Origin of the sequence: Streptomyces sp. GESEQ-4 (assembly GCF_017948455.1) — a bacterium.
In the GTDB taxonomy this organism is placed as follows: Bacteria; Actinomycetota; Actinomycetes; order Streptomycetales; family Streptomycetaceae; genus Streptomyces.
The window spans coordinates 55,670-109,493 of record NZ_JAFFSU010000028.1 but is presented as its reverse complement, the minus strand read 5'-3'; the positions used below and the strand labels follow the sequence as shown (position 1 = coordinate 109,493).

Genomic DNA, 53,824 nt, shown 5'->3' with positions numbered 1-53,824 from the left:
GGGGAGGGGGGGGGGGGGGCGGGGGCGGGGCGGGGGCGGGGGCGGGGGGGCGGGGGGGGGGGGGGGGGGGGTCGCGCGGCCGGGCGCTGACGGGGTGCCGCCTGCGCCCACCCGTGCCGCCCCAGGCGGCACGACTGCCCGCAGCTTGAGTGCGACGGGAGCTGTTTGCTGGGTGCGCGCCCGCCCCAGGCGGCACGCGTGCCCGCAGCTTGGGCGGGACAGCGGCCCGCCGCCTGCCGGGTGGGCGCCGCCCCCGCGACACGACTGCCCGCAGCTGAGCGGGCCCAACCGGCGCACCGCCTGCTGGGTGGGCGCCGCCCCTCTCCGTTCGACGGGCCGTCCGCAGCCGCGGGCGGCCGAAATACTGCCCCCTCCCCCCGGCCGCCCCCCATTCCCGCCCCCATTTCCGCAGCCCTGGCGCAGTCCGGACCGAATGCTGGGATGCTGGGGGTCTTGGTGGGTGCTGTTGGGCTGTGGGGGGCCGAAGATCGTGGAGGACAGGGTGCGTGTGGTCATCGCCGAGGATTCGGTGCTGCTCCGGGAGGGGCTGACTCGGCTGTTGACCGACCGGGGTCATGACGTCGTGGCCGGGGTGGGTGACGGGGACGCGCTGATCAAGACCATCGGCGAGCTGGACGCGGCCGGATCGCTGCCCGACGTGGTCGTGGCCGACGTACGGATGCCGCCGACGCACACCGACGAAGGCGTTCGCGCGGCCGTGCAATTGCGCAAGGCGCATCCCGGACTGGGCGTGCTCGTGTTGTCACAGTATGTGGAGGAGCGGTACGCCACCGAACTGCTGGCAGGTTCCAGCCACGGGGTCGGGTATCTGCTCAAGGACCGGGTAGCCGAGGTGCGTGAATTCGTGGACGCGGTGGTCCGGGTGGCCGAGGGCGGCACCGCCCTGGACCCGGAGGTCGTCGCGCAGCTGCTCGGCCGCTCCCGTAAGCAGGATGTGCTCGCGCGACTCACCCCACGGGAGCGGGAGGTCCTGGGCCTGATGGCCGAGGGGCGGACCAACTCCGCGATCGCCCGGCAGCTCGTGGTGAGCGACGGCGCCGTCGAGAAGCACGTCAGCAATATCTTCCTGAAGCTCGGCCTGTCCCAGAGCGACGGGGACCATCGGCGGGTACTCGCTGTTCTGACGTACTTGAACTCCTGAGGGCCTGACACCGTGTCAGTCAGTCGGGGGGCGAGGAAATCGGCGGCGAGGAAGGGCCGGTAAGCCAGACACAAGCGTGGCGCGAGAGCAAGGAACGAGGCTAGAACCGAAACCTGCACGGGAAGCGTCTTTGAGGGAAGCGCCGGGGGTCGGGAAATCATGACAAGTCAGGGCGGCGAACCGTCTCAAAGCGGTGTCCATCATGCGAATGGCCGCGGGAGGGCGCCCCTTACGGACGTAGGGTTGATCCTGGGAGGGCCTGCGGGAAGGCCGTTCCCGGACAGCCGCCTCGAGGGAGGTCCAGTTCAGTGACCAGCCAGGTCAGCAGCCCAGCGGAGCAGGCCGACGAAGCCGTCGTGGGAGAGCAGCGCAAACCGGCAGGAGAGAAGGACGTCCGCCGGCTGGACAGAGTGATCATTCGGTTCGCGGGGGACTCGGGTGACGGCATGCAGCTCACCGGAGATCGCTTCACCTCGGAGACGGCGTCCTTCGGCAACGATCTGTCGACGCTGCCGAACTTCCCCGCCGAGATCCGCGCGCCCGCAGGAACCCTGCCGGGCGTTTCGTCTTTCCAGCTCCATTTCGCCGACCACGACATCCTGACCCCGGGCGACGCGCCGAACGTGCTGGTCGCGATGAACCCGGCCGCCCTGAAGGCGAACATCGCCGATGTGCCGCGCGGCGCGGAGATCATCGTCAACACGGACGAGTTCACCAAACGGGCGATGCAGAAGGTCGGCTATGCGGCGAGCCCGCTGGAGGACGGTTCGCTCGACGGCTACAGCCTCCATCCGGTGCCGCTGACGACGCTCACCGTCGAGGCGCTCAAGGAGTTCGACCTCACCCGCAAGGAGGCCGAGCGCAGCAAGAACATGTTCGCGCTCGGCCTGCTGAGCTGGATGTATCACCGGCCCACCGAGGGCACCGAGAAGTTCCTCACCGCCAAATTCGCCAAGAAGCCCGATATCGCGGCCGCCAACATCGCCGCGTTCCGGGCGGGCTGGAACTTCGGCGAGACGACCGAGGACTTCGCCGTCTCCTACGAGGTGGCCCCGGCCGCGAAGGCCTTCCCGGTCGGCACCTACCGCAACATCTCCGGGAACCTGGCCCTGTCCTACGGACTGGTCGCCGCGTCCCGCCAGGCGGACCTGCCGCTGTTCCTGGGCTCGTACCCGATCACCCCGGCCTCGGACATCCTGCACGAGCTGAGCAAGCACAAGAACTTCGGGGTACGGACCTTCCAGGCCGAGGACGAGATCGCCGGCATCGGCGCCGCCCTGGGCGCGGCCTTCGGCGGCTCGCTGGCCGTCACCACCACGTCCGGTCCCGGTGTGGCGCTGAAGTCGGAGACCATCGGGCTCGCGGTCTCCCTGGAGCTGCCGCTGCTGGTGATCGACATCCAGCGCGGCGGGCCGTCCACCGGCCTGCCCACCAAGACCGAGCAGGCGGACCTCCTCCAGGCCATGTTCGGCCGCAACGGCGAGGCCCCGGTCCCGATCATCGCCCCGCAGACGCCGGCCGACTGCTTCGACGCCGCGCTGGAGGCGGCGCGTATCGCGCTGACGTACCGCACGCCGGTGATGCTGCTGTCCGACGGCTACCTGGCCAACGGCTCGGAGCCCTGGCGCATCCCCGACATCGACGACCTCCCGGACCTGCGGGTGCAGTTCGCACAGGGCCCGAACCACACCCTGGAGGACGGCAGCGAGGTCTTCTGGCCGTACAAGCGCGACCCGCAGACCCTCGCCCGCCCCTGGGCGATCCCGGGCACACCGGGCCTCGAACACCGCATCGGCGGCATCGAGAAGCAGGACGGCTCGGGCAACATCTCCTACGATCCCGCCAACCACGACTTCATGGTCCGCACCCGGCAGGCGAAGATCGACGGCATCGACGTGCCGGAGCTGGAGGTCGACGACCCGGACGGCGCGCGGACGCTGGTCCTGGGCTGGGGCTCGACGTACGGGCCGATCACGGCGGCGGTACGGCGGCTGCGCCGGGCCGGGGAGTCCATCGCACAGGCCCATCTGCGCCACCTCAACCCCTTCCCGCGGAATCTCGGCACGGTGCTGGAGCGTTACGAGAAGGTGGTAGTGCCCGAGATGAACCTCGGTCAGCTCGCCACGCTGATCCGGGCGAAGTACCTGGTCGACGCGCACAGCTACAACCAGGTCAACGGCATGCCGTTCAAGGCCGAACAGCTCGCCACGGTTCTCAAGGAGGCCCTCGATGGCTGAGACGTCCACGGAAGGCACGGGCACGATCGAGTCGCTTTCGCTCGTCCCCAAGGCCGAGGCCCGCCAGTCCATGAAGGACTTCAAGTCCGACCAGGAAGTGCGCTGGTGCCCCGGCTGCGGTGACTACGCGATCCTCGCGGCCGTACAGGGCTTCATGCCGGAGCTGGGCCTGGCCAAGGAGAACATCGTCTTCGTCTCGGGCATCGGCTGCTCGTCCCGCTTCCCGTACTACATGAACACGTACGGCATGCACTCCATCCACGGCCGCGCCCCCGCCATCGCGACCGGCCTGGCAGCCTCCCGCCGCGACCTGAGCGTGTGGGTCGTCACCGGCGACGGCGACGCGCTGTCCATCGGCGGCAACCACCTCATCCACGCCCTGCGCCGCAATGTGAACCTGAAGATCCTGCTCTTCAACAACCGGATCTACGGCCTCACGAAGGGCCAGTACAGCCCGACCTCGGAAGTCGGCAAGATCACCAAGTCGACGCCGATGGGCTCCCTGGACGCGCCCTTCAACCCGGTCTCGCTGGCGATCGGCGCCGAGGCGTCCTTCGTGGCCCGCACGGTGGACTCCGACCGCAAGCACCTCACCGAAGTCCTGCGCCAGGCCGCCGCCCACCCGGGCACGGCACTGATCGAGATCTACCAGAACTGCAACATCTTCAACGACGGCGCCTTCGACGCGATCAAGGACAAGCAGCAGGCCGAGGAGGCGGTGATCCGGCTGGAGCACGGGGAGCCGATCCGCTTCGGCGCCGACAGCTCGAAGGGTGTCGTACGCGACGAACAGACCGGCGACCTCAAGGTCGTCACCGTCACGCCGGAGAACGAGGCGCAGGTCCTGGTCCACGACGCCCACGCGTCCTCACCGACCACGGCGTTCGCACTGTCCCGCCTCGCCGACCCGGACACCCTGCACCACACCCCCATCGGCGTCCTGCGCTCCGTCGACCGGCCCGTCTACGACACGCAGATGGCCGACCAGCTCGACGCGGCGATCGAACAGAACGGCAAGGGCGACCTGGCGGCACTGCTGGCCGGCGGCGACACCTGGACCGTAGTCGGCTGACAGCTGTCCAGCTGTACGGCATACAGGGCCCGGGTGCGACACAGCACCCGGGCCCTCGTCGTCGTTCGGCGTTCGACCGCAAGTCCGCGCGGGAGGCGTACAGGGGGCGCACGGGTGCACTACTCGTCGGGGATGTCTTTCTTGGCGCGGATCAGGGTGTCCCGGTCGATCACGACGATGCGCTCGTAGTCGGCTCGGGCGGCATCCGCGGGAAGGTGCGGGTCGAGATCGGCGGTGGCCTCCGTGCCGATCACCGCGAAGTTGCCGTCACTCAGTTCGAAGAGGTCGGGACAGGTTTCGTTGGTGTGGCTTCCCCTGGCGCGGGGGGAGTCTCCGAGGCGACGGACGACGGTGACGGCAGGGGTTTCGCTGAACACTCGGAGGCCTCTTCATGATCCGGACGTAAGGACGTCCGGTTAAGAGTAGGCGGCCGGGTCAGGAAACTCGCCACATTCACAACTTCATCCCCACGGGCCAATTTTCACACCCATAAGTGGTCCGAAGATTACCGGAGTTGACCACTTGTCACTCGAATGCCGCATTGTCACTCAGGTGCCGCATCGACCGACCCGACGACCCACCACCGGTCCGGATCATCCGCCAGCTCCTCCAGCATCCCGTCGATCACCTTGCCCAGCCGCCGCTCCAGGGAGTCGCCGGGCAGGCTGCGCCGATGCTCGGCGGTTCGGTCCCAGTATTCGGCGAAGATGTCGTTGCGGCACAGAATCCGCAGGTGGCCCAGGAGTTCGGTCCATTCGAACGTTCCGACGCGATAGGCCAGCAGGAGCGACGCGTACTGCCCGTTGGCGAAGATCATCTGCCGGCGTTTGGCCTCGGAGACCCCGGCCAGCGTGGAGCGGGCGTCGGCCAGGGAGGGATCGTCGATGGTCCGGTTCATCTGCTCCATGGTGATGCGGTGTTCCTGGATCAGGTTCGCCCGATGGACCTCCTCGGTCATCAACGCGAGCTGCCGGAGCAAGTCCAGCAGGATTTCCTCCTGGCGTCGGCGGCGGGCCCCACGGGTGAGCGATTCCCGTAAGAGGCCGAACCCCGCAGCTACTGCAGAACCGATACTTCGCCCTACCGCGACCGGTATCTGTGTGGCCATGTCAAGACATCCCTCTGGATCTGGTGTCCGTGCACCGACGGGTGCGACGCGGGTCGGCACACAGTGGGCGTGACACCCCTTCCCAGCGTGCCCGGCGGCACAAGCAAGCGCGGGAGGCGGAGAGGGGGCGCATCGAAGGACGTGTCTCGCATGTCGACCAACGCCCCGACATATGTGTGCCCTTCGAGCGCCGCCCGCATGCGCGTCAGCCGGCCGGGACCGTATGCGTCATCCCTGCTCAGGCCTGCCTTTTCGCCGCGTCGTACGCATCCCGCGCCTCCTGCACCGCGTCCATCCGCTTCGCTGTCCACAGCGCGAGGTCGCGCACCTGTTCCGCGGCCTCGCGGCCGAGGTCGGTGAGGGAGTAGTCGACGCGTGGGGGGATCACCGGATGGGCCTCGCGGTGGACCATGCCGTCGCGCTCCAGGGTCTGCAGGGTCTGCGTGAGCATTTTCTCGCTGACCTGGCGGACCAGGCTGATCGAGCGGCGCAGTTCGCTGAAGCGGTGCGGGCCGTCGAGGAGCTGGATGAGGATCATGACGCCCCACTTGCTGGTGACGTGCTCCAGGACCAGGCGGTACGGGCACATCGTCTCGCCGTCAGCATGCCATTCGCTTACTGCCATGACAGTACCTTACTTCAAAGTGGGTACTTTCGCAGAGTTAGTGCAGGCCCTAGGGTTAGTGCCAACGCACCCCACAAGGAGTTCCTCATCATGAGCATCGTTGTCACCGGAGCCACCGGACACCTCGGCCGCCACGTCGTCGAGCAGCTGCTGGAGAAGGTCCCGGCCGATCAGATCACCGCCGTCGTCCGCACCCCGGAGAAGGCCGCCGACTTCGCGGCCCGCGGCGTGAAGATCGCGGTCGCCGACTACAACGCTCCGGAGACCTTCGACGGCCTGTTCGCGGCCGGCGACAAGGTGCTGCTCATCTCGGGCAACGAGTTCGACAAGGGCCGCGTCGGCCAGCACCAGGTCGTCATCGACGCCGCCAAGGCCGCCGGTGTCGCGCTGCTCGCCTACACCAGCGCCCCCGGCAGCCTGACCGCCGCGCTCGGCGACGACCACCGCGCCACCGAGGAGGTACTCCTCGCCTCCGGCCTGCCCTACACGCTGCTGCGCAACGGCTGGTACCACGAGAACTACACCGAGAACCTCGCCCCGGTGCTGGAGCACAACGCGGTCGTCGCCGCCGCCGGCGACGGCAAGGTCGCCTCCGCCGCGCGCGCCGACTACGCGGCCGCCGCCGTCGGGGTACTGACCGGCGAGGGGCACGAGAACAAGACGTACGAGCTGAGCGGCGACGCTGCCTGGAGCTTCGCCGAGTACGCGGCCGAGCTGAGCACGCAGACCGGCAAGGAGATCGCGTACAGCTCCGTCCCCGCCGACACTCTCGTCGGGATCCTGACCGGCGCCGGGCTGCCCGAGCCGCTCGCCGCGATCCTGGCCGGCGTGGACCAGTCCATCGAGAAGGGCGAGCTGGCCTTCGTCAACGGCGAGCTGTCCCGCCTGGCCGGCCGCCCGACCGCCCCGCTGTCCGAGGCGATCGCCGCCGCACTCAAGGGCTGAGCCTGTCGCGCCCCCGCGTGTCATGACCGTATAGCGATACGGGCATGACACGCGGGGGCGTTCGGCGCTACCTTCGTGCGGGCGAGCCACGCATGAAGGAGGAGCCGGTGACCGGGGAGCCGAAGAGTGAGCGGCGCATAGGACTGCTGAACGGCTTCGCGGCCTACGGGATGTGGGGGCTGTTTCCCCTCTACTTCCCCCTGCTCAAGCCGGCCGATCCGTCCGAGGTCCTCGCCCATCGGATGGCGTGGTCCTTCGTCGTCGTCGCCGCGGTGCTTCTCGTCGTACGACGCTGGAAGTGGGCCGGAGAGCTGCTGAGGCAGCCGCGGCGGCTCGCACTCGTCTCGGTCGCCGCGGCCGTCATCGCCGTCAACTGGGGCGTCTACATCTGGGCCGTGAACAACGACCGGGTCGTCGAGGCCTCCCTCGGATACTTCATCAACCCGCTGGTCACCATCGCGATGGGCGTGCTGCTCCTGAAAGAACGGCTGCGGCCCGTGCAGTGGGCGGCGGTCGGCATCGGATTCGCCGCCGTCCTCGTCCTGACCGTCGGATACGGGCAGCCGCCGTGGATCTCCCTGATCCTCGCCTTCTCCTTCGCCACCTACGGCCTGGTGAAGAAGAAGGTCAACCTCAGCGGCCTGGAGTCGCTGACCGCCGAGACCGCGATCCAGTTCCTGCCCGCCCTCGGCTATCTGCTGTGGCTGAGCGCGCAGGGCGACTCGACGTTCACCACCGAGGGTGCGGGGCACGCGGCGCTGCTCGCCGCGACCGGCGTGGTCACCGCGCTGCCGCTGGTCTGCTTCGGCGCGGCGGCGATCCGCGTGCCCCTGTCGACGCTGGGCCTGCTGCAGTACCTGGCCCCCGTCTTCCAGTTCCTGCTCGGCGTCGCCTACTTCCGTGAGGCCATGCCGCCCGAGCGCTGGGCCGGGTTCGCGCTGGTCTGGCTGGCGCTGACGCTGCTCACCGCCGACGCCTGGCGGTCGGCGCGCAGAGTCAGGGCCGAGATCAACAAGCCCAGCACCACCATCACGACGGGCACCCAGAGCGCCGTACGAAAGGCGGACAGCGTGGCTTCCGGCCCTGACCCGGTCGACGCCAAGCCGTAGACCGCGGTCACCGCCGAGATCCCGATCGCCGAGCCGAACTGCGTCGCGGTGTTCAGCAGCCCGCTCGCCAGCCCCTGCTCCTCCTCGGCGACCCCGTCCGTCGCCGCGATCGTCAACGGCCCGTACGCCAGCGCGAACGCCGTGCCCGAGATGATCAGCGTCGGGAACATCGCGGCGTACGACCAGTCCATGCCGACCGGCAGGAACAGCCCGTACGAGACGACCGCGAGCGCGAAACCGGCGACGATCACGCGGGCGTTGCCGTAGCGGGCGACCAGCTTCGGGGTGAGCGTCGGGGCCAGCACCATGTCACATCCCATGATCACCAGGGCGATCGCGGTCTGCAGCGACGACCACCCCCGCAGCTCCTGCATGTACAGCGTCACCACGAACTGGAAGCCGAAGAAGGCGCCGACGAACAACAGCGCCCCCAGGTCGGCCCGGACGAGCGCCCCGCTGCGCAGGATGCCGAGCCGCACCAGCGGATCCGGACTGCGCCGTTCGACGGCGACGAAAGCAGCGGCCAGCAGCAGCGCGGCGGCACCGGACACGGCGGTCAACGGCCAGCCGTGCGGACCGTGCTCCAGTCGTACGACGGTGTAGGCGGCCAGCAGCATCGCGCCGGCGGCGGTGAGCGCGCCGGGCAGGTCGAAGCCGCGGCGGGTCTTCGGCGTCGGGTCTTGCGGCGACGTGTCCTGACGCGATGCGCCCTGCTTCACCGTCTCCTGCTGGGACGTCTCCTGCCGCGGAATCAGCCGTACCGCCGGGACCAGCAGCGCCCCCGCCAGCAGCACCGGCGCGAAGAACACCCAGCGCCAGCCGAGCTGGGTGAGCAGGCCGCCGATGACGAGGCCGAGCGAGAAGCCGCCGGCGGCCGTCCCGGCGAAGACCAGCAGGGCCTTGTTGCGCTGCGGGCCCTCCGCGTACGACGTCGTGATCAGCGACAGCGCCGCCGGGGTCATGAACGCGGCCGACACCCCGGTGACGAACCGGGCGACGACCAGCATCCAGCCCTCGGTCGCGAACCCGCCGAGGCCCGAGAAGACCAGGAAGACGGTCAGCCAGAGCAGGAACATCCGGCGCCGCCCGAGCAGGTCGGCGGCCCGTCCGCCGAGCAGGGTGAAGCCCGCGTAGCCGAGCACGTAACCGCTCATCACCCAGGCCGCGGTGCCCGTGGACAGGCCGAGATCGGATCGGATCGACGGGATCGCGACGGCCATCATGGCGACGTCGATGCCCTCCAGGAAGATCGTTCCGCAGAGGACGAAGAGCAGGGCCCAGGCACGGGTGCCCATGGGGACTCCTCGGGTAGGCGAAGGCACGGGTTCCGGTTACGCGACTGAGGGTCAGTTCCCTCTTGTAACCGCCTCCAGCCTGCGGCAGCATCACAAGACATGGAAGAAGGCACTTCGAAGTCACCGAGTAACTGCGAGAGCACCGTGGACTACGGCGACGCCGACCCCTTCCAGTGGGACACCCGGGAGGGCTGCGAGGTTCGGCAGATCCTCGACCGGGTCGCCGACAAGTGGTCGCTGCTCGTCATCGCCCTGCTGGAGAACCGGCGGCTGCGCTTCACCGAGCTGCGCCGCGAGATCGACGGCGTCAGCCAGCGCATGCTGACCGTGACCCTGCGCCAGCTGGAGCGGGACGGGCTGGTGAAGCGGACGGTGCATCCGGTCGTCCCGCCACGGGTGGAGTACGAACTCACTCCGCTGGGCGGAACGCTGCACTCCACGATCCGGTCGCTGGTGACGTGGACGGAACGGCATCAGCAGGAGATCGCGGCGGCGCGGGCGGCGTACGACCGGCAGAAGGACGAGGCCGTTCAGGACAGCCGCTGACCGGAAGCGCGGCTATAAGTGGACTCATGACTGAGAGCACTCCCACACCCGTCCACTGGAAGCTCGTCATCGACTGCGCCAACCCGCAGTCCCAGGCCGACTTCTGGGCCGCCGCGCTGCACTACGAGGTCGAGGACAACAACGCCTTCATCGACCGCCTCCTCGAACTCGGCGTCCTGCCGCGCGAGGCGACCGTCGAGTTCCACGCCCGGCTGGCCTTCCGGGACCTGGTCGGCGTACGGCATCCGGACGATCCGTACGACGAGGACAACGGCGCCGGGCTGGGGCGCCGGCTGCTGTTCCAGCGCGTGCCCGAAGCCAAGTCCGTCAAGAACCGGCTCCACCTCGATCTGCACCCCGGCAAGGGGCGGCGCGCGGAGGAGGTCGAGCGGCTGCGGGAGCTGGGCGCGAGCGTGCAGCGGGAGGTGAAGGAGCCCGGCGGGGAGTGGGTCGTGATGACCGATCCGGAGGGGAACGAGTTCTGCGTGCAGTGATCCGCCCGCCGCCGCCCGATATGCGAACACACTTGTCCTGATAGCGCTCTTGACGGAGCGTCAGCCAGAGCTTCACCATCCAGGCACCCCATTCACTGTGGAATCCCCTGTGATTCCCAAGGAATTCGGAGCCCCCCACATGAAGCTCTCGGTTCCCGGACGCGTCACGGCCACCGCCGTCGTCGCGGCCGCATCGCTCCTGGTCGGCGGATCCATAGCCGGGGCGGCACCCGCACCCGCGGTGGCCGCCGCCCCCGACATCCCCGTGGCCGACGTCAAGGCACACCTCGCCCAACTCCAGTCCATCGCCACCGCCAACGGCGGCAACCGTGCGCACGGCCGGGCCGGTTACAAGGCCTCGCTCGACTATGTGAAGGCCAAGCTGGACGCGGCCGGTTACACCACGACCGTCCAGCAGTTCACGTCCTCCGGCCGCACCGGCTACAACCTGATCGCGGACTGGCCCGGCGGCGACACCAACCAGGTCGTCATGGCCGGCTCGCACCTCGACAGCGTCACCTCAGGGGCCGGCATCAACGACAACGGATCGGGCTCGGCGGCGGTACTGGAGACCGCGCTGGCCGTGTCCCGCGCGAACCATCAGCCCACAAAGCATCTGCGGTTCGCCTGGTGGGGCGCGGAGGAGCTGGGCCTTGTCGGCTCCCGCCACTACGTCAACAACCTGTCCTCGGCGAACCGGGCGAAGATCAGCGGCTATCTCAACTTCGACATGATCGGCTCGCCCAACCCCGGCTACTTCGTCTACGACGACGATCCGGCGATCGAGAAGACCTTCAAGGACTACTTCACCGGCCTCGGCGTCCCCACGGAGATAGAGACCGAGGGCGACGGCCGCTCCGACCACGCGCCGTTCAAGAGCGCGGGCGTGCCGGTGGGCGGGCTGTTCACGGGCGCGAGCCGAGCCAAGACGGCGGCGCAGGCGGCCAAGTGGGGCGGTACGTCGGGGCAGGCGTTCGACCGCTGCTACCACTCCTCCTGCGACACGACGTCCAACATCGACGACACCGCGCTGAACCGGAACAGCGACGCCATCGCGCACGCGGTGTGGGAGCTGTCCTCTTAGAAGTCCAATTAGGAGTCCAAGGTCCGGTCAGGAGTTCAGGGTCCGGGCGCGCTCGGCCAGCCGGTCCATCCGCGCCCGGGCCGACTCGAGTTGCTCGATGTCCTCGGCCGCGGGCCCGTCCTCCGCGGTGAGTTCGCTCCACAGGCCGATCAGGTCCCGGCCCAGCAGCAGGCCCTGCTCCGGGTCGCGTACCGCCCGCCAGGCGGTCGCCGCGCTCTGCACGTTGCCGTACGCGGCCTCCGCGTCGTGGGCCCGGCTGCGGATCCTGGCCAGGTCGAGGGAGAGACCGAAGGCGTGGACCGGGTCGCCCGCCAAGTACGCGATGTAGGCGGTGAGTTCACGCAGCCGCAGCACTTCCGGGTGGTCCGGCCCCAGCGTCCCCGACGCCTCCGCCACCGTCTCCGCGGCCAACTCCGCGGCCGACTCGATCCGCCCTTCCTTGACCGCCTCCCCGATCCGCGCGACCGGCTCCGCGAGCTGAGCCCCCTCGTCCCCATGCGCCCCGGCCAGCGGGTCGTCCCCCAGCACCGCTTCAGCCACCGCGTCGAACCCGCGGGGCGGGGTCGGCTTGGCCTCAGGGTCGAGGTCGGGGGCGGAGGTGTAGGGCGAGGGCGCGTCGACGGGTGGCTGCGGTTTGTGGTGGTGGGGCGGGAGGGTTGGGGAGGTCGGGGTAGGGAGGGGGGTGGGGTCCTTGAGGGCTGGGGGCGGGAGGGGCTGGGCGTCTTGGGGAGGGAGGGGCTGGGCGTCCTGAGGAGGGAGGGGCTGGGCGTCCGGGGTCGGTGGTGGGGTCGGGGGCGCGTCCATCGCGGGCGGCGGGCCGAATTCACCCATCGGTGGTGCGACTGTGCCGGGCGGGGTGTCCTGCACCGATTCCGGTAGGGCGCGCAGGCGGAAAGTGGGGGCGGCGTCGCGGGGCGCCTGCGCCTGCGGCTGCGGCTGCGATTCCGGTAGGGCGCGCAGCACGTGCGTGGACCTGTCGCGGGGCGGCGCGGGCGGACCGGGAGGGGGAGGCGGCGGCGGTACGGCGTCTCGTACGGCATCCACTGCGGGTACGTCCCCTGCGGGTGCGCCTCCTGGGGCTACGACCCCCTGCGCCGGCCCTCGCGCGGCGTCCCCCGTGGATACGCCCTCCCGCATGGGCTGCGACTCCCCCACCGTCCTCCCCGAACCCACTGCCGTCCCCGTCCCCGGACGCGAACCCGACACCGCCCCCACTCCCACCCGCACCGGCTCCGCCGTGAACTGCGTGGAGCCGTCGCCGTTCATCAGGAGCGGGACGACGTAGCCGATGCGCTCGTCGTGGATGGTGGCGTGGACGGGGTGGCCGGTGGCGAGGGCGATGCGATGGAGTTGGTTCAGGACGGTGTGCTGGAGCTCCTCGCCGGGAGCGGGGACGACGGGGACGCCGCCGACCGATGCGGTGCCCGCGCCCGGCCCCGCCACGGGGACGTGGACGTCGATGGGGGCCACCGCGGGGCCCGCCGGCTGGGCGGCGTGCTTCTGTTCCCGCTTCTTGTCGCGGCTGAGTCGAGACATCGTTCCCTCACTCGGATGTGTCGGGTCGTCCGCGGACGGGGCGTTCGGCTACGGGTTCGGTTTCCATGGTGCCCCCCGCCCCGTGGTCTCCGCTTCCGTGCCCCCCGACAGCAAGATCCGGTCGTACACGTACTGTTGAGTAGTCTCTCCGCTCGCCTCCGGTTCCCACGTCACCAGGGCGTCACAGCCTCGTCCCAGAGCTCGCGCCCCTTCGTGGAGCCGGCGCAGGCGGGGTGATCGGCGGCTCGGGAGGACGGAGTGGGGCATGCGGACGGATGTGCAGCAGGGGCCGGAGATCTGGCTCCGCGGCCCGGTGGCCGTGACGGAGCCGGAGGGCCCCGCGCATCCCGGTGCCACGGCCCGGCGCTTCTCCTGGGTCGGCACGCACGGCGGGGCGGGCGTCACCACGCTGGCCGGCGTCTACGGCGGCCAGGACTGCGGACGTGACTGGCCCGGCCCCGATGATCCGCGGTCGGTGCTGCTCGTCGCCCGCACCCACGCGACCGGCCTGGCGTCCGCCCAGCACGCCGTGGAGGTCTTCCGGCGCGGGGAGGCCCCGCAGGGACTCGACCTCGACGCCGTCGTCCTCGTCGCGGACGCCCCCGGCCGGCTGCCCCGCCCGCTCGCCCGGCAGGTCAAGGTGATCGAGTCGGTGATCGACGTGTACCGCGTGCCGTGGGTGCAGAGCTGGCGCCTGGGCGACCTGAGCGGCACGCCGCCGCGCGAGACCGCGGCCCTGGCGCGGCTCACGGAGGTAAGGACTCGCTGACCGCCACCGAGATCGCCGCCGCCGTACGGTCGGGGACGCTGCGCGCCGTCGATGTCGTAGCGGAGTCGCTGGAACGGATCCGGCAGACCGAGCCCGAGCTGTGCGCCTTCGTCGAGGTGTGGGGCGAGGAGGCGCTGCGGCGGGCGGGCGAGGTGGACGTACGGGTCGCCGCGGGCGAGCGGCTGCCGCTGGCCGGGGTGCCGATCGGCGTGAAGGGGCGGCGGCACGGGCTGCGCACGGCGGCTCCGCTGGTCGAGGCCGGGTGTGTCCCCGTGGGCGCCACGTCCGTTCCCGGGCCCGGAACTCCCTGGCAGACCTGGGGACTTGGTGCATACGGCCGTACCGTCAATCCCTGGCGCTCCGACCGCACCCCCGGCGGATCCTCCGCCGGTTCCGCCGCCGCGGTGGCCGCGGGTCTGGTGCCGCTGGCGACCGGCAGCGACGGGGCGGGGTCGGTGCGGATCCCCGCCGCCTGGTGCGGGGTCGTCGGCTTGAAGACGACGAACACCGACCGTACGGGGCTCACGGCGGCCGGGGTGCTGGCGCGGTGCGCGGAGGATGCGGCGGCGTACTGGCGGATCATGGCCGGGGACCAGCCATCGGATTCCGAAGCACCGCCATCACCGAACGCCGTCTGGTCCCCCGACCTCGGCTTCGCGGCCCCTGATCCGGACCTCGTCGCCATCGCCCGCAAGGCAGCCCAGCACCTCGCGGACACCGGAGTCGTACGCCCCGTCCGAACCACCCTCCGTCTCGAAGACCCGGCCCCCGCCTGGCTCGCCCTCCGCAACCCCGGCGCCGACCTCACCGCCGCCCACCGCCTCCGCGCGGAGAACGACCGCCGCCTCGACGCCCTCTTCGCGGACGCGGACCTGCTACTCACCCCGACCACCCCGAACCCGCCGCATGGCCACGAAGGCCCGGGCGACCGCTACTCCACGGCGCTCACCTGGGCGTTCAACCTCAGCGGCCACCCGGCACTCAGCCTCCCGGCCGGTTTCGGCGCCGACGGCTGCCCGGTCGGGCTTCAGCTGGTGGCGGCGCGCGGCCGGGAGGCGTTGCTGCTGAGGGTGGCGCGGGAGGCGGAGGGGCGAGCTGGATTGCGGGCGCGGTCGGCACCGTACAAGTGACACATGGCCCCATGGACCCACGGACTCATGGACCCATGGACCCATGGACATTTAGATGTGTGCGCATATACTGCGTACGCAAGTAGCCGTCGCACGCCGACCAAGTAGGGGATGTCATGAGCCGCCGTTTCCTGTTCCTGCTGGGCAGCAGCCGCAGTGAGGGCAACACCGAGTTGCTGGCCCGCATAGCCGCCGAGCAGTTGCCCGCGGACGTCGAGCAGGAGTGGATCGACCTCGCCGCTCGTCCGCTGCCCGACTACGAGGATCTGCGGCACGACAGCGACCATGTGCGCCCCACGGAGGGCAACACGGGGTTCCTGCTGGACGCGACGCTCTCGGCGACGGACATCGTGATCGCCTCGCCGCTGTACTGGTACTCGGTGTCCGCCCCCACCAAGCGCTACCTCGACTACTGGGCGGGCTGGCTCCGCACCCCCGGCCTCGACTTCAAGGCGACGCTGGCCGGGCGCGCCCTCTGGGGCGTCACCGCGCTCGCACACGAGGAGCGGGAGGTCGCCGACCCGCTGATCGGCACCCTCAACAACTCGGCCGCCTACATGGGGATGCGCTTCGGCGGCGTCCTGCTCGGCAACGGCAGCAAGCCCGGTGACGTACTGAAGGACACCGAGGCGCTCGCCCACGCCAAGACGTTCTTCGCGCGGGAGGCACCGCTCGCGCGCTTCCCGTACGACAGCTGACTTCTACAGCCGACTTCTACGCCGTGACGTCCTTCGTCGTGAACCGCGCCCAGGCGGCCGCCCCGAACACCGCGGCGTACAGGCCTTGCAGGCCGAGGTTCTTCACCAGGTCGTCCCAGTAGATCGGGTCCCGCATGAGGTCGGCGAACGACAGCCAGTAGTGGGAGAAGAAGTACGGCTGGAGTGCGTGCAGTTGCGGTATCTGGTCGAGGATCTGGACGGTGATCAGCAGACCGACCGTCGTCGCCATCGCCGCGATGCCGCTGTTGGTGAGCGTGGAGACGAACAGGCCGAGGGCCGCCACGCCCGTCAGTGACGCGGCGACGACCAGCGCGATCAGCAGGGCTCGGCCCAGGCCCTCGGTGAAGCCGATCTGGGTTCCGGAGATCGTCGTGAGGTCGCCGAGCGGGAAGAGCAGCGCGCCGACCGTGAGCGCCGAGACCGCGACGACCAGCGTGGCCACCAGGCAGAACGCCATCGTGGTCGCGTACTTGGTGAGCAGCAGGCGGGTGCGGCCGGCCGGGGCGACGAGCAGATAGCGCAGCGTTCCCGCGTTGGCCTCGCCGGCGATCGCGTCGCCCGCGATGACGCCGATGGCCATGGGCAGGAAGAAGGGGAGCGTCGCGGCCAGCGCGGTGAAGACGAGGAAGAGGCCGTTGTTGGTGATCTGCGAGATGAAGGCCGGCCCCTCACCACCGCCGCCGCCTCCGCCGACCCCCGAGCCGTCGCTCGTCTCGATCTTGACGGCGATGCCGACCAGGACGGGTACGGCCGCCAGCACACCGAGAAGCGCGAGCGTGCGCCAGCGCCGGAACGTCGTCACCAGTTCGCTGCGGAGGAGACCGAGGGTCCACAACGGGCTCTGTTTCCGGGGCACTTGGACCTCGCTCGACCCCACCACCTCAGCCCGCGACATCGAAGCCCTCCCCCGTCAGCGCCACGAACGCGTCCTCCAGCGAAGCCCGTTCGACCCCGAAGCCGCGGACCCGGACCCCCGCCGTCACCAACGCGGCGTTCACCTCGGCGAGATCACGCTCGGGCGGTTCCGCGGTCACCCGGTCGTCCTCGACGGTGACGTCCGAGGCGCCCTGCTCCTTGAGCACCCGGGCCGCGTCGCCCGCGTCCGGGGTGGTGACGACCAGCCGGCCCCGCATCCCGGCCGCCAGGTCCGCCACCGCGCCCTGTGTGATCAGCCGCCCCTGCGCCATCACGGCGGCATGGCTGCAGACCTGCTCGATCTCGTCCAGCAGATGGGAGGAGAGGAAGACTGTCGTGCCGTCGGAGGCCAACTCCCTGATCAGGGAACGGATCTCACGCATGCCCTGCGGATCGAGCCCGTTCGTCGGCTCGTCGAGGACGAGGAGACGGCGGGGCTGGAGCAGGGCGGCGGCGAGACCCAGCCGCTGCTTCATGCCGAGCGAGTACGCCTTCGCCTTCTTGCCCCCCGCTGCCGTCAGGCCCACCCGGTCCAGCGCCGCCGCGACGCGTGCACGCCGGGTGCGCGGGTCGGCGGTCGGGTCGGCGGCGTCGTACCGGATGAGGTTGTCGCGGCCGGAGAGGAAGCCGTACAGCGCGGGCCCCTCGATCAGCGCGCCGACGTGCGGCAGTACGGCGCGCGTACCCCGGGGCATGGGCTGTCCGAGCACGCGTGCCGTGCCGGAGGTCGGCTCGATGAGGCCCATCAGCATGCGGATGGTGGTGGTCTTGCCGGAGCCGTTCGGACCGAGGAAGCCGAAGACGCTGCCCGCCGGGACGGTCAGATCCAGACCGTCGACGGCGAGCTGCCCTCCACGGAAGCGCTTGGTGAGCGCACGGGTGCGAATGACCTCGTCACCCACACCCTCCGTGTCCGGCTCCGTCGCGGGCGGCTCGTCCATCGGCTCCCTCGATTCGTCGTACGCGTACGGTACTTCGCGTGACTTCGCGTACGAGTGTTCCGCGTACGGCTGTTACTTGGCCGCGTCGGCCGCCTTCACCAGGGCGTCCTTCGTGACCGCGCCGACGTAGACCTTGCCGTCGTCGGTCATCAGCGCGTTGACCAGGCGGGTCTTGAAGACCGTGCCCTCGCCGAACTTGCCGGTCACCTTGTCGCCGAGGGAGTCGAGGAAGCCGCCGAACTCGCCGCCGGCCTCGGAGCCGGAGGGCATGCCCTCGCCGCCGGTCTCGATGACCGCGATGGAGTTCCAGCCCTCGCCTATGGTCTTCGGCTCGCCCTCGGGCGCCGACTTCTCGTCCGGAGCCTTGAAGTCCTCCGGGGCCCCGAAGCCGCCCGGAGCCCGGCCGTGCTCCCCGGCCGCGACGTCGCCCTCCTCCGTGACCTTCGCACCCTTGGGCGGGGTGAAGTCGAAGGTCGAGGCGGCCGGCTTGGCGAAGGTGACCTGGGTGAAGCCCGCGTCCACCACGGCGGAGCCGCCGCTCGCCGGGGTCAGCGTGAACTTCAGCGGCAGACCGGTCTTGGCGTCCACGCCGACGGTGATCGCACCGACCGTGGAGCCGGAGTCCTTCGGCTTGATGAGCAGCCGGTAGGCGTCCCGGCCCGCGATCTGCGCGGTTCCGTCGACGGTCACGGACGTCGTGTCGTCGACCGACTTCAGCGCCTCCTCGGCGAGCTCCTGGGGCGTGGTCGGAACGTCTTCCTTCGTCTTCCCGTCGGCGCTCTCGGAGGCGGTGCCGTGGTAGACCTCGTTGGACGCGCTGTCGTAGCCCCAGACGTCCTTGCCGTTGTGGATCAGGCTGTACTCGGCGGCGTTCTGCAGCAGCGAGAGCTTCTGCTTGTCCGGGCCGTCGGCGGCGACGCGCACGGTGTGCGTGCCGGACGCCAGCTCCATGAGCTTGGAGCTCGGGTCGGCGGACGAGCCCTCGCCCGACTGCGTGGCCCCGGACATCAGGCTGCTCTCCAGGCCGCCGAGGTCCGGCAGCCCCAGGTCCGTGCTGATCTTCACCGTCCCGGACAGCCGCTCCACGTCCGATGCGGCGATCTTCTCGATGAGTTGCTGCGCGCTGATCTTGGGCAGGTCGGGGTCGCCGGAGTCGGCGATCGCCGGGACGAGCCCGATGGTCGCCGCCGCCACGCCCACCACCGCGACGGGAACGACGTACCGCGCGGCCTTACGGCGTCCGGCGCGAAGGTCGTCGACCTCGCCGGCGGTCGTGCTGTCGTCGGATTCGTACGGTGCCATGTGTGCCTTACCTCCGTCGTAGCGGCGGCTGTCGCTTGATCGCACTCTCCCCCAGCTCTTGACTTCGCTCGAGCCGGGAGGGGCCCCCATCACCCCGAGCCGCCATTCTCACCCGAATCGGTGAGGAGTGGTGTTTTCCGTGGTCTCCAGTTGACCAAATCCGCCCGAGGTATACGTCAACCTGCGGAGCCAACTCCGCGTACTGCTGCGGTATGACACGGAAGGGCGGCGCCTCCCCCGACCCGTAGGGGTCGTGCGGGGAAGACGCCGCCCGTCGGAGTGGATCAGAGCCGCCCTGGGTCAGCGCTGAACGAACACGTAGTCCGCCTGGTAGGGCACGCCCATGATGGCACCCGGCGCGCAGGAGCCGGCCGGGGCGACGCCGCCGACGGTGTTCAGCCGCAGGATCTCCGCGGTGTCGGCGAGGAGCCCGCGGTGCTTGCCGGACTGGGTGGCCTTGAGGTCCAGCTCCGGGATGTTCTTGTCGCCGTTGGGTGTCTTGCTGATGACCGATCCGGTGACGGCGCTGTGGTCGGGCGCGATCCACTGCGGCGTACCGGAGTTGGGCTCGACGAAGGAGTGCGCGATCGGGCCAGCCAGGAGGGCGCTGACGTCCCGTTGGGCGAAGGCGTATCCGCCGCCCTCGGCCGGCTTGCACTCGTAGATCTGCTTGCCCTTGAGGACGGATGCCTGGAAGTTGTCGAGCGCGTCGCGGAAGTCGAAGGCCGTGGTCACCTTGTGCAGCTGACCGCGGACGGCTCCGCCCGGGAACTCGGCCGTGTGCAGGTTGGCGTAGAACGAACCCGGGTCGGACTTCAGCGAGTTGAGCAGGTCGGCGTCGCCGACCTTGACGGTGCCGGTGACGGTCTTGCCCTTGGCGCCCGCGAGCAGCTTGGTGAAGTCGACCTTGACGCCGCCGTTCGTGCCCTTGGCGCCCTGGTGGATGTGGAGCAGGGTCGGCTTGTCCGTGCCGCGCCACTTCACGGCGACGGACACCTTGTCACCCTTCACCTTCACGAACTGGAGCGCGGCGCCGTCCTTGTCCCCGACGGCCGGGCCGCCCGCCACGGGCACCTCGTTGGCTCCCCGCAGACTGGCGGCGAGGATGGTCCCGCCCTTGCCGCCCGCCACGGTGCCGCTCTGGCTCACGATGCCTGCGCCTCCGGTGTGCCCCGCGTGGTCGGCGCGGTTGCCTCCGGCGGCGAAGGCGGGAATCACCGCGGCGGCGACACCACCGGCGGCGGCCACCGCGACAGCGGTGACGATCAGGCTCTTACGGCGCAGTGAGAACGTCGCGTTCATACCCATAATTCTTTTGTCTCCCCGTAATGCAGCCGACGCCCCCTGCGTCAGCTTCTGGGCATGAATACGGAGGCGATCTCAGTCTGGACTCAGTCCAGCTATGTGACCTGCGTCACATCACAGGTCTCCGCTGCTCAGCGCCGGAACTAGCCCGCCCGATGCACCACGGCGTCGCACAACTCCAGCAGCGCCGCCTTCGCATCGCACTCCGGCAGCGGAGCCAGCGCGGCCCGCGCATCCTCCGCGTACCGCACCGTGTCCCGCCGCGCCTGCTCCAGCGCGGGATGCCCGCGCAAGCCCGCGAGCGCCTCCGCGAGCCGCGCGTCGTCACTCAGGTCGGAGTCCAGCAGCTCGCACAGCGCGACATCGTCGGCCAGCCCCAGACGGGCCGCCCGCTCCCGCAGCAGCAGCACCGGAAGCGTCGGAATCCCCTCGCGCAGATCAGTCCCCGGCGTCTTCCCGGACTCGTGCGAGTCGGACGCGATGTCCAGTACGTCGTCGGCGAGCTGGAAGGCGACCCCGAGCCGCTCCCCGTACTGCGTCAGCACGTCGATCACCGTCTCGTCGGCGCCGGACATCATCGCCCCGAACCGGCACGACACCGCGACCAGCGACCCGGTCTTCCCGCTCAGCACGTCCAGGTAGTGCTCGACCGGATCCCGGCCGTCCGTCGGTCCTGCCGTCTCCAGGATCTGCCCGGTCACCAGCCGCTCGAACGCCTCCGCCTGCACCCGCACCGCCTCCGGACCGAGGTCGGCGAGGGTGTGCGAGGCGCGCGCGAAGAGGAAGTCACCGGTGAGCACGGCGACCGAGTTGCCCCAGCGGACGTTCGCGCTGGGCCCCCCGCGCCGTACGCCCGCCTCGTCCATCACGTCGTCGTGGTACAGCGTCGCGAGGTGCGTCAGCTCGACGACCACGGCGGACGGCACGACCCCCGGTGCGTACGGGTCCCCGAACTGCGCGGAGAGCATCACGAGCAGTGGCCGGAAGCGCTTGCCGCCGGCCCGCACCAGATGCTGCGCGGCCTCGGTGATGAACGGGACCTCACTCTTGGTGGCTTCGAGCAACCCTTCCTCGACAGCCGCCAATCCGGCCTGGACATCGGCTTCCAGAGCCTGGTCCCGCACGCTCAGCCCGAACGGCCCGACGACGGTCACGAGGGGTCTCCTGTCTGCTGGTGTCCACTGGCGTTTACACGGTTTGTCGATAGGTCGCTGCCATCACTCAAGTCAGCGTATCCGGTCACCTTTCGATCACCGATGCCCACCCACCCGTGCACCACGGGCGGTATCGGATCACGACCGGTATGTTTTCGATCATCTGAAAAGAATGGATATCTATCGACTTACCCGGAAGTAGGGAGGTGTGTCCATGAACATCCGCACGTCCTTCCCCTACGAGACGACCCACGAGGACCTCCGTATCCCTCTGTCGGACGGGACCCTGCTCTACGCGCGCGTGTGGCGCCCGCTCACCGACGAGCCCGTGCCGGCGCTCCTCGAATACCTCCCGCACCGCCTGACCGACTGGACCGCCCCGCGCGACTTCCAGCGCCACCCCTGGTACGCGGGCCACGGCTACGCCTCCGTCCGGGTCGACGTGCGCGGGCACGGCAACAGCGAGGGCGTGCCGGGCGACGAGTACGCGGTGACGGAGCTGGCCGACGGGGTCGAGGTGGTCAACTGGCTGGCGGCGCAGCCCTGGTGCGACGGCAAGGTGGGCATGTTCGGCATCTCCTGGGGCGGCTCCAACTCCCTCCAGATCGCGGCCCTCGCGCCCGAGCCGCTCAAGGCGATCGTGACCGTCTGCGCGACGGACGATCGCTATGACAACGACGTGCACTACATGGGAGGTTCCGTCCTCGCGGTGGACATGCACGCCCGGGCCGCCACCCTGCTCGCCTTCGCCTCCCGGCCGCCCGATCCGCGGTACGCCGGCGAGGCCTGGCGCGAGATGTGGATCGAGCGCCTGGAGGGTGTCCAGCCCTTCATCCACACCTGGCTCGCCCACCAGACCCGGGACCGTTATTGGCGCCAGGGCAGCGTCTGCGAGGACTACGGCGCGATCAAGGCGGCGGTCCTCGCGGTGGGCGGCTGGCACGACCCGTACCGCGACACCGTGCTGCGGCTCGTCGAGCACCTCCCGCCCGATCGCGTACAGGGACTGATCGGCCCCTGGTCGCACCAGTACCCCGACCGCGGCCTGCCACCCGGCCCGGCGATCGGCTTCCTCCAGGAGACGCTGCGCTGGTGGGACCACTGGCTCAAGGGCAAGGGCGCGCTCCCCGAGCCCCTGCTGCGCGCCTACGTCACCGACTCCCACCACCCCGCCACGGTGTACGGCACCCTGCCCGGCCGCTGGGTCGGCGAGCCCGCGTGGCCCTCCCCGAACGTGACGACGGTGACGTACGCCTGCCAGGGCGCCCCCGTCCTCGTACGGTCGCCGATGCACACCGGGATCGACGCCGGCCGCTTCCTGCCCATCGGCAACGACGCCGACCTGCCGCCGGACCAGCGGGAGGAGGACGCGCGGTCGGTGTGCTTCGAGTTTCCGGTGGCCGAGGAGACGTGGGTGCTGGGGCGGGCGCGGGTGGGGCTGCGGGTGACTGCTCAGGCGCCGCGGGGGCAGATCGTGGCGAGGGTATGTGACATAGCACCGGACGGCTCGTCGACCCTGGTCACGCGCGGAGCATTGAACCTCTCGGCACGAGCGGGCCGCGACCGGACCGTGCCGTGGACGCCGGGCACCACCGAAGAGGTGGCCTTCGAGCTGAATGCCATCGGCCATGCCTTCCCGCCCGGCCACCGCATCCGGCTCGCCGTCTCCTCCGCGTACTGGCCGTGGATCTGGCCGCAGCCCGACTCGGCGGCGGGCTTCACCCTGGACCCGGCGGGCAGCTTCCTGGAACTGCCCGTACGGAAGCGCGAATTCGACCGTAATATCCGTTTCGAGGAGCCCGAGCAGGCAGAGCCGCTGGGCGTCAACTTCCCCGCCACGCTCGACGAGCCGCGCCCCGAGCGCCTGATGGTGCGGGACGTCGCGCGGGGCGCGTGGCGCCTTGAGGTGGACCCAAGGTACGGCGGCACGCGCGTCTACCCCGACGGACTGGAGTGCACCGAGGACGCGCTGGAGACGTACGCGATCGACGAGGCGGACCCGCTGTCGGCCCGCACGCACTCGGACTGGTCGATCCGGCTGCACCGCCCGGAACAGGGCTGGGACACCACGGTCCGCACGCGCTCGGAGATCAGCTGCGACGGGGACCACTTCACCACCTCCGACGAGGTGATCTGCACGGAGGGCGGCCAAGTCCTCTTCCATCGGACCTGGGAGAAGCGCATCCCGCGAACGGCCGGTTAATAAAGCCCTCTTGGGCCTATTGCCCGTTTTGCTACGCTTGCGATCACGCGTGATGTGACTCACGTCCCGGCCTGCACAGAAAACACACAGGCACCCGTCGATCCGCCTTCCGTCATGGCCAGTTGGGCTTGGCGAGTGCAAAGGATCAAGCGGCACATTCGCCCCACACCAAGGTCAATAGGTGCGATGTGTGAATCCGGTACTTGTTTCGGACATGTGCTCTCGCATACGTTCCCGGCCTGTCGGGCGGACGCCGAATCCTGCCACCGCCCGGACGACCCATTGACCGACTCACCGCACGGCAGGAGCGGGGGACCCAGGTAAGCCGCCGGACCGGACACCGCGCCGGGACGGCTCGGGGTGAAGCCATGCCATCAGGGTGTGGCCGGGCACCTCCCAGCCCGAACCCGACAGCTCACCTCGCAGGCGCCGGAGAGGAACTTCGCCATGGCTGCAGCCGGTAAGCACCGCAGTACCAGAACCGCTCGCATCACCCGCGCCATCGCCGTCGCCGGCACCGGCGTCGCCGTCCTCGCGCTGCCGGTGATCGGCGCGACCAGCGCCTCGGCGGCCACCCCGACCGTGGCCACCGCCACCTCGCTGGGCTACTCCGACACCCTCGACGGCTGGATCCGGGCGTCCCTCCAGGTGATGGCGCAGAACGGCATCCCCGGGTCGTACGACGGCATCTACCGCAACATCATTCGGGAGTCCTCGGGCAACCCGGCCGCCATCAACAACTGGGACTCCAACGCCGCCGCGGGCACCCCGTCGAAGGGCCTGCTCCAGGTCATCGACCCGACCTTCCAGGCGTACCACGTGGCCGGCACGGCATACGACCCGTACGACCCGGTCGCGAACATCACCGCCGCCTGCAACTACGCGGCCCAGCGGTACGGCTCGATCGACAACGTCTTCGGCGCGTACTGAGAACTACCCGGTCAGGTAGAGACGTTGAACTACCCCGTCGGGTAGAGACGTTCCGCGAAGAGACGTTCGAGGACGACGGCGATGCCGTCGTCCTCGTTCGACAAGGTGATCTCGTCGGCCACCGCCTTGAGTTCGGGATGGGCGTTGGCCATGGCGACGCCGTGCGCCGCCCAGTCGAACATGGGGATGTCGTTGGGCATGTCCCCGAAGGCGACGGTCTGCCCGGGCCCCAGCCCGAGATGCTCGGCGGCCAGCGCGAGACCGGTCGCCTTGGTCACCCCGCATGGCTGGAGTTCGACGGTCCCGGGCCCCGACATGGTGACCGTCGCGAGTGAACCCACCACCGCGCGCGCCGTCGACGCCAACTCATCGTCGGACAGGGCGGGATGACGCAGCAGCACCTTGCTGATGGGCGCACACCACAGGTCGTCGCGGCGCCCCACGCGTACGGCGGGCAGGGTCGGGTGGGGCATCAGATACCCCGGTTCGATGAGCGTGAGTCCGTCGACGCCGTCCTGGTCGACGGCGGCGTACACCTGCCCGATCTCCGCCTCGATCTTGCCGAGCGCGGTCTCGGCCAGCTCCCGGTCCAGCGTGACGGACCACAGCAGACGGTCCGCGCCGGCGTCGTACACCTGCGCGCCCTGTCCGCACACCGCGAGCCCCCCGCTGCCGAGGATGTCGAGCAACGGCCGCACCCTCGGGGCCGGCCGCCCCGTCACCACCAAGTGCCGGGCGCCGGACGCCGTCACCTGCGCAAGCGCGGCGAGCGACCGGTCGGAGAGCGTGTCGTCGCCCCGGAGCAGGGTGCCGTCCAGATCAGTGGCGATGAGTGAATATGCGATGGGTGCGGCCATGATCAGAGAATACGGACAGAAAGCCCGACCGACTCGACGCGAACAGGACGCCTCCTACGGCGACTTGGGCCGCAGAGCCCTCGTTTCACTCCCTCGGGACACCCACGGACCGCCTGCCACCGTGCCGCCGTGACGTCTCGTTCCCACACGCGCCTCCCTAAGGCCCCCGCTGCCGTCCGGATCGGCTTCGGTGACGTCGCTGACCTGCGGCTGCCGCACCATGCCTCACCCCCGTAACGTGTGCCGCGACCACATGACACACCTGGCATACGGACCGCACGAGAGCGAGGCAGCACCCATGCCCCCCTTCGATGTCCCCGAGGGCGACCCCTTCGGCCCGCACAACCTTCCGTACGGTGTCTTCTCCCCCGCCGGTTCCACGGAGCGGAGGGTCGGGGTCCGGCTCGGCGACCACGTCCTCGACGCGGGCGCGGCGGCGCACGCGCTCGGCTCGCCGTACGCCCCCCTGCTCGCCCGGCCCACCCTCAATCCGCTGCTGGCCGCGGGCCGCACCACCTGGTCGGACGTACGGCGCGCGCTCACGGCATGGCTGACGGTGCCGTCCCACCGGGAGACCGTCGCGCCGCTGTTCCACCCGCTGTCCTCGGTGACCCTGCACCTCCCCTTCGAGGTCGCGGACTACGTCGACTTCTACGCCTCCGAGAATCACGCCCGGAACGTCGGCCGCATCTTCCGCCCCGACGCCCCCGACTCCCTGACCCCCAACTGGAAGCATCTGCCGATCGGTTACCACGGCCGCTCCGGCACGGTGGTCGTGTCGGGCACGGATGTCGTACGACCGTCAGGGCAGCGCAAGTCCCCCGCCGACCCGGCGCCCGTCTTCGGCCCCTCCGTCCGCCTGGACATCGAGGCGGAGGTCGGCTTCGTGGTGGGCACGCCGTCACCGATGGGCCGGCCGGTGGGGCTCGGCGACTTCCGGGACCACGTCTTCGGCCTCTGCCTCCTCAACGACTGGTCCGCACGCGACATCCAGGCCTGGGAGTACGTCCCCCTCGGCCCGTTCCTCGGCAAGTCCTTCGCCACGTCGGTGTCGGCGTGGATCACGCCGCTGGACGCGCTGGAGGGGGCGCGGGTGGCGCCGCCGGAGCGGACGCATGCGTTGCTCCCCTATCTGGACGACACCGCGTCCGACGTGGAGCCCGGCGGCTACGACCTGCGCATCTCGGTCGCCATCAACGGCCATGTGATCTCCGAGCCGCCCTTTTCCACCATGTACTGGACGGCCGCCCAGCAACTGGCCCACATGACCGTCAACGGCGCCTCCCTGCGCACCGGCGACCTCTACGGCTCCGGCACGGTCAGCGGCCCGGCCGAACACGAACGCGGGTCCCTCCTGGAACTGACCTGGAACGGCCGCGACGCCCTGGAACTCCCCGACGGCAAGCGGACGTTCCTGGAGGACGGGGACGTGGTGACGCTGTCGGCCTGGGCGCCGGGGGCGGACGGGGTGCGGGTCGGGGTGGGGGAGGTTGTGGGGCGGGTCGTGGCGGGGAGCTGAGTGGGAGGGCTGGCGCGGAGGGGGTATCGGGTCGTGCTTGTCCCATGACTCGGGCGGCCATCGCCGTCATACTTACGGCGGGCGGGATGCCCCGTAGCCGCACCTCCTCCTGAAGCGCAGCCTTCCCGACCAGGATCCGGAGACCCTGGCATGACCGTCTGCCTGCTCCTGCTGAGCGTCGTCGCCCTCACGGCCGCCGTGCCGGTCCCGCGTGCGCTGACCCGGGCGGTGTGGCCGGAGCGGGAACCCGTGGTCGGGCTGTGGGTGTGGCAGTGCCTGGTCGCCACGGTGCTGCTGTGCTGTCTGACGGCGCTCGTGCTGGGCACGGCCGCCGTCTTCCACACCGTCCGCGACCGGGTCTTCGCCCCGGCGCCGCCGTCGGTGACCGCCGCGTACGACCTGTCCACGGCCCCGGCCTGGGCCGCCGCCCTCACCCTGCTGCTGGCCTGCGGGGCCGCCTGGACGACGGCGATGCTCGCCCGTGAGCTGGTGGAGGCGCGCAGGCGCCGCGGCCAGACCCGAGCGCATCTGCTCGAACGCGCCCCCGAACTGCCGGCCGGGCTGGGTGCCGCCGCGCGCGGTCCGCTCCTGGTCCTCGAGGACGAGTACCCCGACGCCTGGTGGATGCCCGGCAACCCGCCCCAACTGGTCGTCACCACCGGCGCCCTGCACCGGCTGACCGACCACCAGCTCGATGCCGTACTCACCCACGAACGCGACCACGCACGCGCCCACCACGACTGGCTGCTGCACCTGTCCACCGCCCTCGCCACCGGTTTCCCCCGCATCCCGCTCTTCGCCCACTTCTGCGACCAGACCCACCGCCTGGTCGAACTCGCCGCCGACGACACGGCGTCCCGCCGGTGCGGCCACCTGACCACCGCGCTGGCGTTGATCGAGCTCAACCAGCACCGGGGCGTCCTCTCCTGCGCATCCAGCCACCGCCTGCTCGGCGAGCGCGTGGACCGGCTCCTTGAGCCCCGCCCACGGCTGGGCCGCCGCCGCAGGATCATCGCTACGACGACGGCCGGGCTGGTGCCGTTGCTGCCCTTGCTCATCCTTTTCGGGCCGGGGTTGACGGCGTTGGCGTAAGGGGGCAGGGGGGACAGCCTCGCTACTTCGGGTCGCGGTTGAACACCGACTTGGACCAGAAGTAGCCGAGTGCGGTGAGGGCGAGGCACCAGGCGACGGCGATCCATCCGTTGTTGCCTATCTCGGTGCCGAGCAGCAGACCGCGCAGGGTCTCGATGGCCGGGGTGAACGGCTGGTACTCGGCGATCGGCTGGAACCAGCCCGGCATCGCGTCGAGCGGGACGAAGGCGCTGGAGATGAGCGGGAGGAAGACCAGCGGCAGGGCGTTGTTGCTGGCCGCCTCGGCGTTCGGGCTGACCAGTCCCATGCCGACCGCGAGCCAGATGAGCGCCAGGGTGAACAGGGTGAGCAGGGCCAATGCCGCGAGCCACTCCAGGGCCGTGGCGTCCGTGGAGCGGAAGCCGATGGCCACGCCGATGGCGCCGACGAAGACCACGCTCATGATCGCCTGGAGCACGCTGCCGAGAACGTGCCCGATGAGCACGGAGCCGCGGTGGATCGCCATCGTGCGGAAGCGGGCGATGATGCCCTCGTTCATGTCCATGGCGACGGACACGGCGGTGCCGACCGCGGTGGAACCGGTGGTCATCATCAGGACACCGGGCACGAGATAGGCGATGTACTCGGACCTGTCCGCCCCGCCGCCTCCGATGCCCGCGCTCATCGTGTCGCCGAAGATGTAGACGAAGAGCAGCAGGAGCATGACCGGCGTGAGCAGCAGGTTCAGGGTGAGCGACGGGTAGCGGCGGGCGTGGAGGAGATTGCGCCGCAGCATCGTGGAGGAGTCGCGCACAGTGAGGGAGAGGGAGCTCATCGGACGTTCTCCTTGGGCTGGTCGGTGACGTCGGCGCCGCTGCCGGTGAGGGCGAAGAAGACGTCGTCGAGGTCGGGGGTGTGCACGGTCAGCTCGTCGGCCTCGATGCCGGCGGAGTCCAGCCAGTCGAGGAGGGAGCGCAGTTCACGCTGGCTGCCGTCGCTGGGGATGTGCAGGGCGAGGGATTCGTTGTCCCGGGTGACCTCGCGCAGTGCTGTGGCGGCGGACTGGTAGGCGGCCGGGTCGGTGAAGCGCAGGCGGACATGTCCGCCGGGGATGAGGCGCTTGAGCTCGTCGGCGGTGCCTTCGGCGGCGATCTTGCCGTCGTTCAGCACCGCGATGCGGTCGGCGAGTTCGTCGGCCTCCTCCAGGTACTGGGTGGTGAGGAAGACCGTGACCCCGTCGGAGACCAGCCCGCGGATGATGCCCCACATGTTGTGGCGGGAGCGCGGGTCGAGGCCGGTGGTCGGCTCGTCGAGAAAGATGATCCGCGGACTCCCGACCAGCGTCATGGCGATGTCGAGCCGCCGCTTCATACCGCCGGAGTAGGTGGAGGCGGGCTTCTTCGCCGCCTCGACGAGATCGAAGCGTTCGAGGAGTTCGGCGGCGACCCGCCGCCCCTCGGACCTGGACAGGTGGTGCAGGTCCGCCATGAGGAGCATGTTCTCCTCACCGGTGATCAGCCCGTCCACGGCCGAGAACTGCCCCGTGACACCGATCGCCTCGCGTACGGCCTGCGGATCGGCGGCGATGTCGTGGCCCGCGACCTGGGCCTGCCCGCCGTCGGCGGTGATGAGCGTGGAGAGGATCTTCACGGCGGTGGTCTTCCCGGCGCCGTTCGGCCCGAGCAGCGCGAACACGGAACCGGCCGGGATGCGCAGGTCGATGCCGTTGAGGACGGTCTTGTCGCCGTAGGACTTGCGCAGACCGACGGTGGAGACGGCGGCGGGCGACTGTGGACCGTCGCCGCCACGCCTGGACGTGAGCATGACAGATGAAGGCATGGAGCCCTCCCTTTGAAGGCTGAAGCGGGGTGGGGATGAGGCGTGTTGCGGATGGGGCGCGCTCAGGACTTGGCGCGGCGGATGTCGATGTTGCCCCAGTTGGTCCGCGCGCGAACCTTGACAATGTTTTCGGTCTGCTCCGGGGCCTCGGACGGGGTGAGCGCGTTGCGGACCTGGCCGTTCTCGGAGTTGGCGTCGAGCCAGGCGGCGCTGCCTTCGCGGATGCCGACCTCGATGGCGCCGTAGCTGGTCTCCAGTTGGACGGTGCCGCGGGCAATGTCGGTCACGCGCAGGGCGCCATGGGCGGTGGTGGCGGAGACCGAGGCCTCGGCGCGCCCGATCTCGATGTCGCCGTGCGCGCCACTCACGCGCAGCTCACCGGTCACGGCGTCGACGATCGTGGTGCCGTGCGAGTTCTTCAGGACGGCGTGACCGTCGACGAGTCCGATCCGCAGGCTGCCGGAGCTGGTGGTGATCTCTGCCATGCCCTCTACGCGGTCCACGCGGATCGAGCCGTGCGAGGCCTTGACGTGCAGCGGCCCCGTGGTGTCGAGCCGGACGTCGCCGCCCGACGTCTTCACCCGCACCTTCCCGAGCCGACCCTCGCCGAGTACCTGGGTCCAGGAGCCGGTCACGTCGAGGGACGAGCCGACGGGCAGCTCGACCGTCACGTGCACGAGGCCGCTGGGGCCGATCATGCGGCGCTCGGCCGTCCTGAGCGTGAGGACGCCGCTCGCGTACGAGACCTCGGTCTGCTCGGCGGCCCGCACGTCCTTGCCTCGCTGCGGGTTGGCGGGCTCCACCTCGACGACGGTGTCGGGGCGGTCGCTCGCGGTGAACTGGACAGAACCGGCGCCCACATGGGCGTTGACCGAGATCGCTTCGCGGGTGTCGAAAGTAGGCATGGCTGTCCCGTCCTCTTGGGTCTTCGGGGCGTCCCCGCTGGTGGGGACGTGATGTGGATGACGTGGGGCGGGCGCGGGCGCGGCTAGCGCACCCAGCCCGTGAAGCTCTGTCCGACGGTCCGGGTCTTCTCCGCCGGACGCGGCCGGGCGCCACCGTCGACCGCGGCCGACACGGCCCGCACCAGCCACGCGTTGACCGACAACCCCTCACGGCTCGCGGCCTCCTCGGCACGCGCCTTGAGGTGCGCCGGCAGCCGCAGATTGACGCGAGCGGTGCCGCCCTCGTCACCGTCGGCGGGAGCCGAGGCCCTGAGGTGCTCGACGGGCGCGACAGGCTCCGCGGGGGCGCCGTCGTCGGTCGGCGGCAGTGTCACCACGAAGTCGGGGTCGAGCCCACGCAGCCGTACGTCGACCGAGCCGGGGGCGAGTTCCCGGGTGATCTCGTCCATCGCGGCGGAGAGCACATTGAGCAGGGTCAGACGGGTCGCCGACTCCAGAGGAGCCGTGAGCCGCTCGGCCAGCTCGCGGGCTTCGTCACCGCCGGCTTCGGCGGCCACCGCGAGTTCACGGCGGAGGGTGTCGACATACGGCGTGAGGTCCATGACGCCATCATGGCACCACGATGGCGCCACACGCAAGCGGTCATGCGACACCCCAGGCGCGACACCCCGCCGACCCCACCCTGACCTGCGAGAACGGATTGGCGCCCACCTGGGGCGATTGCGGCACCACGCAGAACTGGATGACACCACCTGGCGCCATGTGGCGCCATCACGGCATCACAGGAACCGCCTATCCCCAGTCGTCCGGCTCCGGCCCCGGTTCCGCCTCCATCTCGGGCCAGTGATCGTCATCGCCCGTCGCACCGGCGCCCGCGGGAGCAGGAGCGGGAGCAGCGCCCGGCGCCCCGCCCTCCAGCGAGGCCAGCACCCCGATGACGCCCTCCCCGTACGTCACGAGCTTCTTCTCCCCCACCCCGCTGACACCGCCGAGTTCTCGCACCGACGTCGGCCACACCGTGACGATCTCCCGGAGGGTGGCGTCATGGAAGATCACATACGCCGGGACGCCCTGTTCACGGGCCTGCTCGGCACGCCACGCGCGCAGCGCCTCGAAGGCGGGCAGCAGCTCCTCGGGCAGTTCGGCCACCGCCGCCTTGGGCTTGCGGTCGCCCCGGCCGGAGGAGGACGACGTCGCGCGGGCGGACGCCGGCTTCTTCGGTTCCTTGCGCAGCGGCACCTCCCGCTCCCGCCGCAGCACCTCCCCGCTCGCCTCGGTCAGCACCAGCGTGCCGTACTCCCCCTCGACCGCGAGTAGCCCCTGCGCCAGCAACTGCCGTACGACGCCCCGCCATTCGCCCTCGGACAGCTCCTCGCCGATGCCGAACACGGACAGCTGGTCGTGGTCGAACTGGATCACCTTGCCGGTGCGCTTGCCCAGCAGGATGTCGACGATCTGCACCGCGCCGAACTTCTGCCCGCGCTCCCGCTGCAGCCGCACCACCGTCGACAGCACCTTCTGCGCGGCGACGGTGCCGTCCCACGTCTCCGGCGGGGTCAGACAGGTGTCGCAGTTGCCGCAGCCGGCCGGATCGGGATCCTGACCGAAGTAGGCGAGCAGCTGGCCCCTGCGGCACTGCGCCGTCTCGCACAGCGCCAGCATCGAGTCCAGGTGGGCGGCGGCCCGTCGCCGGAACGCCTCGTCCCCCTCGCCGGACTGGATCAGCTTGCGCTGCTGTATGACGTCGTTGAGCCCGTACGCCATCCAGGCCGTGGACGGCAGCCCGTCCCGCCCCGCACGCCCCGTCTCCTGGTAGTACCCCTCCACCGACTTCGGCAGATCCAGATGCGCGACGAACCGTACGTCCGGTTTGTCGATGCCCATCCCGAAGGCGATGGTCGCCACCACGACCAGGCCGTCCTCCCGCAGGAACCGGGACTGGTGCGCCGCGCGCGTGCCCGCGTCCAGACCGGCGTGATACGGCACCGCCTCGATGCCGTTGCGGCTCAGGAACTCGGCCGTCGAGTCCACCGACTTGCGGGACAGGCAGTACACGATGCCCGCGTCGCCCGCGTGCTCCTCGCGCAGGAAGCTCAGCAGCTGTTTCTTGGGGTCGGCCTTCGGCACGATCCGGTACTGGATGTTGGGCCGGTCGAAGCTCGCCACGAAGTGGCGGGCCGTCGGCATGTTCAGCCGCTGGGTGATCTCCTGGTGCGTCGCGTGGGTGGCCGTCGCCGTGAGCGCAATCCGCGGAACGTCGGGCCAGCGCTCCCCGAGCAGGGAGAGGGCCAGATAGTCGGGGCGGAAGTCGTGGCCCCACTGGGACACGCAGTGCGCCTCGTCGATCGCGAAGACGGCGATCTTGCCGCGCGAGAGCAGATCGAGGGTGGCGTCCAGCCGCAGGCGCTCCGGCGCCAGATACAGCAGGTCCAGCTCGCCCGCCAGGAACTCGGCCTCCACCACCCGGCGCTCGTCGAAGTCCTGCGTGGAGTTCATGAACCCGGCCCGCACACCGAGTGCCCGCAGCGCGTCCACCTGGTCCTGCATCAGCGCAATCAGCGGTGAGACGACCACGCCCGTACCGGGTCTGACCAGGGACGGGATCTGGTAGCACAGTGACTTGCCGCCCCCGGTCGGCATGAGCACGACGGCGTCCTCGCCGGCCACGACATGCTCGATGACGGCTTCCTGCTCGCCGCGGAAACTGTCGTACCCGAAAACCCTGTGGAGCGTGGCTAGCGCCTCGCTCCCGGCTACCGCTGTCATCCCGCCGATCCCGCCCGTCCCACCCATCGCTGTGCCCCCGTACGCCGTACCTCGACCACTGCCTCCACGATAGGGGTCCGCTCTGACACCGTCGGAGTTATCCACAGGCTTCACCCGCCCCGAGGCTCACGGAACAACAGCCCCTCACGCACAGCCGCCCGGCACCCCAGAGCAAGGGGTGCCGGGCGGCCGTATGCGTCCGGATCGGTTCAGCGCACGAACACTCCCGCCTGGCTCGCCAGGTCCAGGAAGTACTGCGGCGCCACACCGAGCACCAGCGTGACCGCCACACCCACGCCGATCGCCGTCGTCGTCAGCGCCGACGGCACGGCGACCGTCGGGCCCTCGGGCGCCGGCTCGCTGAAGAACATCAGCACGATGACGCGGATGTAGAAGAACGCGGCGATCGCCGACGAGATCACACCGACCACGACCAGCGGTCCCGCGCCACCCTCCGCCGCCGCCTTGAACACGGCGAACTTCCCGGCGAAGCCGGAGGTCAGCGGAATGCCCGCGAAGGCCAGCAGGAACACCGCGAACACGGCCGCCACGAGCGGCGAACGGCGCCCGAGACCGGCCCACTTGGACAGGTGCGTCGCCTCACCACCGGCATCCCGTACCAGCGTGACCACCGCGAACGCGCCGATCGTCACGAACGAGTAGGCGCCCAGATAGAAGAGCACGGACGACACTCCGTCCGGCGTGGTCGCGATGACACCCGCGAGGATGAAGCCCGCGTGCGCGATCGACGAGTACGCCAGCAGCCGCTTGATGTCGGTCTGCGTGATCGCGACGATCGCACCGCCGAGCATGGTGACGATCGCGACCGCCCACATGACCGGCCGCCAGTCCCAGCGCAGGCCGGGCAGCACGACGTACAGGATCCTGAGCAGCGCGCCGAACGCGGCCACCTTGGTCGCCGCCGCCATGAATCCGGTGACCGGGGTCGGTGCGCCCTGGTAGACGTCCGGCGTCCACATGTGGAACGGGACGGCGCCGACCTTGAACAGCAGGCCCATCACGAGCATCGCGGCGCCGATGAGCAGCAGCGCGTCGTTGCCCATGGTGTCCGCGAGCGCCGGGGTGACGTTCGTGACCGTGCCGTCGACGACCTGCGCGATCGTCGCGTACGACACCGAGCCCGCGTAGCCGTACAGCAGCGCGATGCCGAACAGCGTGAACGCGGAGGCGAACGCGCCGAGCAGGAAGTACTTGACCGCGGCCTCCTGCGACATCAGCCGCTTGCGGCGGGCGATCGCGCACAGCAGGTACAGCGGGAGGGAGAAGACTTCCAGGGCAATGAACAGCGTCAGCAGGTCGTTGGCCGCCGGGAAGATCAGCATGCCCGCGATCGCGAACAGCAGCAGCGGGAACACCTCGGTGGTGGTGAACCCCGCCTTGACCGCGGCCTTTTCACTGTCGCTGCCCGGCACGGAGGCGGCCTGCGCGGCGAACGAGTCGACCCGGTTGCCGTGCGCCGCCGGGTCCAGCCGCCGTTCGGCGAAGGTGAACAGGCCCACCAGACCGGCGAGCAGGATCGTGCCCTGCAGGAACAGGGCCGGCCCGTCGACGGCGATGGCGCCCATCGCCGCGATGCCCGCGCGGGTCGTGCCGTATCCGTCCGCCGCGAGCGCGACGACCGCCGCGAAGGCGGCGACCAGCGCCACGACGGAGACGAACACCTGCACGTAGTAGCGGGCCTTGCGCGGCACCAGCGCCTCGACCAGCACCCCGACCACCGCCGCCCCGACGACGATCAAGGTCGGCGACAATTGTCCGTATTCGATCTTCGGCGACTCGATCTTCGAGATCGGATCGGCCGCGGTTGTCCACAGGCTGTGGACGACTGCTGTACTCACTTGGCCGCCTCCACCTCGGGCTGAGGATCCTTCTGCTCTACGTCGGACATGGTCTGCTTGACCGCCGGGTTCACGATGTCCGTGACGGGCTTCGGGTAGACACCCAGGAAGATCAGCAGCGCGACCAGCGGGGCCACGACCACGAGTTCACGCACCCGGAGATCCGGCATCGCCGCGACCTCCGCCTTCACCGGGCCTGTCATCGTCCTCTGATAGAGGACCAGGGTGTAGAGCGCGGCGAGCACGATGCCGAACGTGGCGATGATCCCGATGACCGGGTAGCGCGCGAACGTGCCGACCAGGACCAGGAATTCACTGACAAAGGGGGCGAGTCCGGGCAGCGACAGGGTCGCCAGGCTACCGATCAGGAACGTGCCCGCGAGCACCGGAGCGACCTTCTGCACCCCTCCGTAGTCCGCGATGAGCCGCGAGCCGCGCCGCGAGATCAGGAAGCCGGCCACCAGCATCAACGCGGCCGTCGAGATCCCGTGGTTGACCATGTACAGCGTCGCGCCCGACTGGCCCTGGCTGGTCATCGCGAAGATGCCCATGATGATGAACCCGAAGTGCGAGATCGACGCGTACGCCACCAGCCGCTTGATGTCCCGCTGCCCGACGGCGAGCAGCGCCCCGTAGATGATGCTGATCAGCGCCAGTACGAGGATGACGGGCGTCGCCCACTTCGACGCCTCCGGGAACAGCTGGAGGCAGAAGCGGAGCATCGCGAAGGTGCCCACCTTGTCGACGACCGCCGTGATGAGGACGGCGACCGGAGCGGTGGCCTCCCCCATCGCGTTGGGCAGCCAGGTGTGCAGCGGCCACAGCGGCGCCTTCACCGCGAAGGCGAAGAAGAAGCCCAGGAACAGCCAGCGTTCGGTGTTGGTCGCCATGTCGAGCGAGCCGTTGGCCCGCGCCTCGGCGATCTCCTGGAGCGAGAAGTTCCCGGCGACCACATACAGGCCGATCACGGCGGCCAGCATGATCAGACCGCCGACCAGGTTGTAGAGCAGGAACTTCACGGCCGCGTACGACCGTTGCGTCGACGCCACCTTCTCGCCGTGCTCGTGGGCACGGTCACCGAAGCCGCCGATGAGGAAGTACATCGGGATCAGCATGGCTTCGAAGAAGATGTAGAAGAGGAAGACGTCGGTGGCCTCGAAGGAGAGGATCACCATCGCCTCGACGGCCAGGATCAGGGCGAAGAAGCCCTGCGTCGGCCGCCAGCGCCTGCTTCCGGTCTCCAGCGGATCGGCGTCGTGCCAGCCCGCGAGGATGATGAACGGGATCAGCAGTGCGGTCAGCGCGATCAGCGCCACCGCGATGCCGTCCACACCCAGCTCGTACCGGACCCCGAACTCCGCGATCCAGGGGTGGGATTCGGTGAGCTGGTAGCGGTCACCGTCGGGATCGAAGCGCACCAGGGTGGTGATGGCCAGCCCGAGGGTGGCCAACGAGACCAGCAGCGCCAGCCACTTGGCGGCGGTGCGCTGGGCGGCCGGTACGGCGGCCGTGGCGATCGCCCCGATCGCGGGGAGCGCCGCCGTCGCTGTCAGCAGTGGAAAGGACATCGGTATCAGACCGCCCTCATCAGCAGGGTCGCGGCGACGAGGATCGCCGCGCCGCCGAACATCGAGACCGCGTACGACCGCGCGAAGCCGTTCTGCAGCCTGCGCATCCGTCCGGAGAGGCCGCCGACCGAGGCCGCCGTGCCGTTGACGACTCCGTCGACCAGGGTGTGGTCGACGTACACCAGGGACCGCGTCAGGTGCTCGCCGCCGCGGACCAGGACGACGTGGTTGAAGTCGTCCTGGAGCAGATCGCGCCGGGCGGCCCGGGTGAGCAGCGATCCGCGCGGGGCGGCGACCGGGACCGGGCGGCGGCCGTACTGCGCGTAGGCGAGGGCGACGCCGATGACCATGCACGCCACGGTCGCTCCCGTGACCGCTGCCGCGCTGAGCGGTGAGTCGCCGTGGTCGTGCCCGGTGATGGGCTCCAGCCAGTGAATGAAGCGGTCGCCGATGCTGAAGAACCCGCCGGCGAAGACCGATCCGAAGGCCAGCACGATCATCGGGATCGTCATGGACCTCGGCGACTCGTGCGGGTGCGGTTCATTGCCGTTCGCATCGGGCTGCCAGCGTTTCTCTCCGAAGAACGTCATCAGCATCACGCGCGTCATGTAGAACGCCGTGATGGCCGCGCCGAGCAGGGCCGCGCCGCCGAGGATCCAGCCCTCGGTGCCGCCCTTGGCGAACGCCGCCTCGATGATCTTGTCCTTGGAGAAGAAGCCGGACAGGCCCGGGAAGCCGATGATGGCGAGGTAGCCGAGGCCGAACGTGACGAAGGTGACCGGCATGTACTTCCTGAGGCCGCCGTACTTCCTCATGTCGACCTCGTCGTTCATGCCGTGCATGACCGAACCGGCGCCGAGGAACAGCCCGGCCTTGAAGAAGCCGTGCGTCACCAGGTGCATGATCGCGAAGACGTAGCCGATGGGGCCGAGGCCCGCGGCGAGGATCATGTAGCCGATCTGCGACATGGTCGAGCCGGCCAGCGCCTTCTTGATGTCGTCCTTCGCGCAACCGACGATCGCACCGAAGAGGAGCGTGACGGCACCGACCACGGTGACCGCCAACTGCGCGTCCGGCGCGGCGTTGAAGATCGCTCCGGAGCGGACGATCAGATAGACGCCCGCGGTCACCATCGTCGCGGCGTGGATGAGGGCCGAGACCGGGGTCGGGCCCTCCATCGCGTCCCCGAGCCAGGACTGCAGCGGCACCTGCGCGGACTTGCCGCAGGCGGCCAGGAGCAGCATCAGCCCGATGCCGGTGAGGGTGGCCTCGCTGGTACCGCCGACGAGGCTCTCCTCTTCGTGGCCGCCGAGCACCGGGCCGAAGGCGAAGGTCCCGAAGGTGGTGAACATCAGCATGATGGCGATGCCCAGGCCCATGTCGCCGACCCGGTTGACCAGGAAGGCCTTCTTCGCGGCGGTCGCCGCGCTGGGCTTGTGCTGCCAGAAGCCGATCAGCAGGTAGGACGCCAGACCGACGCCTTCCCAGCCGACGTACAGCAGCAGGTAGTTGTCGGCGAGGACGAGCAGCAGCATCGCCGCGAGAAACAGGTTCAGATAACCGAAGAAGCGGCGGCGCCGCTCGTCGTGCTCCATGTACCCGATCGAGTACACGTGGATCAGCGAGCCGACGCCGCTGATCAGCAGGACGAACGTCATCGACAACTGGTCGAGCTGGAAGGCGACATCGGCCTGGAAGCCCTCGACCGGCACCCAGCTGAACAGGTGCTGGCCGAGTTCGCGTTCCTCGGCGCCCTTCCCCAGCATGTCGACGAAGAGGACCACGCCGATCACGAAGGAGACGGCCGCGAGGACCGTCCCGATCCAGTGGCCGACGGCATCCAGCCGCCGGCCGCCGCACAGCAGTACGGCCGCTCCGAGCAGAGGCGCCGCCACCAGCAGCGCAATCAGGTTCTCCACGATTCAGCGACCCCTTAGAGCTTCATCAGGCTGGCGTCGTCGACCGAGGCCGAGTGGCGGGAACGGAACAGCGACACGATGATCGCGAGCCCGACCACGACCTCCGCGGCGGCGACGACCATCGTGAAGAACGCGATGATCTGGCCGTCGAGATTGCCGTGCATCCGGGAGAAGGCGACGAGCGAAAGGTTGCAGGCGTTGAGCATCAGCTCGATGCACATGAAGACCACGATCGCGTTCCGCCGGATCAGTACTCCGGTGGCGCCGATCGTGAACAACAGGGCGGCGAGGTAGATGTAGTTGACCGGGTTCACTTCGACGCCTCCCCGCTCTTCGTACGCTCCAGGCGGTCCTCGGCGCGCTGCTCCAGGGCCTTGAGGTCGTTGATCGCCTCGGTGGACACATCACGGATCTGGCCGCGTTCGCGCAGCGTCTTGCTGACGGTGAGCTCGGACGGCGTGCCGTCGGGCAGCAGGCCCGCGATGTCCACCGCGTTGTGCCGGGCGTAGACACCGGGCGCGGGCAGCGGCGGCAGATGCTTGCCCTCGCGCACACGCTGCTCGGCCAGCTCGCGCTGGGTCTTGGCCCGTTCGGTGCGCTCGCGGTGGGTGAGCACCATGGCGCCGACGGCGGCCGTGATCAGCAGGGCGCCGGTGATTTCGAAGGCGAAGACGTACTTGGTGAAGAGAAGGGCCGCGAGGCCCTCTACATTGCCGTTCGCGTTGGCCTGGGCCAGGCCGGTGAACTCCGTCAGGGAGGCGTTCCCGATACCCGCGACCAGCAGGATGCCGAAGCCGAGCCCGCAGAGAAGGGCCAGCCAGCGCTGGCCCTTGATGGTCTCCTTCAGGGAGTCCGCCGCCGTCACGCCGACGAGCATCACCACGAACAGGAACAGCATCATGATCGCGCCGGTGTAGACGACGATCTGCACGACGCCCAGGAAGTAGGCGCCGTTGGCGAGGTAGAACACCGCCAGAATGATCATGGTCCCGGCGAGGCAGAGCGCACTGTGCACGGCCTTCTTCATGAAGACGGTGCACAGGGCGCCGATCACCGCGACGGTGCCGAGGACCCAGAACTGGAAGGCCTCTCCGGTGGAGGTGGAGTAGGCGGCGAGCTGCGCGTTCACGCGTCCACCCCCTCGTCCTCGGGCTTCTCTCCCTTGGAGACCGCCACTTGCTGCTCCGTGCCGGGCGCGGCCTCCGTCACCAGGCCCCGGTAGTAGTCCTGCTCGTCCATCCCCGGGTAGATGGCGTGCGGGGTGTCGACCATGGCGTCGTCGAGGCCGGCCAGCAGCTGTTCCTTGGTGTAGATCAGGTTGGCGCGGCTGGAGTCGGCGAGCTCGAACTCGTTCGTCATCGTGAGCGCGCGCGTGGGGCACGCCTCGATGCACAGGCCGCACAGGATGCAGCGGGCGTAGTTGATCTGGTAGACGCGGCCGTACCGCTCGCCCGGCGAGTAGCGCTCCTCGTCCGTGTTGTCCGCGCCCTCGACGTAGATCGCGTCGGCGGGGCAGGCCCAGGCGCACAGCTCGCAGCCGACGCACTTCTCCAGGCCGTCCGGATGGCGGTTGAGCTGGTGCCGTCCGTGGAACCGGGGGGCGGTGGTCTTCTGCTGCTCCGGGTACTGCTCGGTCAGCCGCTTCTTGAACATGGCCTTGAAGGTCACGCCGAAGCCGGCCACCGGGTTCTGGAAACCGGGTTTGGTCTCCTTGGGCTCCTCAGCCATCGGACGCCTCCTTTCCATCCAGAGATCCGTCACTGGCAGTATCCGGCCCACCACTGACAATCAACTCCCGCTCGCGGCGCGAACGGCGCCGGGGCACCGGCGGCAGCTCCTGTCCCGGCAGTGGCGGCACGGGGAATCCGCCCGCCATCGGGTCGAAGCCCGGTGGCTCTTCGGTGGGCCGCTCGGCCGCCTTCGCCCTCTCGCGGAACATGTCGACGACGAAGGAGAGCAGCAGGAGGCCGAGGACACCGCCACCGACGTACAAAGCGATGTCGGCGAAGTCGTAGTTCTCGTTCCGCAGCGTCCGCACCGTGGCGACGAGCATCAGCCAGACCACGGAGACCGGAATGAGGACCTTCCAGCCGAGCTTCATCAGCTGGTCGTAGCGGACCCGCGGCAGCGTGCCGCGCAGCCAGATGAAGAAGAACAGCAGCAACTGGACCTTGACGACGAACCAGAGCATCGGCCACCAGCCGTGGTTCGCGCCCTCCCAGAAGGTGGAGACCGGCCAGGGGGCCCGCCAGCCGCCCAGGAAGAGCGTCACCGACACGGCCGAGACCGTCACCATGTTCACGTACTCGGCGAGCATGAACATCGCGAACTTGATCGACGAGTACTCGGTGTTGAAGCCGCCGACCAGGTCGCCCTCGGACTCCGGCATGTCGAAGGGGGCGCGGTTGGTCTCGCCGACCATCGTGATGATGTAGATCACGAAGGACACCGGCAGCAGGATGATGTACCAGCGGTCCTGCTGCGCCTCGACGATCGCCGACGTCGACATCGACCCCGAGTAGAGGAAGACGGAGGCGAAGGCGGCGCCCATGGCGATCTCGTACGAGATCATCTGCGCGCAGGAGCGCAGGCCGCCGAGCAGCGGATAGGTGGATCCAGAACTCCAACCCGCGAGGACGATGCCGTAGATGCCGACCGAGGCGACCGCGAGGATGTAGAGCATCGCGATGGGCAGGTCGGTGAGCTGCATCGTGGTGCGGTGGCCGAAGATCGAGATCTCGTTGCCGGCCGGTCCGAAGGGAATCACCGCGATCGCCATGAAGGCCGGGATGGCCGCGACGATCGGCGCGAGGATGTAGACCGCCTTGTCCGCGCGCTTGACGACGAGGTCTTCCTTCAGCATCAGCTTGATGCCGTCGGCGAGCGACTGGAGCATGCCCCAGGGGCCGTGCCGGTTGGGGCCGATGCGCAGCTGCATCCAGGCGACGACCTTGCGCTCCCAGACGATGGAGAAGAGCACGGTCACCATCAGGAAGGCGAAGCAGAACACCGCCTTGATGACGACCAGCCACCAGGGGTCGAGGCCGAACATCGAGAGGTCTTCAGCGGCGAGGTACCGGCTCATGCCTCCACCTCCTTGGGGGCCTCGGTCGGTTGCGTCGCCGGGCCGATGCGGACCAGGGAGCCGGGCAGCGCCCCGGTGTCGGAGGCGACGCCCCCGCCGGTGGAGTTCAGCGGGAGCCAGACCACGCGGTCGGGCATCTCGGTGACCCTGAGAGGGAGTTCGACCGTTCCGGCGGTGCCGGTCACGGCGAGGAGGTCGCCTTCCTTGACGCCCGCCTCGGCAGCCGTGGCGGCCGACACGCGCGCGTGGGCGGCGTGCCGGGTCCCGGCGAGTGCCTCGTCGCCCTCCTGCAGACGGCCCTGGTCGAGCAGCAGCCGGTGCCCGGCGAGCACGGCCTCCCCGGCGGCCGGCCGCGGCAACACGCCCGCGATCGCCAGCGGCTCGCCGGCCCGCGGCCCGTCCCAGGCCCCGAGCCGGTCCAGCTCCGCGCGCGCGGTGCGCAGATCCGGCAGCCCCAGATGTACGTCCATGGCGTCGGCCAGCATCTGCAGCGCACGCGCGTCGGTCGGCGCGAGGGTGCGGGTCATATGGTCGGGCTTGAGCGCGGCCTCGAACATGCGAGCCCGGCCTTCCCAGTTGAGGAAGGTGCCCGCCTTCTCGGCCACCGCCGCGACGGGGAGCACGACGTCGGCGAGCTCGGTGATCTCGCTGGGCCGAAGCTCCAGTGACACCACGAAGCCCACCTCGTGAAGTGCTTCACGCGCGCGTGCCGGGTCGGGCAGGTCGGCGATCTCGACGCCGGCGACGAGCAGCGCCTGGAGTTCGCCTGTGGCGGCGTCCTCGACGATCTGTCCGGTGTCCCGGCCGTAGCGGAGCGGGAGTTCGGCGACGCCCCAGGCCGCGGCGACCTCCTCACGCGCGCGCGGGTCGGTGGCCGGACGCCCGCCCGGCAGCAGCGACGGCAGCGCGCCCGCCTCGATCGCGCCCCGCTCACCGGCCCGGCGCGGAATCCACACGAGGTGGGCGCCGGTCGCGGTGGCGAACCGTGCGGCGGCGGTGAGTCCGCCCGCCACGGCGGCCAGCCGCTCGCCGACGACGATCACCGCGCCCTCGGTGCGCAGCGCCTCGGCGGCCTTGGCACCGTCGCCCTCCAGGCCGACCCCGCTCGCGAGCGCGTCCAGCCACTCGGTCTCGGTGCCGGGAGCGGCGGGCAGCAGCGTGCCGCCCGCCTTCTCCAGGCCGCGCGTGGCGTGCGTGGCCAGCGCGAACACCTTCTGCCCGTGTCCTCGCCAGGCCTTGCGCAGCCGCAGGAAGACGCCGGGCGCCTCCTCCTCGGCCTCGAACCCGACCAGCAGGACCGCGGGTGCCTTCTCCAGAGAGGTGTACGTGACGCCCGTACCGTCGAGATCCCGTCCGCGCCCGGCGACCTGGGCGGCCAGGAAGTCGGCCTCCTCGCCGCTGTGCACGCGCGCGCGGAAGTCGATGTCGTTCGTGTCGAGTGCCACGCGCGCGAACTTGCTGTAGGCGTAGGCGTCCTCGACGGTCAGGCGCCCGCCGGTCAGGACTCCGGTGCGCCCGCGCGAGGCGAGCAGCCCCTGAGCCGCGATCTGCAGGGCCTCCGGCCACGACGCGGGGACCAGGTCCCCTTCGGCGTTGCGCACCAGCGGCGTGTCGATCCGGTCCCGCTGTTGTGCGTACCGGAAGGCGAAGCGCCCCTTGTCGCAGATCCACTCCTCGTTGACCTGGGGGTCGTTGGCGGCGAGGCGCCGCATGACCTTGCCGCGCCGGTGGTCGGTGCGGGTCGCGCAGCCGCCGGAGCAGTGCTCGCACACGCTCGGCGAGGAGACGAGGTCGAACGGGCGGGAGCGGAAGCGGTACGCCGCCGAGGTGAGCGCGCCGACCGGGCAGATCTGGATGGTGTTGCCGGAGAAGTACGACTCGAAGGGGTCGCCCTCGCCAGTACCGACCTGCTGCAGCGCGCCCCGCTCCAGCAGCTCGATCATCGGGTCGCCCGCGATCTGGTTGGAGAACCGGGTACAGCGGGCGCACAGCACGCACCGCTCCCGGTCCAGCAGCACCTGCTTGGAGATCGGGACGGGCTTCTCGAAGGTCCGCTTCTTTCCCTCGAAGCGGGACTCCGCGTTGCCGTGCGACATCGCCTGGTTCTGCAGCGGGCACTCGCCGCCCTTGTCGCAGACCGGGCAGTCCAGCGGGTGGTTGATGAGCAGCAGCTCCATCACACCGTGCTGGGCCTTCTCGGCGACCGGCGAGGTGAGATGGGTCTTGACCACCATCCCGTCGGTGCAGGTGATCGTGCAGGACGCCATCGGCTTGCGCTGGCCCTCGACCTCGACGATGCACTGGCGGCAGGCGCCAGCCGGGTCGAGGAGGGGATGGTCGCAGAACCGGGGGATCTCGATGCCGAGTTGTTCGGCGGCCCGGATGACCAGGGTGCCCTTGGGCACGCTGATCTCGACGCCGTCGATCGTCAGCGAGACGAGATCCTCCGGCGGGACCGCCGCCTCTCCCCCTCCGGAGGGAGCGTTGGTGGTCACGGTCATGCGTTCACCTCCGTGCGGTCGGCCCAGGCCGTCGACTTGGCCGGGTCGAAGGGGCAGCCGCGGCCCGTGATGTGCTGCTCGTACTCCTCACGGAAGTACTTCAGCGAGGAGAAGATCGGCGAGGCGGCACCGTCGCCGAGGGCGCAGAAGGACTTGCCGTTGATGTTGTCGGCGATGTCGTTCAGCTTGTCGAGGTCGCTCATCACGCCCTTGCCGGCTTCGATGTCGCGCAGCAACTGCACGAGCCAGTACGTCCCTTCGCGGCAGGGCGTGCACTTGCCGCAGGACTCATGGGCGTAGAACTCGGTCCAGCGGGTGACGGCCCGCACCACGCAGGTCGTCTCGTCGAAGCACTGCAGGGCTTTGGTGCCGAGCATGGAACCGGCGGCGCCCACTCCCTCGTAGTCGAGAGGGACGTCGAGGTGCTCGTCGGTGAACATCGGTGTCGAGGACCCGCCGGGCGTCCAGAACTTGAGGCGGTGTCCCGGCCGCATGCCGCCACTCATTTCGAGGAGCTGGCGGAGCGTGATGCCGAGCGGCGCCTCGAACTGGCCGGGATTGGCGACATGACCGCTGAGCGAGTAGAGCGTGAAGCCCGGGGACTTCTCGCTGCCCATCGACCTGAACCAGTCCTTGCCGTTTTTCAGGATGGCGGGAACCGACGCGATCGACTCGACGTTATTCACCACAGTCGGGCACGCATAGAGGCCCGCGACGGCAGGGAAGGGGGGACGGAGCCGCGGTTGACCCCGGCGGCCTTCGAGCGAGTCGAGCAGTGCGGTCTCTTCACCGCAGATGTACGCGCCCGCGCCCGCGTGCACGGTGAGTTGGAGATCGAGGCCACTGCCCAGGATGTTCTCGCCGAGGAAGCCGGCCTCGTAGGCCTCGCGCACGGCCTCGTGCAACCGCCGCAGAACAGGGACGACTTCACCACGCAGATAGATGAAGGCATGCGACGACCTGATGGCATAACACGCGATCACAATGCCCTCGATGAGGCTATGCGGGTTCGCGAAGAGGAGCGGAATGTCCTTGCACGTTCCGGGCTCCGACTCGTCGGCGTTGACAACTAGATAGTGCGGTTTTCCATCACCCTGGGGAATGAACTGCCATTTCATTCCCGTCGGGAATCCCGCGCCGCCGCGGCCCCGCAGCCCGGACTCCTTCACATACGCGATGAGGTCGTCCGGCGACATGGCGAGTGCCTTGCGCAGCCCCTCGTATCCTTCGTGCCTTCGGTAGACGTCCAGCGTCCAGGACCTGTCCTCGTCCCAGAAGGCCGACAGCACGGGTGCGAGCAGCTTTTCAGGACTCGTGTCCTTGATCTCGGCTGCCAAGGTCATCACTCCCCCTCCTCGGCGGTAGGCCCTGCCGGGTGGGCAGGGTCGGATGCCGATGTGTCCTGCGGCGCGTCGTGCGAGCTCAGGTGTTCTGTGGGTGACGGCTCGTGTACGGCCCTGTCCTGCGGCTCGGTGTGCGGGCCGCCCTCCCGCGGATGGACCACACGCGCGGGTGCGGCCTCTCCCCTGGCCAGGCGGAGGCCCACCAGCGAGGCGGGTCCCGCTCCGCCGCTTGCCTCGACGGCCCCTGGCCGCTCGTCGGGGAAGCCGGCGAGGATCCGGGCGGTCTCCTTGAAGGTGCACAGCGGCGCCCCGCGCGTGGGCTCGACCGGACGTCCCGCGCGCAGGTCGTCGACGAGACGCTTGGCGGTGGCCGGGGTCTGGTTGTCGAAGAACTCCCAGTTGACCATCACGACCGGCGCGAAGTCGCAGGCCGCGTTGCACTCGATGTGCTCCAGGGTGACCTTGCCGTCGTCGGTGGTCTCGCCGTTGCCGACGCCGAGGTGCTCCTGGAGCTCCTCGAAGATCGCGTCCCCGCCCATCACCGCGCAGAGCGTGTTGGTGCAGACGCCGACCTGGTAGTCACCGCTCGGCCTGCGCCGGTACATGGTGTAGAAGGTGGCGACCGCGGTGACCTCGGCCGTGGTCAGGTCGAGCATGTCCGCGCAGAACCGCATCCCGGTGCGCGTGACATGGCCCTCCTCCGACTGGACGAGGTGCAGCAACGGCAGCAGCGCGGACCGGGAGTCCGGGTAGCGGGCGATGATCTCGCGCGCGTCGGTCTCCAGCCGGGCTCGAACGTCGTCCGGGTAGCCGGGCGCGGGCAGTTCGGGCATGCCCAGGCTGACGCCCCGCTCCGAAGAAGAGGTGGTCACCGGTCGACGCCTCCCATCACGGGGTCAATGGACGCGACGGCGACGATGACGTCGGCGACCTGGCCGCCTTCGCACATCGCCGCCATGGCTTGCAGGTTGGTGAAGGACGGGTCGCGGAAGTGGACCCGGTAGGGGCGGGTGCCTCCGTCGGAGACGGCGTGCACCCCGAGCTCGCCCTTGGGTGACTCGACTGCCGCGTACGCCTGTCCCGGCGGGACGCGGAAGCCCTCGGTCACCAGCTTGAAGTGGTGGATCAGGGCCTCCATGGAGGTGCCCATGATCTTCTTGATGTGGTCGAGCGAGTTGCCGAGCCCGTCCGGTCCCAGGGCGAGCTGGGCCGGCCAGGCGATCTTCTTGTCGGCGACCATGACCGGGCCGGGCTGCAGCCGGTCCAGGCACTGCTCGACGATCCTGAGCGACTGGCGCATCTCTTCCAGACGGATCAGGAAGCGGCCGTAGGAGTCGCAGGTGTCGGTGGTCGGGACGTCGAAGTCGTAGGTCTCGTAGCCGCAGTAGGGCTGCGACTTGCGCAGGTCGTGCGGCAGGCCGGTGGAGCGCAGGATCGGGCCGGTGGCGCCGAGGGCCATGCAGCCGGACAGGTCGAGATAGCCGACGTCCTGCATACGGGCCTTGAAGATGGGGTTCCCGGTGGCGAGCTTGTCGTACTCGGGGAGGTTCTTCTTCATCTTCTTCACGAACTCGCGGATGTGGTCCACCGCGCCGGGCGGCAGGTCCTGCGCGAGTCCGCCGGGGCGGATGTACGCGTGGTTCATCCTCAGGCCCGTGATGAGCTCGTAGATGTCGAGAATCATTTCACGATCACGGAATCCGTAGATCATGATCGTGGTGGCGCCGAGTTCCATGCCGCCGGTGGCGATGCAGACCAGGTGCGAGGAGAGGCGGTTCAGCTCCATCAGGAGCACCCGGATGATCGTGGCCCGGTCGGGGATCTGGTCCTCGATGCCGAGGAGTTTCTCGACGGCGAGACAGTAGGCGGTCTCGTTGAAGAAGGACGTCAGGTAATCCATGCGCGTGACGAAGGTGGTGCCCTGCGTCCACGTGCGGAACTCGAGGTTCTTCTCGATGCCGGTGTGGAGGTAGCCGATGCCGCAGCGGGCCTCGGTGACCGTTTCGCCGTCGATCTCCAGGATCAGACGGAGCACTCCGTGGGTGGAGGGGTGCTGGGGGCCCATGTTGACGACGATGCGTTCGTCGTCGGCGCGGGCCGCGGACTGGACGACCTCGTCCCAGTCGCCACCGGTGACCGTATATACGGTGCCCTCGGTGGTCTCCCGCGGAGTTGCGTGCTGCGTGCTCATGAGTACGACCTCCGCTGGTCCGGAGCCGGGATCTGGGCGCCCTTGTACTCGACGGGGATGCCGCCGAGGGGGTAGTCCTTGCGCTGCGGGTGGCCCTGCCAGTCGTCCGGCATCATGATCCGCGTCAGGGCCGGGTGACCGTCGAAGACGATGCCGTAGAAGTCGTAGGTCTCGCGCTCGTGCCAGTCGTTGGTCGGATAGACGGAGACCAGGGACGGGATGTGCGGGTCGGCGTCCGGGGCGCTGACTTCCAGGCGGATCAGCCGGTTGTGGGTGATCGAGCGCAGGTGGTAGACGGCGTGCAGCTCGCGGCCCTTGTCGTGGAGATAGTGGACACCGCTCACGCCGGTGCAGAGCTCGAAGCGCAGGGCGGGGTCGTCGCGCAGGGTGCGGGCGACGCGGAGCAGGTGCTCGCGTTCGATGTGGAAGGTGAGTTCGCCGCGGTCGACGATCGTCTTCTCGATCGCGTTCTCGGGGAGGAGGCCCTGTTCCTCCAGCGCGCCCTCGAGTTCGTCGGCGACCTCGTCGAACCACCCGCCGTAGGGGCGGCTCGCCGGTCCCGGGAGTCGGACCGAGCGGACCAGGCCGCCGTAGCCGGAAGTGTCGCCGCCGTTGTTGGCGCCGAACATGCCGCGCTGGACGCGGATCTCCTCACCGCCCTCACCGCGCTGGCCGGGGAGGTTGTCCGCACCGAGGTCCTTCTCGGGGTTCACCCCGTTCGACGCCCCGTTGGTGCCGTTGGCGTCGCTCATCGCAGCAGCCCCTTCATCTCGATCGTCGGCAGGGCCTTGAGGGCCGCTTCCTCCGCTTCACGAGCCGCCTCCTCGGCGTTCACACCGAGCTTGGAGGTCTGGATCTTCTGGTGGAGCTTGAGGATCGCGTCCATCAGCATCTCCGGCCGTGGCGGGCAGCCGGGCAGATAGATGTCGACCGGGACGATGTGGTCGACGCCCTGGACGATGGCGTAGTTGTTGAACATGCCGCCGGAGGAGGCGCACACCCCCATGGAGATCACCCACTTGGGGTTCGGCATCTGGTCATAGACCTGCCGGAGCACCGGCGCCATCTTCTGGCTGACCCGGCCCGCGACGATCATCAGGTCCGCCTGGCGCGGTGAGCCGCGGAAGACCTCCATGCCGAAGCGCGCCAGGTCGTAGCGGCCGGCGCCGGTGGTCATCATCTCGATGGCGCAGCACGCAAGGCCGAAGGTGGCAGGGAAGACGGACGACTTGCGCACCCAGCCCGCGGCCTGCTCGACGGTGGTCAGCAGGAAGCCGCTCGGCAGCTTTTCTTCGAGTCCCATGAGTTAAGGCCCCTCAGTCCCATTCCAGGCCGCCGCGTCGCCATACGTACGCGTAGGCCACGAAGACGGTGAGCACGAAGAGCAGCATCTCCACGAGCCCGAAAACACCCAGGGCGTCGAAGGTGACGGCCCAGGGGTAGAGGAAGACGATCTCGATATCGAAGATGATGAAGAGCATCGCCGTCAGGTAGTACTTGATCGGGAAACGCCCGCCGCCGGCCGGCGTGGGGGTCGGCTCGATGCCGCACTCGTAGGCCTCGAGCTTGGCCCGGTTGTAACGCTTCGGACCGATCAGCGTGGCCATGACCACGGAGAAGATCGCAAAGCCTGCCCCGAGGGCTCCCAGTACGAGGATGGGCGCATACGCGTTCACCGCTCCTCGCTCCTCTCAGTCGGCACTGACTGCTGGCGGTTGGCCGGGGTCGCACCCGCCTCACCTGTCCCACGAACCCCGCCCGTCCCGGCGAAGATCGAGAACATGTGAAGCAGGTCACAAGCCCAACTGCCTCGCATCTTATGCCCGGCGCTCTGTGATCTGCGACACGGGGTATTGCACAAGCTTTGTGATCTCCACCACCTGACGAAGGATCATGAAGTCGGATGAGCGGTGATCTTCACACGAGAAGCGTCCGAGTGATCACCAGAGGTGATATTTCCGCTCGTCGACGCAGTTGAGAGGCGGCGTCTCCATATCAAGAGACTTCCCTTGCATGCAAATTCGCACTGGACGCGGGGCCTTGATAGAGGGCCGCGTTCACACATCGGAGGGAGGGGCGGTGTGGGGTGTGGACGCGTGCGCGCATTCACGAGCGGATTCGGTGGAGGTGTGCACGCAGGACGCACCCGGGTCCGTAACCGTTGCGTGACCTCCGCCACACCCGTGAGGGGCGGAGGAGAACCGGGGTTGGCCACCTGTCCCAACCAGTGGTAAGCGGGGGGCAATTCGGGCGTAACGAAGAAAGGCCGTGATCACCGGCCGAATGGCGGCCGTCCGCAATGTCCGTTACGGCGTCAATAAGGAGTGACGCGCCCGGGATTCAGGGCGCCGATTGAACAACTGTGGCGCAGCACACGTTTCTTGAAGGTATGGAGGAGCCCCTGATACCGGTTAGTCCCATGTCCCACACCGCTCACATACGCAGCCACCGGAAACCCCGCCGCACCGCGACGTCGACAGTCGCGATGCGAGCCGGAGTTGCCGGTGGCATCCTCAGCACCGTGGCAGTGGCCGGCGCGTCCGCTTCGGCGAACGCGGCCGAGCCGGTGACACAGACGCTCGAACTGCCCACGCTCACCGCCGACCTGACCGCTCAGGTCGAGCAGTCCGCACAGGCCACCCAGCTGGCCGCGGCCACCTATGAGCTGCAGGCCGAGCGCGACGCGGCCGCCGCCGATGCCGCCAAGGAGGCCAAGAAGGACCTCGCCGAGGCGAAGAAGAAGGCCGAGGCCAAGGAGAAGGCGGAGGAGGCCCGCAGGGCCGCCGCCGAGGCCGCCACCTCCCGCGCCGCCGAGCGGACCACGCTCTCCGCCGACGCCGGCACGGAGGCCTCCGCCTCGGTGTCCGCTCCGGCCAGCGGCAGCGTCGCGACGGTCATCTCGTTCCTCCAGGCACAGGTGGGCGACGCCTACGTCATGGGCGCCACGGGCCCCGACGCCTGGGACTGCTCCAGCCTGGTGCAGGCCGCGTTCAAGCAGGTCGGCGTGGACCTTCCGCGGGTGTCGCAGGACCAGTCGATGGCCGGTACCGAGGTCTCCCTGTCCAACGTTCAGGTGGGCGACATCCTGTACTGGGGCGGCAAGGGTTCCGCGTACCACACGGGCGTCTACATCGGAAACGGCCAGTACCTGGACGCGGCCAACCCCTCCAAGGGTGTGGTGATCCAGGACCTGTCCGGGTACCCGGCGTCGGGTGCGGTGCGCGTGCTCTGAGGCGCGTACAGCGAAACGCAGGACCGGAAGGGCCGCAGCCGCTCGGGGGCAGCGGCCCTCCTGGTGGCGTTCTGCGGCCCGTTCAGCCGAGGTCGAAGGTGTTGGGCAGGCCCAGCCGGTAGCGGACCTCGTCGACGCGTTTGAGCGGTTCCATCTCCGGCGGGCGGAACAGCTCCTGGATCTCACAGCGCTCGGCGTCCGAATTGTCCGCGTCAAGAAGCGCGTTGACGGCCAGCCGCGCTGACTCGTTGGCGCCTTCCATGGTCGCCAGGTCCACATCGGTACGGACGTAGTCGCCGGCGAGATAGAGGCCGGGCACCTTGGTCTGGGCCGTGGGGCGGTTGTAGAGGGTGCCCGTGGGGTGGATGAGGAGTTGCTCGCGGTTCTGCGGGTTCCCGCCGCCCAGGCCCGTCACCGCCGGGTCCATGAACCAGCCGAGGCGGTCCGCGTCGGTGAGCGTCGTCTTGCCGGAGTCGTTCAGGCCGTCCTTCAGTTGGGCCCAGAGCTCGGCGACGACCTCCTCGCGCGTGCACTCGCGGGCCGTCTTGCCGTACAGGATGCCCGGCTTGTCCCACTCGGAGATGATGGCCGACAGGCAGTCGTGCGCGCGGCCGTCTCCGTAGTCGGCCGAAAAGTCCCGTCCGTCCCAGAACTGGGCCTGGCCGACGGCCGTCACCGACCAGGGTGAGTCGAGGCAGTTGATGTGCCCGTTGACGACCGGCGTCGGGGTGCGCAGATAGAACATCACGCCGACCATCCAGTCCGTCTCCAGCGCGTCGCAGCGCGCGAGCTGCGGGTCGGCCGCGCGCAGGGCGGAGCCCCAGGTGCGGCGGGCGTGCTCGACGGGCAGGGCGCAGATGTAGTGGTCGGCGGTGACGGTACGGGCCTGGCCGCCGTCGCGCGCGGAGACCCGTACGCCGGTCACCCGGCCCCCCTCGTACACGATCTCCTCGACCTGTGTCCCCAGCACGAACTCGACGCCCAGGGATCGCAGATATGTCTCCCAGGGGTCGATCCAGGCCTCGCTGGTGGGGGCGTTGAGGACGCGGTCGACGTCAGCGTCGCCGTCCATGCCGCGGCCGAGGAGGCCCCACAGCAGCAGGGCCTCGATGATGATGCGGCCGACGGTGCGGGTGGAGGCGACCTCCGCGCGCGTGGCGACCAGGTTGCGGGTCTGGCCGACGCCGAGGACGGTCTGGTACTCCTCGCTCATCTCCTCCGCGCGGATGAAGTCCCACCAGGAGGTCTTCTCCCACTGGTCCTGGCGGCGGGCCTCGCAGCTGGTGAGGTGGACGAGGAGCCGGTTGGCAAAATACGCGGCCTCGTGGGCGGGCAGGCGGGTGCCGAGGTCGAGGACGGAGAGGATCTGGTCCCGGAGCCAGGTCGGCGTGATGTCGCCGGGGGCGGGCGGGGTGGTGAGGCGACGCAGCGGGAAGTGCAGGTCGGGACGGCCATCCGCGCGGGCGAAGAGGGCCTCGGTGCCGCTGCGGAGGTTGTCGTGGACGCCGTTCGCGTTGCCGGGGAAGGGGATGCGGCGCATCGTGTCCGGCAGGTTGCGGTAGAAGCCGGGGAAGAAGCGGAAGCCGTGTTCGGCGGGGAGATCCTGCCGCCCTCCGGCCGCCGTGCCGGGGAACGGCATCGAGCGGGCCTTGCCGCCGAGGGCGTCGTAGTACTCGTAGACGGTCACCGCGTAGCCGCGCTCGGCGAGTTCGTGGGCGGCGCTGAGTCCGGAGACCCCGCCGCCGAGGACGGCCACGCGCTTGCCGGGCGCGGCGGCGGACGCGCCCCCGGCGGTTCCTAAGGTGAGGGCGACTCCCCCGGCAACGCCCGCGCTCGCGCCGGCGAGGAAGCGTCTGCGGGTGTGGCCGGACTGCTGCTCGGGCTGCTGCGTGTGTTCTGTTGTCATGAATACGGGAGGGTAGGGAGGGGTGCCGGAGGCCGGAACCCCGAATCCCGGCCACCCACAGCATCCTCACAACAGGCAGCGTACGAAGGGGAGTTCGACGTTGCCGGATCAGGCCTTCGGCGCCACCTTGCTCAGCCCGTTGATGATCCGGTCCATCGCGTCGCCGCCGGTCGGATCGGTGAGGTTGGCCAGCATCTTCAGGGTGAACTTCATCAGGAGCGGGTGGGTCAGGCCGCGCTGGCTCGCGATCTTCATGACCTTCGGGTTGCCGATGAGCTTCACGAAGGCGCGGCCCAGCGTGTAGTAGCCGCCGTAGGTGTCCTTGAGGACACGCGGGTAGCGCTGGAGGGCGATCTCCCGCTGGGCCGGGGTGGCGCGCGCGTGTGCCTGCACGATGACGTCGGCGGCGATTTGGCCGGACTCCATGGCGTAGGCGATGCCCTCGCCGTTGAAGGGGTTCACCAGACCGCCGGCGTCGCCGACGAGCAGCAGCCCGCGCGTGTAGTGGGGCTGGCGGTTGAAGGCCATCGGCAGCGCGGCCCCGCGAATCGGCCCGGTCATGTTCTCCGGTGTGTAGCCCCAGTCCTCCGGCATGGACGCGCACCAGGCCTTCAGCACCTCGCGCCAGTCCAGTTCCTTGAAGGAGTCGGAGGTGTTGAGGACGCCCAGGCCGACGTTGGAC

At 69.6% G+C, this 53,824-nt stretch carries 47 protein-coding genes, 1 pseudogene and 1 riboswitch (1 of these 49 only partly in view); of the genes and pseudogenes, 16 read left to right on the top strand and 32 right to left on the bottom strand.

The genetic code is table 11. The features are described 5' to 3' along the window. Positions 1–502 precede the first annotated feature (502 nt). The 3 genes from KCH48_RS35755 to KCH48_RS35745 all read left to right on the top strand — a co-directional run bounded on the left by KCH48_RS35755 (position 503) and on the right by KCH48_RS35745 (position 4,471). Complete coding sequence (locus KCH48_RS35755) at positions 503–1,162, top strand: response regulator transcription factor (protein ID WP_307841042.1); 660 nt, start codon at positions 503–505, stop codon at positions 1,160–1,162. A 308-nt stretch (positions 1,163–1,470) separates the two neighbouring features. After that, positions 1,471–3,399, top strand: coding sequence for a 2-oxoacid:acceptor oxidoreductase subunit alpha (locus KCH48_RS35750; protein ID WP_210581148.1), 1,929 nt, complete (start codon positions 1,471–1,473; stop codon positions 3,397–3,399). Next, positions 3,392–4,471, top strand: a complete 1,080-nt coding sequence (locus tag KCH48_RS35745) for a 2-oxoacid:ferredoxin oxidoreductase subunit beta (RefSeq protein WP_210581146.1) — start codon at positions 3,392–3,394, stop codon at positions 4,469–4,471. The genes KCH48_RS35750 and KCH48_RS35745 overlap by 8 nt, the downstream gene beginning before the upstream one ends. A gap of 119 nt (positions 4,472–4,590) precedes the next feature. On the opposite strand, the gene KCH48_RS35740 is transcribed toward KCH48_RS35745, so the two are convergent. From KCH48_RS35740 to KCH48_RS35730, 3 genes are all read right to left on the bottom strand, one after another. Next, complete coding sequence (locus KCH48_RS35740) at positions 4,591–4,848, bottom strand: hypothetical protein (RefSeq protein WP_210581144.1); 258 nt, start codon at positions 4,846–4,848, stop codon at positions 4,591–4,593. A 167-nt stretch (positions 4,849–5,015) separates the two neighbouring features. Beyond that, entirely contained in the window at positions 5,016–5,579 is a 564-nt protein-coding gene (locus KCH48_RS35735) for a DUF6082 family protein (protein ID WP_210581142.1), read from the bottom strand. 238 nt (positions 5,580–5,817) lie between these two features. After that, positions 5,818–6,204: a helix-turn-helix domain-containing protein gene (locus KCH48_RS35730; protein ID WP_210581140.1), complete on the bottom strand. Its 387-nt coding sequence runs from the start codon at positions 6,202–6,204 to the stop codon at positions 5,818–5,820. A gap of 90 nt (positions 6,205–6,294) precedes the next feature. Between KCH48_RS35730 and KCH48_RS35725 the strand changes: the two genes are divergently transcribed. Both KCH48_RS35725 and rarD read left to right on the top strand, forming a co-directional pair. Further along, complete coding sequence (locus tag KCH48_RS35725; protein ID WP_210581138.1) at positions 6,295–7,149, top strand: SDR family oxidoreductase; 855 nt, start codon at positions 6,295–6,297, stop codon at positions 7,147–7,149. Positions 7,150–7,241: 92 nt separating this feature from the next. After that, positions 7,242–8,144, top strand: a pseudogene (gene rarD / locus KCH48_RS35720) (EamA family transporter RarD); the annotation flags it as partial. On the opposite strand, the gene KCH48_RS35715 reads toward rarD, so the two are convergent. Then, positions 8,042–9,553, bottom strand: a complete 1,512-nt coding sequence (locus KCH48_RS35715) for an MFS transporter (RefSeq protein ID WP_374104745.1) — start codon at positions 9,551–9,553, stop codon at positions 8,042–8,044. The pseudogene rarD and the gene KCH48_RS35715 overlap by 103 nt on opposite strands. A gap of 99 nt (positions 9,554–9,652) precedes the next feature. On the opposite strand from KCH48_RS35715, the gene KCH48_RS35710 reads away from it, so the two are divergent. The 3 genes from KCH48_RS35710 to KCH48_RS35700 all read left to right on the top strand — a co-directional run bounded on the left by KCH48_RS35710 (position 9,653) and on the right by KCH48_RS35700 (position 11,677). Further along, positions 9,653–10,099, top strand: coding sequence for a helix-turn-helix domain-containing protein (locus tag KCH48_RS35710; protein ID WP_210581134.1), 447 nt, complete (start codon positions 9,653–9,655; stop codon positions 10,097–10,099). 26 nt (positions 10,100–10,125) lie between these two features. Further along, entirely contained in the window at positions 10,126–10,593 is a 468-nt protein-coding gene (locus KCH48_RS35705) for a VOC family protein (RefSeq protein ID WP_210581132.1), read from the top strand. Between the two features lie 139 nt (positions 10,594–10,732). Further along, complete coding sequence (locus KCH48_RS35700; protein WP_210581130.1) at positions 10,733–11,677, top strand: M28 family metallopeptidase; 945 nt, start codon at positions 10,733–10,735, stop codon at positions 11,675–11,677. Between the two features lie 27 nt (positions 11,678–11,704). Here KCH48_RS35700 and KCH48_RS35695 read toward each other — a convergent pair whose 3' ends face one another. Further along, the gene (locus KCH48_RS35695; protein WP_210581128.1) at positions 11,705–13,213 is read right to left on the bottom strand and encodes a tetratricopeptide repeat protein; all 1,509 of its coding nucleotides are present in this window, start codon (positions 13,211–13,213) and stop codon (positions 11,705–11,707) included. A 265-nt stretch (positions 13,214–13,478) separates the two neighbouring features. Here KCH48_RS35695 and KCH48_RS35690 point away from each other — a divergent pair, with 265 nt between their 5' ends. The 3 genes from KCH48_RS35690 (at position 13,479) to KCH48_RS35680 (ending at position 15,810) form a co-directional block, all read left to right on the top strand. Next, positions 13,479–13,982, top strand: coding sequence for a DUF6668 family protein (locus KCH48_RS35690; RefSeq protein WP_210581126.1), 504 nt, complete (start codon positions 13,479–13,481; stop codon positions 13,980–13,982). Beyond that, the gene (locus KCH48_RS35685) at positions 13,979–15,112 is read left to right on the top strand and encodes an amidase (protein WP_210581157.1); all 1,134 of its coding nucleotides are present in this window, start codon (positions 13,979–13,981) and stop codon (positions 15,110–15,112) included. Before KCH48_RS35690 ends, KCH48_RS35685 begins: the two co-directional genes overlap by 4 nt. A 116-nt stretch (positions 15,113–15,228) precedes the next feature. After that, entirely contained in the window at positions 15,229–15,810 is a 582-nt protein-coding gene (locus KCH48_RS35680; RefSeq protein WP_210581125.1) for a flavodoxin family protein, read from the top strand. Positions 15,811–15,826: 16 nt separating this feature from the next. On the opposite strand, the gene KCH48_RS35675 is transcribed toward KCH48_RS35680, so the two are convergent. The 5 genes from KCH48_RS35675 to KCH48_RS35655 all read right to left on the bottom strand — a co-directional run bounded on the left by KCH48_RS35675 (position 15,827) and on the right by KCH48_RS35655 (position 21,448). Beyond that, the gene (locus KCH48_RS35675) at positions 15,827–16,726 is read right to left on the bottom strand and encodes an ABC transporter permease (RefSeq protein WP_210581123.1); all 900 of its coding nucleotides are present in this window, start codon (positions 16,724–16,726) and stop codon (positions 15,827–15,829) included. Beyond that, positions 16,713–17,687: an ABC transporter ATP-binding protein gene (locus KCH48_RS35670; protein WP_210581121.1), complete on the bottom strand. Its 975-nt coding sequence runs from the start codon at positions 17,685–17,687 to the stop codon at positions 16,713–16,715. Before KCH48_RS35670 ends, KCH48_RS35675 begins: the two co-directional genes overlap by 14 nt. A gap of 72 nt (positions 17,688–17,759) precedes the next feature. Further along, positions 17,760–18,989 (bottom strand): sigma-E factor regulatory protein RseB domain-containing protein, encoded by a 1,230-nt coding sequence (locus tag KCH48_RS35665; RefSeq protein ID WP_210581119.1) that lies wholly within the window; start codon positions 18,987–18,989, stop codon positions 17,760–17,762. Between the two features lie 300 nt (positions 18,990–19,289). Further along, positions 19,290–20,291 carry a CHRD domain-containing protein gene (locus KCH48_RS35660; protein ID WP_246886379.1) on the bottom strand — a complete coding sequence of 334 codons (1,002 nt, stop codon included), beginning with the start codon at positions 20,289–20,291 and terminating at the stop codon, positions 19,290–19,292. Positions 20,292–20,437: 146 nt separating this feature from the next. Next, positions 20,438–21,448, bottom strand: coding sequence for a polyprenyl synthetase family protein (locus KCH48_RS35655; RefSeq protein ID WP_210581115.1), 1,011 nt, complete (start codon positions 21,446–21,448; stop codon positions 20,438–20,440). A gap of 214 nt (positions 21,449–21,662) precedes the next feature. On the opposite strand from KCH48_RS35655, the gene KCH48_RS35650 reads away from it, so the two are divergent. Both KCH48_RS35650 and KCH48_RS35645 read left to right on the top strand, forming a co-directional pair. Continuing rightward, entirely contained in the window at positions 21,663–23,651 is a 1,989-nt protein-coding gene (locus KCH48_RS35650; RefSeq protein ID WP_210581113.1) for a CocE/NonD family hydrolase, read from the top strand. Between the two features lie 274 nt (positions 23,652–23,925). Beyond that, a riboswitch (cyclic di-AMP (ydaO/yuaA leader) is annotated at positions 23,926–24,093 on the top strand. Between the two features lie 5 nt (positions 24,094–24,098). Beyond that, positions 24,099–24,581: a transglycosylase SLT domain-containing protein gene (locus KCH48_RS35645; protein ID WP_210581111.1), complete on the top strand. Its 483-nt coding sequence runs from the start codon at positions 24,099–24,101 to the stop codon at positions 24,579–24,581. A 29-nt stretch (positions 24,582–24,610) separates the two neighbouring features. On the opposite strand, the gene KCH48_RS35640 is transcribed toward KCH48_RS35645, so the two are convergent. Continuing rightward, complete coding sequence (locus tag KCH48_RS35640) at positions 24,611–25,438, bottom strand: HAD family hydrolase (protein WP_210581109.1); 828 nt, start codon at positions 25,436–25,438, stop codon at positions 24,611–24,613. Positions 25,439–25,736: 298 nt separating this feature from the next. On the opposite strand from KCH48_RS35640, the gene fahA reads away from it, so the two are divergent. Continuing rightward, positions 25,737–26,957, top strand: coding sequence for a fumarylacetoacetase (gene fahA / locus KCH48_RS35635; RefSeq protein WP_210581107.1), 1,221 nt, complete (start codon positions 25,737–25,739; stop codon positions 26,955–26,957). A gap of 150 nt (positions 26,958–27,107) precedes the next feature. Continuing rightward, complete coding sequence (locus tag KCH48_RS35630; protein WP_210581105.1) at positions 27,108–28,049, top strand: M56 family metallopeptidase; 942 nt, start codon at positions 27,108–27,110, stop codon at positions 28,047–28,049. A gap of 22 nt (positions 28,050–28,071) precedes the next feature. On the opposite strand, the gene KCH48_RS35625 is transcribed toward KCH48_RS35630, so the two are convergent. The 19 genes from KCH48_RS35625 to KCH48_RS35535 form a co-directional block, all read right to left on the bottom strand. Continuing rightward, positions 28,072–28,863: an ABC transporter permease gene (locus KCH48_RS35625; protein ID WP_210581104.1), complete on the bottom strand. Its 792-nt coding sequence runs from the start codon at positions 28,861–28,863 to the stop codon at positions 28,072–28,074. Next, positions 28,860–29,867: an ATP-binding cassette domain-containing protein gene (locus KCH48_RS35620; RefSeq protein ID WP_210581102.1), complete on the bottom strand. Its 1,008-nt coding sequence runs from the start codon at positions 29,865–29,867 to the stop codon at positions 28,860–28,862. Before KCH48_RS35620 ends, KCH48_RS35625 begins: the two co-directional genes overlap by 4 nt. 62 nt (positions 29,868–29,929) lie before the next feature. Continuing rightward, positions 29,930–30,772: a DUF4097 family beta strand repeat-containing protein gene (locus tag KCH48_RS35615; protein ID WP_210581100.1), complete on the bottom strand. Its 843-nt coding sequence runs from the start codon at positions 30,770–30,772 to the stop codon at positions 29,930–29,932. An 83-nt stretch (positions 30,773–30,855) separates the two neighbouring features. Then, positions 30,856–31,374, bottom strand: a complete 519-nt coding sequence (locus tag KCH48_RS35610) for a toxin-antitoxin system HicB family antitoxin (protein WP_210581099.1) — start codon at positions 31,372–31,374, stop codon at positions 30,856–30,858. 190 nt (positions 31,375–31,564) lie between these two features. Beyond that, on the bottom strand, positions 31,565–33,565 hold the full coding sequence (gene recQ / locus KCH48_RS35605) for a DNA helicase RecQ (protein WP_210581097.1): 2,001 nt from the start codon (positions 33,563–33,565) through the stop codon (positions 31,565–31,567). 182 nt (positions 33,566–33,747) lie between these two features. Beyond that, the gene (nuoN, locus tag KCH48_RS35600) at positions 33,748–35,397 is read right to left on the bottom strand and encodes an NADH-quinone oxidoreductase subunit NuoN (protein WP_210581095.1); all 1,650 of its coding nucleotides are present in this window, start codon (positions 35,395–35,397) and stop codon (positions 33,748–33,750) included. Beyond that, positions 35,394–36,965 (bottom strand): NADH-quinone oxidoreductase subunit M, encoded by a 1,572-nt coding sequence (locus KCH48_RS35595; RefSeq protein WP_210581093.1) that lies wholly within the window; start codon positions 36,963–36,965, stop codon positions 35,394–35,396. The genes nuoN and KCH48_RS35595 overlap by 4 nt, the downstream gene beginning before the upstream one ends. Before the next feature lie 5 nt (positions 36,966–36,970). After that, on the bottom strand, positions 36,971–38,884 hold the full coding sequence (gene nuoL, locus KCH48_RS35590) for an NADH-quinone oxidoreductase subunit L (protein ID WP_210581091.1): 1,914 nt from the start codon (positions 38,882–38,884) through the stop codon (positions 36,971–36,973). 14 nt (positions 38,885–38,898) lie between these two features. Further along, positions 38,899–39,198: an NADH-quinone oxidoreductase subunit NuoK gene (gene nuoK / locus KCH48_RS35585; protein WP_210581089.1), complete on the bottom strand. Its 300-nt coding sequence runs from the start codon at positions 39,196–39,198 to the stop codon at positions 38,899–38,901. Next, on the bottom strand, positions 39,195–40,013 hold the full coding sequence (locus KCH48_RS35580) for an NADH-quinone oxidoreductase subunit J (protein WP_210581087.1): 819 nt from the start codon (positions 40,011–40,013) through the stop codon (positions 39,195–39,197). Before KCH48_RS35580 ends, nuoK begins: the two co-directional genes overlap by 4 nt. Further along, positions 40,010–40,612, bottom strand: coding sequence for an NADH-quinone oxidoreductase subunit NuoI (gene nuoI / locus KCH48_RS35575; RefSeq protein WP_210581085.1), 603 nt, complete (start codon positions 40,610–40,612; stop codon positions 40,010–40,012). Before nuoI ends, KCH48_RS35580 begins: the two co-directional genes overlap by 4 nt. Then, positions 40,605–41,969, bottom strand: a complete 1,365-nt coding sequence (gene nuoH / locus KCH48_RS35570; protein WP_210581083.1) for an NADH-quinone oxidoreductase subunit NuoH — start codon at positions 41,967–41,969, stop codon at positions 40,605–40,607. Before nuoH ends, nuoI begins: the two co-directional genes overlap by 8 nt. Continuing rightward, positions 41,966–44,470, bottom strand: coding sequence for an NADH-quinone oxidoreductase subunit G (locus KCH48_RS35565; protein ID WP_210581081.1), 2,505 nt, complete (start codon positions 44,468–44,470; stop codon positions 41,966–41,968). Before KCH48_RS35565 ends, nuoH begins: the two co-directional genes overlap by 4 nt. Next, the gene (gene nuoF / locus KCH48_RS35560) at positions 44,467–45,816 is read right to left on the bottom strand and encodes an NADH-quinone oxidoreductase subunit NuoF (RefSeq protein WP_210581079.1); all 1,350 of its coding nucleotides are present in this window, start codon (positions 45,814–45,816) and stop codon (positions 44,467–44,469) included. Before nuoF ends, KCH48_RS35565 begins: the two co-directional genes overlap by 4 nt. Continuing rightward, positions 45,813–46,685, bottom strand: a complete 873-nt coding sequence (nuoE, locus tag KCH48_RS35555; RefSeq protein WP_210581078.1) for an NADH-quinone oxidoreductase subunit NuoE — start codon at positions 46,683–46,685, stop codon at positions 45,813–45,815. The genes nuoF and nuoE overlap by 4 nt, the downstream gene beginning before the upstream one ends. After that, the gene (locus tag KCH48_RS35550) at positions 46,682–48,004 is read right to left on the bottom strand and encodes an NADH-quinone oxidoreductase subunit D (RefSeq protein WP_210581075.1); all 1,323 of its coding nucleotides are present in this window, start codon (positions 48,002–48,004) and stop codon (positions 46,682–46,684) included. Before KCH48_RS35550 ends, nuoE begins: the two co-directional genes overlap by 4 nt. Then, positions 48,001–48,756: an NADH-quinone oxidoreductase subunit C gene (locus KCH48_RS35545; protein ID WP_210581073.1), complete on the bottom strand. Its 756-nt coding sequence runs from the start codon at positions 48,754–48,756 to the stop codon at positions 48,001–48,003. The genes KCH48_RS35550 and KCH48_RS35545 overlap by 4 nt, the downstream gene beginning before the upstream one ends. Continuing rightward, positions 48,753–49,307, bottom strand: coding sequence for an NADH-quinone oxidoreductase subunit B family protein (locus KCH48_RS35540; protein WP_010041554.1), 555 nt, complete (start codon positions 49,305–49,307; stop codon positions 48,753–48,755). The genes KCH48_RS35545 and KCH48_RS35540 overlap by 4 nt, the downstream gene beginning before the upstream one ends. Before the next feature lie 13 nt (positions 49,308–49,320). Continuing rightward, positions 49,321–49,680, bottom strand: a complete 360-nt coding sequence (locus KCH48_RS35535; RefSeq protein WP_033319564.1) for an NADH-quinone oxidoreductase subunit A — start codon at positions 49,678–49,680, stop codon at positions 49,321–49,323. A gap of 713 nt (positions 49,681–50,393) precedes the next feature. Here KCH48_RS35535 and KCH48_RS35530 point away from each other — a divergent pair. Continuing rightward, positions 50,394–51,236, top strand: a complete 843-nt coding sequence (locus KCH48_RS35530) for a C40 family peptidase (protein WP_210581071.1) — start codon at positions 50,394–50,396, stop codon at positions 51,234–51,236. An 82-nt stretch (positions 51,237–51,318) separates the two neighbouring features. On the opposite strand, the gene KCH48_RS35525 is transcribed toward KCH48_RS35530, so the two are convergent. Together KCH48_RS35525 and KCH48_RS35520 are read right to left on the bottom strand one after the other, a co-directional pair. Further along, positions 51,319–53,142: an FAD-dependent oxidoreductase gene (locus tag KCH48_RS35525; RefSeq protein ID WP_210581070.1), complete on the bottom strand. Its 1,824-nt coding sequence runs from the start codon at positions 53,140–53,142 to the stop codon at positions 51,319–51,321. 108 nt (positions 53,143–53,250) lie between these two features. Then, on the bottom strand, positions 53,251–53,824 hold the final stretch of the coding sequence (locus KCH48_RS35520) for a geranylgeranyl reductase family protein (RefSeq protein ID WP_210581067.1). The gene runs 713 nt beyond the window's last position; 574 of the gene's 1,287 nt are visible here — the last part of the coding sequence; its start codon lies off the right edge, out of view — the gene reads right to left on this strand; the stop codon is at positions 53,251–53,253.

Bases quoted from the DNA above. Each gene is read 5' to 3' on its own strand.
- KCH48_RS35745 (WP_210581146.1), top strand. From the start codon at position 3,392: ATGGCTGAGACGTCCACGGAAGGCACGGGCACGATCGAGTCGCTTTCG.
- KCH48_RS35625 (WP_210581104.1), bottom strand. From the start codon at position 28,863: ATGAGCTCCCTCTCCCTCACTGTGCGCGACTCCTCCACGATGCTGCGG.
- KCH48_RS35565 (WP_210581081.1), bottom strand. From the start codon at position 44,470: ATGACCGTGACCACCAACGCTCCCTCCGGAGGGGGAGAGGCGGCGGTC.
- KCH48_RS35715 (WP_374104745.1), bottom strand. From the start codon at position 9,553: ATGGGCACCCGTGCCTGGGCCCTGCTCTTCGTCCTCTGCGGAACGATC.
- KCH48_RS35665 (WP_210581119.1), bottom strand. From the start codon at position 18,989: ATGGCACCGTACGAATCCGACGACAGCACGACCGCCGGCGAGGTCGAC.
- KCH48_RS35695 (WP_210581128.1), bottom strand. From the start codon at position 13,213: ATGTCTCGACTCAGCCGCGACAAGAAGCGGGAACAGAAGCACGCCGCC.
- KCH48_RS35675 (WP_210581123.1), bottom strand. From the start codon at position 16,726: ATGTCGCGGGCTGAGGTGGTGGGGTCGAGCGAGGTCCAAGTGCCCCGG.
- KCH48_RS35645 (WP_210581111.1), top strand. From the start codon at position 24,099: ATGGCTGCAGCCGGTAAGCACCGCAGTACCAGAACCGCTCGCATCACC.
- KCH48_RS35735 (WP_210581142.1), bottom strand. From the start codon at position 5,579: ATGGCCACACAGATACCGGTCGCGGTAGGGCGAAGTATCGGTTCTGCA.
- KCH48_RS35730 (WP_210581140.1), bottom strand. From the start codon at position 6,204: ATGGCAGTAAGCGAATGGCATGCTGACGGCGAGACGATGTGCCCGTAC.
- KCH48_RS35525 (WP_210581070.1), bottom strand. From the start codon at position 53,142: ATGACAACAGAACACACGCAGCAGCCCGAGCAGCAGTCCGGCCACACC.
- KCH48_RS35545 (WP_210581073.1), bottom strand. From the start codon at position 48,756: ATGAGCGACGCCAACGGCACCAACGGGGCGTCGAACGGGGTGAACCCC.
- KCH48_RS35650 (WP_210581113.1), top strand. From the start codon at position 21,663: ATGAACATCCGCACGTCCTTCCCCTACGAGACGACCCACGAGGACCTC.
- nuoH (WP_210581083.1), bottom strand. From the start codon at position 41,969: ATGAGCCGGTACCTCGCCGCTGAAGACCTCTCGATGTTCGGCCTCGAC.
- KCH48_RS35610 (WP_210581099.1), bottom strand. From the start codon at position 31,374: ATGGACCTCACGCCGTATGTCGACACCCTCCGCCGTGAACTCGCGGTG.
- KCH48_RS35690 (WP_210581126.1), top strand. From the start codon at position 13,479: ATGCGGACGGATGTGCAGCAGGGGCCGGAGATCTGGCTCCGCGGCCCG.
- KCH48_RS35725 (WP_210581138.1), top strand. From the start codon at position 6,295: ATGAGCATCGTTGTCACCGGAGCCACCGGACACCTCGGCCGCCACGTC.
- KCH48_RS35710 (WP_210581134.1), top strand. From the start codon at position 9,653: ATGGAAGAAGGCACTTCGAAGTCACCGAGTAACTGCGAGAGCACCGTG.
- KCH48_RS35680 (WP_210581125.1), top strand. From the start codon at position 15,229: ATGAGCCGCCGTTTCCTGTTCCTGCTGGGCAGCAGCCGCAGTGAGGGC.
- fahA (WP_210581107.1), top strand. From the start codon at position 25,737: ATGCCCCCCTTCGATGTCCCCGAGGGCGACCCCTTCGGCCCGCACAAC.
- KCH48_RS35620 (WP_210581102.1), bottom strand. From the start codon at position 29,867: ATGCCTTCATCTGTCATGCTCACGTCCAGGCGTGGCGGCGACGGTCCA.
- KCH48_RS35660 (WP_246886379.1), bottom strand. From the start codon at position 20,291: ATGAACGCGACGTTCTCACTGCGCCGTAAGAGCCTGATCGTCACCGCT.
- recQ (WP_210581097.1), bottom strand. From the start codon at position 33,565: ATGGGTGGGACGGGCGGGATCGGCGGGATGACAGCGGTAGCCGGGAGC.
- KCH48_RS35550 (WP_210581075.1), bottom strand. From the start codon at position 48,004: ATGAGCACGCAGCACGCAACTCCGCGGGAGACCACCGAGGGCACCGTA.
- KCH48_RS35595 (WP_210581093.1), bottom strand. From the start codon at position 36,965: ATGTCCTTTCCACTGCTGACAGCGACGGCGGCGCTCCCCGCGATCGGG.
- KCH48_RS35530 (WP_210581071.1), top strand. From the start codon at position 50,394: ATGGAGGAGCCCCTGATACCGGTTAGTCCCATGTCCCACACCGCTCAC.
- KCH48_RS35670 (WP_210581121.1), bottom strand. From the start codon at position 17,687: ATGGACGAGCCGCCCGCGACGGAGCCGGACACGGAGGGTGTGGGTGAC.
- KCH48_RS35615 (WP_210581100.1), bottom strand. From the start codon at position 30,772: ATGCCTACTTTCGACACCCGCGAAGCGATCTCGGTCAACGCCCATGTG.
- KCH48_RS35630 (WP_210581105.1), top strand. From the start codon at position 27,108: ATGACCGTCTGCCTGCTCCTGCTGAGCGTCGTCGCCCTCACGGCCGCC.
- KCH48_RS35540 (WP_010041554.1), bottom strand. From the start codon at position 49,307: ATGGGACTCGAAGAAAAGCTGCCGAGCGGCTTCCTGCTGACCACCGTC.
- nuoI (WP_210581085.1), bottom strand. From the start codon at position 40,612: ATGGCTGAGGAGCCCAAGGAGACCAAACCCGGTTTCCAGAACCCGGTG.
- KCH48_RS35640 (WP_210581109.1), bottom strand. From the start codon at position 25,438: ATGGCCGCACCCATCGCATATTCACTCATCGCCACTGATCTGGACGGC.
- KCH48_RS35705 (WP_210581132.1), top strand. From the start codon at position 10,126: ATGACTGAGAGCACTCCCACACCCGTCCACTGGAAGCTCGTCATCGAC.
- KCH48_RS35700 (WP_210581130.1), top strand. From the start codon at position 10,733: ATGAAGCTCTCGGTTCCCGGACGCGTCACGGCCACCGCCGTCGTCGCG.